This is a genomic window from Malaciobacter halophilus (assembly GCF_002837275.1).
Lineage (GTDB): Bacteria > Campylobacterota > Campylobacteria > Campylobacterales > Arcobacteraceae > Malaciobacter > Malaciobacter halophilus.
The window spans coordinates 1-45,332 of sequence record NZ_NXIF01000052.1 but is presented as its reverse complement, the minus strand read 5'-3'; the positions used below and the strand labels follow the sequence as shown (position 1 = coordinate 45,332).

Below are 45,332 nucleotides of genomic sequence, written 5' to 3'. Positions count from 1 at the left end.
AATAACGATACAACTAGTGAAAGTAAAGATGCTGAAAAAGTGTCTAAAAAAGATACTGAAAAAGCTATTGACTCTTTAGTTAAAGATAATAAAACAGAAAATAAAACTACAACAAATTTAGAACAAAATGTAGAAAATAGCAAAAAACTAAATAGTTTAGAAAATGAAAATAAAGTTGATATAAATAGTAAATCCAAAATAAATACAAATGAAGAAAAAACTCAAAACCCTTCTATTTTACAAAATTTAAAAGAGAGTAAACAAGAGCAAGATAATATAGATACTAAGCCTAATAATACTAATTTAGATAGTAACAAAACAGTAAAATCAGATGAAGTGATTATTGATGATAAAAAGCAAATAAAACAAAATAGTAAAGTTGATAATACTTCTAATACTCAAAATATTGAAACTTCTACAAAAAAAGTTGATTCTGAAAATTTAATAGATAAAAAAAATGTTGATTCTACTAAAGAAAAATCAGTAAATATTAGTGATGATAAAAAAACAAATGACACTAAAATTGAAGCTTCTACATCAAATGAAAAGCAAGATATAAAAAATGATAGTAAAAAGACTCAAGAAAATGTTGTAGATATAAAAAAACAAGATGTAAAGCAACAAACTGAAAAACAAGTTCAAACTACAAAATTAGATACTAATTTATCAGTAGAAGATACAAAAAATGCCTCTGAAAATAGTAGTTTATCTACAAATACAAAAAATGAAAAAGTTGCACAAGAGTTATCAAAACTAGATAATAAAACTTCAACTCAAAATCAAAAAGTTGAAACTACAAATTTAGATTTAAAACAAGAAAATAGTATACAAAATAGTGCAAAAGAAAAAGAACCAAAAAGTTTAATGGATAAACTTTTGGAAGAATCAAAAGCTTTAAATAAAGATGAAGTAGTTGAAACAAAAAGAGTTGAAGTTGAACAACAAAAAAGCTCTTTAAATAGTAGAAATGATGTCTTAACAAATATATATTTAAGTTCACAAAAAAATAGTATTGCAAGTCAATCAATTATTGCTAAACATGAAGGTGTTAAGATTGCAAAAGAGGCCAAAGGTATTGAAGATGTTAAAACTAGTGCTAAACAGCTTGATTTAGAATTACAAGAAGCAAAAGTTGAAATAAAAGATAATACACAAAAACAGATTCAAAAAAATGATTTATTAGAGAAGTTTACAACAAATAAAAATATGATGCAAGAGATTACAAATAATAATACATCAAATGCACAAGCATCTTCAAGTGCTAGTACAAAAGCAAATGAAGGAGTAGATGTAAATATAAATGTGCCAAATAATTTAGCTATGAGTATTCAAAGTAGAATTATTGGTGCACAACAACAAATGTCTTCAATGATGTCTGATGTTGCTAGAAGTATGTATGAAAACTATAAACCACCTGTAACTGCTTTTAGGATTAATCTTTTACCTGCACAATTAGGTTCAATTGCTATATTAATGAAAAGTGATAGAGATTCAAATGGAATTAATATTAGTTTAAATATTTCAAATTCATCTACTTTAGATGCTTTTGCAAATAATGAAACAGGTTTAAGAAATGCTTTATTAAAAAGTTTTGATTCCGATACAGAGTTTAACTTGAGTTTTGCTTCAGATGATAGTACAAGTTCAGATAGCCAAAGTCAAGATAGTAACTCTTCTAATCAACAACAAAACCAACAAAATAGAAGAGAAACTCCTTCTTCAACTGATATATTAAACTCTTTGAATAATTCAAATAAAAAAACTGAAGAAAGTTCACACTATATGTAATGGAAGCTTTCTTATCTTTACTTAATGAAGCTGTTGTAATAAAATTTGCCTTACTTCTTGCAAGAATTTTGTCTTTTGTTGCTTTTATGCCTGTATATGGACATACTTCAGTAAGTCCAAGAGTAAGGGTAACTTTTGCTTTTTTTATTACTATTTTTTTATTTCCAATTGTTGAAGTAACAAATCCAATAACTAAAGATATGTTTGCTCTTTCTTTAATAAGTGAGATTACGCTTGGAGCTGTTGCTGCATTTTTTGTTCATGTGATTTTTTCAGCTGTTAGAATAATGGGAGAGTTAATTGAGTATTCAACTGCTTTATCTATGGCAAATATGTTTGACCCAGCTACTGGTACACAAGAGGGTGTTGTAAATAGATTTCTTTATTTAGTTGCATTGGTTTTATTTTTTGAAACAGGAATGTATGAAATGACTTTTGTTATTTTAGTTAAAAGTTTTTCAATTATTCATTTAGGTTATTTTGATATATTCTCTTATGATGGAATACAAATAATAATTGATGAAATAAATAGACTTTTTGCTTTTGCTTTTGCTTTTGCTTTACCTTTGTTTTTTATTGCTTTTATACTTGATTTATATTATGGTTATGGTACTAGGTCAATGCCTGCATTTTCACCATTTGTTATTACGTTTCAGTTGAAGTTTGCAGTAATTTTTCTATTTTTAATATTTGGAATGGAGATATTTACTCACTCTTTTACAAATTTTTTTATTAGTAAATTTCAGTAAGGTTAGATAATGGCTGATGAAGATGAAAAAACCGAAGAACCCACACCTAAAAAGATTGAAGATGCCAAAAAAGAGGGTAATGTTAACAAATCTATGGAAGTTACAGGAGCAGCAATTTTGTTCTTTGGCTCTATTTATTTAGTGTTTTTTTCTGGTCATTTTTGGACACAGATAAAAAAACTAATGTTATACTCTTATGGTTTTATCGGTCAAGAACTAGATTCAAATGTATATTTTACTTTAACGTACACTATTACAATGACTATGATTTCAGCATTAGCTCCATTGTTTGCTTTGGTTGTATTATTAACTTTAATAACAAATTGGACTCAATTTGGTTTTGTTGTAACCCCTTTAAAGTTTGATTTACAAAAACTTGACCCAATAAAGGGATTTGGAAATATATTTGGTTTAAAAAAAGCAGTTGAGTCTTTAAAATTAACAATGAAACTCATAATAATCATGGCAGTTATGGTTGTTGTTGTTCTTTTAACAGGAGAAGACTACCTTGCTATGATGGATATGTCTTTATATGCAGCTTTAGATAAAATGGTCAATTTAATCGTTATTTTCTTAGCAACTATATTATTAATTATAATAATTTTTGCTATAATGGATTTCTTCTTTACTAAATATTATTATTTAAAATCATTAAGAATGAGTAAACAAGAGATTAAAGATGAGTTTAAAAATATGGACGGGGACCCACAAGTAAAAGGTCGTATTAGAAAAATACAGATGGAAATGTCCATGAAAAGAATGATGTCAGATGTTCCTGATGCAGATGTTGTGATTACTAATCCTACTCACTATGCAGTTGCATTAAAGTATGATAATCAAGTAGATGCAGCACCTAAAATGATTGCAAAAGGTATTGACTTCATTGCGTTAAGAATAAAAGATGTAGCAAAGGATAATGATATTCCTATTATTGAGAATCCTGCTTTAGCAAGATCTTTATATAATCAAATTGAGATATCTCAAGAGATACCTTCGGAGTTTTATAAAGCAATTGCAGAGATATTTGCTTATGTATTTGAATTAAAAAAGAAAAAAAGGTAATTAGTTGAAAAGTATTATAATTTTGTTTTTATTAATATCTTTTTCTTTTGCAAAAAAAGATTTTTATTATAGTTTTATTAATTCTGCAAATGAACAGATTTCACAAGAAAGAAAACAAGCAATTACAAATGGATTTGATATTATTGAAAATGTAAAGATGCTTGCTAAAAAAGGCAAGGTTGATGATGCATATCAACAAATAAAAGATTTTAAAAATAAAAATAAAATAAAAATACTTGAATCTGATATATATATTTTATATGCAGAATTATCAATTAAGAAAAAATCAAAAAGATTTATTTTAGACGCGGTAAATGAATTAGAAACAGCTATAAATAGCTCAAAAATTAGAGAAGACCAACTTGCAAAAGCTTATATGCTTTTAGTTGATTTAAAACTATACTCAAATAAAGTAAGTGAAGCTAAATATTTTGCAGATATTATAGTAAATAGCTTTAATGATAATTTGACAAAAGCTTATGGAAAAATTCAATTAGCAAAAGTTCATAGATTTCAATATAAATATGAAAAAGCAGAAAGAATTTTGTATGAAGTACTTACTAAAACAACTGATATTTTAGTAGCTACTATTGTTGCTGATGAGCTTTTTGATGTTTATATTTTAGATAATAAATATGATGAAGCTTATGAGTTAATTACTAAAGTTTTAGATAAAAATATTGATTATTATGCCACAGATTCATATATTGCTTTGGAAAAAGTAGATAAATTGATAAATGCTCAAATGCCAGAGTTTGCTGTTAAGATTTTAACTGAATTAATTAAGAGAGCCGATGATAAACAAGCAATTGAAGACTTTAAGTTTAAGTTAGCAAATACTTATATGTTAATGTATGAAGGTACGCCTAAATATTTAATAAAAGCAAGAACTCTTTATGAAGATATATTAAATAAGTTTCCAAATGGAATGTATGTTGATAAAGCTAAAATGTATATTGATGAGATTTTTATGAGAGAGGGTAAAATTGACCCAAATGTAGTTTCAAACAAATATCCAAATTCAGAATCTATGCAACAAAAAGTTTTATTACAAGAACTTTTAAATGAAAAAAGAGATAAAAAGTATAAAATGATATTAAGAAAAAAAAGAGTGTATAGTAAAATCTCTAATTCAATTGCTAAAAGATTTGGTTATGATAGTATGAATGCAATATTTGATGTTGTAAATATTGAGATGATTAAGCAGTATTTAGAAGAAGGAAAATGTGCTCAATTAAAAGATACTCTTAAAACTTCAAGAAGAGAAACCTTGCAAAAACTTATTGATGATGTTGATACAAAAGAGCAGTTTTTTCAATGTATGGTTCAAGAGCCTTATGAAAGAGCTTATATGCTTATGAAAGATGCTTTTAATAGAAGTAGAGATGCTCAAATATATTTGTATTTAGAACGTATGGCTTATAAATTAGGTTTATTAGATGAAGCTATGGGCTTTTCTGCAAAAGTAGAGATGGTAAATGATAAAGATGTTTTAGCAAAAGAGTTTTTATATAGATTTTTGATTTTAAATGCAAAAAATGAACCTATATCTATGAAAAGATTTTATGCATATGCAGATAATAATAAAGATTATATAGAAGCAAACAAAGATAATCCTTTGATTATTGACTTTTACTATCAATACTATTTATATCTATTAAATAATGATAAAAAACAAGAAGCAATAGATATATTAAATAGATTATATATAAAACAAAAAGATATAAAAGCTAGGGTTTATTCTCCTTTTGTAGAGCAAGAGTTAGCAAAATATGAGAAGAATAAAAATAATACAAAAAAGGCTTTAGATTATCTACTTGAAGGTTTAGATACAAATAGAAAAATAAAACCAAATGATTTAGCAAAATCATATTATGAAGTAATTAAAGCTTATGAAACATTAGGAAATACACAAAAAAAAGAGGAATATGTTAAGAAGTGTAAACAGATTCAAGGAACACAAGATAGTTTATATAAAAGAATGTGTGATGAGATGCAATAATGGATATTGATAGTTTATTAAATAGCATTGATAGTGCAAGTTTATCTATTCCTTTTGGACGAATTAAACATATTAGTACAACAACAATTGTAGCAACTGGTATTGAAGTTGCTGTTGGAGATATTGTAAAAATAGAGTCAGTTCAACATCTTTACACAGTTTTGGGAATGGTTGCTTCAATTGAAGCACAAGATTTTACTGTTGTTCCTTTCTCTTTTATTGAAGGATTTAAAATTCATGATAAGGTTTATTTGCAAAAAGAGGGGCTTAATGTAAAAGCTGGATATGGTCTTTTAGGAAGAGTTGTTAATGCTTTGGGAGAACCAATTGATGAAGGTGGAAAAATAAAAGATACTCCAGAGAATGCAGCCATAAATAAACTCTCTATGCCAGCACTTGAAAGGGGAATAATTAATCAAAGATTTTCAACTGGTGTTAAGGCAATTGATTCTATGCTTACAACAGGTAAAGGGCAAAAAGTAGGTATTTTTGCAGGTTCTGGAGTTGGTAAATCAACCTTAATGGGAATGATTGTAAAAGGTTGTGAAGCTCAGATAAAAGTTATTGCACTTATTGGTGAAAGAGGAAGAGAAATTCCAGAGTTCATTCACTTTAATTTAGGTGATAACTTAGAGAATACTATTATTGTAGCAGCCACTTCAGATGAATCAGCACTAATGCGTAAATATGGTGCTTTTACAGCAATGGCTATTGCAGAATTTTTTAGAGATAAAGGTCATGATGTTCTTTTAATGATGGACTCAGTTACAAGATTTGCAATGGCACAAAGAGAAATAGGTTTAAGTACTGGTGAACCACCAGTAAGTAGAGGTTATCCTCCATCAGTTTTTGCACTTCTTCCACAACTTATGGAAAGAGCAGGTAGTAATGCAAAAGGTTCAATTACTGCATTTTTTACTGTGTTAGTTGATGGTGATGATATGAATGACCCAATTGCAGACCAAAGTAGGTCAATTTTAGATGGTCACATTGTATTGACAAGAGATTTGACAGAGCAAGGATTTTATCCTCCAATTAACCTTTTAAAGTCTGCTTCAAGGGTAATGGATAAAGTTGTAGATGATAATCACTATAATTACTTTTTAAAGTTAAAAAGGGTATTATCTCTTATAAAAGAGAATGAGGTACTTGTTAGAGTAGGTGCATATAAAGCAGGAATGGATCCAGAGCTTGACAATGCGTTAGCTAAAAAAGAGAGAATAAGAGAGTTTCTTACTCAAGGCACTAAAGAACAATATACCTTTGAAGATATTGTTCGTATGCTTAAGGAGGTGCTACAATGATTAATAGTTTAAGTGAATCAATTTATAGATTAGATATTTTAAATGAAAAATATCAAAAATTAAGTTATCAACAAAGTACGGGAGCTAAGATTGATGATGGAAGTGATGACTCTTTAGTTTTTACTAAGCAGATTTATATTGAAGATAAAATCTCTGTATTTGAAGGGATTAAAAAACAAATAGAGATTACTGATGCACAAAATCAATCAGCTGATTCATCTATTGCTGAAATTAAAGACCTAATGAAAACAGTAAAATCTGAGATATTAAGGGCTTTAAATGATACAACAGAACCTGAATCAAAAAAAAGTATTGCAATTAGTCTTGAAGGTATAAAAAAGAATATTTTCTTATTTGCTAACGAACAAGCAAATGGAGAGTATTTATTTAGTGGTACTGATGGTACTCAGCCTCCTTTTCATCAAGACCCTACAACAGGAAAAATTACTTATGAAGGTAATGGATACTTAAAAAAAGTAGCTGTTGAAGAGGGTGCTTATAGACAAAGAGGTGTATCTGGTTTTGATTTGATGATGAATACTGTTAATGAAGCAGCAGTTGGGCAAAAATTAACATTTAGTGAAGAAAACAGAATTGTTGATAATGATGGGAATGAGTGGATACTAGACCCAGCAGTTCCTGAAATTGTAAAATATACAGAAATGGGTGCTACTACGGATACAATGCCTGTTACTGAAATTTTGCCTTCAACTACTCCAAAAACATATGAAACAACTGCACCAATTGGTACTCCAGGTCAAATTCTTGAAGCAAAAGAGAGTATTTTTGATGTTTTAGATAATGCAATTAATGCATTAAAACAAGTAGATTCTACTGGTGCACCAGTTAGCGAAGCGGATGCAGAAGCTGCATTAAGAAAGAGTTTAGAAGATGTAAATAAAGCCTATGATACAGTAAATATTGCACATACTGACTTAGGGGTTAGAAATAAAATTTTTGAAGTTTCATTAGAAAAAGTTTCAGCAAAATTAACACATTTTGATGTTCTTTATGTGGAAACTGCTGGAGCTGATGTAGCAAAAGTAGCAATGGAAGCAAAAGCATTAGAATTGACATATACATCGCTTTATACGACAATTAATAGAGCAAATGAAATGTCTTTAGTTAATTTTGTTAAATAGTTTTAGGTTTAAATGAATATAAGAAAGATACTGTCAAAAGACTTATTTGTTGTAGCACTATTTGTTGCTATATTAATGATTATTATTGTTCCTTTATCAAAAGGAGTATTAGATTTCTTTTTGGTAGTATCTTTATCTTTATCACTACTTATTTTATTAATTTCATTATATATACAAAGACCATCAGACCTTACAACATTCCCAACAATTATTTTAATATTAGCACTTTTTAGATTATCTTTAAATATTGCAACAACAAGGTCAATTTTAAGTGAAGGACACAATGGTCCAGAAGCTGTAAGTTCCATTATATCTGCATTTGGTGATTTTGTTGTTGGTGGTAATATGGTAATTGGGATAATAATCTTTATTATTTTGGTTCTTATTAACTTTATGGTTGTAACAAAAGGTGCCACAAGGGTTGCAGAAGTTACTGCAAGATTTACACTTGATTCAATGCCAGGTAAGCAAATGGCAATTGATGCAGATTTAAATGCTGGATTTATAGACGATAAAGAAGCACAAATAAGAAGAAAAGAATTAATTTCAGATGCAAACTTTTATGGGGCAATGGATGGTTCATCTAAGTTTGTTAAAGGTGATGCTGTTGCTGGTATTATTATTACTTTAGTAAACTTAATAGGTGGCTTGTTAATAGGACTATTTCAACATGATATGACAGTTTCTCAAAGTGGAGAAATATATACAATTTTAACTATTGGTGATGGTTTAGTAGCACAAATACCTGCACTTATTTTATCAACAGCAACTGCTATTATTATTACTCGTTCAAATATGGATGAGGATAGATTTGCAAATCAATCGGTTTTACAACTTGTAAAAGATAGTAAAGCTTTAATGCTTGTTGGTATTGGTATGATTCTTTTTGGTTTTGTTCCAGGTTTTCCTACTGGAATACTTTTACTAATGGGACTTTTACTAATGGCAACTAGTTATACTATTTTTATGATAGAAGACCAAAGAGACAATGCAATTACAAAGTTTTTTAAACCTCAAGCTCAAAAAGCAGCTACTTCAAAGACTTCAAAAAGTGTTGATGAGTTAAAAGAGATGAAAAAACAAAAAGCTCCAGATGAGAGTCAAGCTATTGAATCTATTATGAAAATGGAAGTATTAGAATTAAAACTTGGGTTTAGACTTTTACAATTAGTTCAAGGTGACTCTGAACTTCTTGATAAGATTAAAGGTATAAGAAAAACAATTGCTGCTGATTTGGGATTTATTATTCCACAAATTAGAATCTCAGATGATGCAAACTTATCTCAAAATGAGTATCAATTATATTTAAAAAGAATACCTATTGTAAAAGGTAGAGTTGAAATAGATAAACTTCTTGCAATGGGTGGAATTGGAAATGAAAAGCTAAAAGGCTTACATGTAAAAGAGCCTGTATTTAACCTTGATGCTACTTGGATTACTCAAGAGCTTAAAGAAGAGGCATTAATGAAAGGTTTTACTGTTGTTGATGCTCCAACTATTATCTCTACACATATTTCAGAAATTATTAAAAAACATGCAGAAGATATTATTACAAGACAAGATATTGTTGATATTATTGAAGGCTTAAAAAAAGATTTTCCTATTGTTGTAGAAGAGGCTATGAAAGTTACTTCATATGGTTCTTTATTAAAAGTATGTAAAGATTTATTACATGAAAAAATACCAATTGTTGATATGCTTACAATTGTTGAGGCTATTGCAGATATTGCAGAGTTTACAAAAGCACCAGATGTATTACTTGAACATGTAAGAAGTAAACTTTATAGACTTATTACAGAAAGATTTAAAGATAATGATGGAACTTTGCATATTATTACTATAAAACCTGATTTAGAGCAACAATTTATAGGAAAACTTCAAGAACAGCATGGAGTTTCACAGCTGATGCTTTCAATTGCAGAGATTAATAATTTAGTGACAAAGACAAAAGAAGTAATTGAGCAAGTAGAAGCAAAAGGTTTTAGTAAAGTTGCAATGGTTGTTGACCCTCTTTTAAGAAAAAGAGTTTCAGAAATATATGAAAAGTTTGGTTTGCAAGTTGCTGTATTATCCCATGCAGAACTTGATTCAAGAGCAAACTTTGCAATTGAAGGAACAGTAGAGTTTTAATGATGAAATTAGTTAAGATAATAACTATTTTACTTTTTACTTTTTATTTTGCTTATGCTGATGTAAAACTTGATGCAAAATCTACTTTTGTAAAAGGCGAAGCATATACTTTTAAAATTATTGCAACAGGTAAAGATATACAGTTCGCAAATATAGAAAAGATAGATAATCAACCAGTTGATGTTATTTCAACTCAAAATGTAGTTAATATTATAAATTCAAAAATGCAAAAAAAGATAATAAAAGTCTTTAGATTTTTCCCAACTTCTAGTTTTACAATTCCATCTTTTAATTTTACTATTGATAATAAACAGTATAAAACAGACTCTAAAAAAGTTGAGCAAAAAGAGCTTAAAAAGAGTAATTTAAGTTATGCAGACTTTGAAATAAGCACATCAAAGTCATCTGTATATGTAGCTCAAGGATTTAAATTAAAAGTGAAATTTAAATATTTAGAAGAGTTAAATGTACAAGACTTATCAATTTCAAATGCAGATTTTAAAGATTTTTGGTATAAACAAACAGATAATTCAAAACAGTATAAAGAAGATGGATTTATTGTAAATGAGTTAGAATTTTTGCTATTTGCTCAAAAAAGTGGGAAATTAAGGATTGAACCTTTTAAGATTATAATGAAATTGTTAGATTTAAACTCAAGTAGCTTTTTTAATAGTAGTTACTCAACAAGGCAAATATACTCTAATTCTTTAACTATTGATGTAAAACCTTTACCTGAAAATATCAATTTAATGGGTGATTTTAATATTAAAACATCTATTGATAATTTAAGTATTAACCAAGGTGATGCAGTATCTTATAAAGTAGAAGTTAGTGGATATGGAAATATTGATGATATTAAAGATTTTAAACTTCAAATAGAAGATGCACAGGTTTTTGAAAATAAGCCTAAAATAGATACAAAAATTGAAGATGGAAAACTTTATGGAACATATGAAAAAAGCTTTTCTATTGTTCCTAGCAAAACTATTGATATTAAGCCTTTAACTTTAAAGTATTTTGATGCTAAAACAAAAAAAGTAATTACTAAAAAAACAAAGAGTTATAAAATCAATGTTAAACAAAAAAGTTCAAAACGACCAGAACTTTTAACGGCAAAACAAACAGAAGTTGTAAAAAAAGAGATTATAAAATCATCAATAAAAGATAAGATAATATTTTTCTTATTAGGTTGCGTTTTTGCACTATTAATAGTTTATTTATATAACTATGTTATAAATAAAAGATTTAAAAAGCAAAAAGAGAGTAATCTTTTAACAAAAATAAAAACTTCAAAAACAGCTAGTGAGTTAATCAAAGTATTGGCTTTTATGATAAAAAAAGATGATAATTTAGATAAATTGATATTTAAACTACAAAATATAGATAATATACATGAGTTTAAAAGTATAAAAAAAGAGATTTATTTACTTGTTAAAGAGATTGAAAAAGGGAAAAAATGAGATATTTATTAGCATTTATTATTACTGCAAATTTAGCATTTGCATCAGTTTTTTATGCAAAGTTAGAACCAATAAATAGCTATAAAGTAAAATCTAGTGTAAGTGGTAAAGTAATTTTTTCAAACGAAGAAATAGAGGGAAAAAGAGCAGCAAACTCTACAATTATTGAAATTGATTCATATGTTGATAAAGTTGATTTAAAGCAGACACAAAAAAAATTGCAAGCTGTTAATAGTATGATTGAGATTGAAAAAAGAAACTATGAAAGAATGAATAGAGTTTCATCAAAATCTGAATTTGAAAAAGATAATCAAAAAATAAAAGTTATAAATCTTGAAACAACAAAAGCAGATATTGAGATAAAAATTGCAAATTTAAAAGATAGTATTAAAAATAAAAAACTCATTGAAAAAAGTAATTATATTTACAACATTAATGTAAAAAAAGATGACTATGTAACTCCTGGAACACTACTTTATGAAGCAAAAGATTTAAGTAAAGGAAAACTAGAGATATTTATTCCTATTGAAGATATAGAAACTATCAAAACAAAAGATATTTATATTGATGATAAAAAGAGTGATTTAAAAATCGCTAAAATATATGATGTTGCAGATAGTGAGCATATTTCTTCTTATAAAGTAGAATTACATATAAAAGATGTAAAAAAATTCTCAAGGTTAGTAAAAATTGAGTTTAGATAATAAAACTATAGCATGTCCACTTGACTGTTATGATACATGTGAAGCTATTGTTGTTGATGGTAAAATAAGAGGAAATAAAGGACATTTTCCAACTGATGGAAAACTTTGTGCAAATTTTGTTGCATGTTTAAAATCAGAATATTTACAAACACCTTTGTATAATAAACAAAATATATCTTTATCAAAAGTCTTAGATATTTTAGTTCAAAAGCTAAAAAATACAGAAGCTAAAAACACACTTTTTTATAAAGGAAGTGGTAATTTAGGAGTAATGCAAAGTAGTCTAAAAAGCTTTTTTGCAAAATATGGTTCTACTTTAACTCAAGGAAGTTTATGTGATGGTGGAGGTGGTGAAGGTATAAAAGCTACAAGAGGTGAGGTTGTAAATCCTCCCCTTGAAAATCTTTTAACAGCAGATGTAATTATTGTATGGGGAAGAAACTTCTCTGTTACTTCCTCTCATATGTATAATTTAGTAAAAGATAAAACTTTTATTACAATTGATCCTATAAAAACTCATATTGCAAAAAATTCTGATTTACATTTAGCTTTGAATCCTAAAACTGATTATGAACTTGCTTTATTGCTTACAAGATTTGCGTATATGCAAGATATGGAAGATGAAGAGTTTTGTCAAAGATTTGAAACAAGTGAAGAGTTTTTTGATTTAGCTAAAAGTAGGCCAATTATCTCTTATGAAGAAGCAACAGGAGTAAGTTTAGAAGATGTAAATAGATTCTTTGAAATTATAGAAAATAAAAAAGTTGCTTTAGTTTTAGGACTTGGAGTTCAAAAATATTATGAAGGTGCTAATATAACTAGATGTATAGACTCTTTTGCAGCTTTTTTAGGATTGCACAATAGTTCTAAACATAGTGGAGTTTGGTATTTAAGTAACTCAATGTATGGATATGAAAAGCAGTTTGATACAACTTCTAGTTTAGAAAAAGAAGATGTAAGTCAAGTTGATTTTTCTAAGTATGAATTAGTATTTATTCAAGGTGCTAATCCAGTTGTTAGTGCTCCTAATACAAGAAGAGTTATTGAAGGATTAAAAAATAGTTTTGTTGTTTTTATGGGAACAACTTATAATGATACTTGTGAATATGCAGATTTGATTATTCCTTCTTGCTCTTTTTTACAAAAAGAGGATATTCGTCTTTCTTATGGACATCAATATAAAGCTTTTTCAAATAAAATAGATGAGCCTTCAACTAATACAATAAGTGAGTATGATTTAACTAAGTATCTATTTGAAATTTTTGGATTTGAAGGTTTAAAAGAGCAAAAAGAGGTTTTAGAATATTATAAAACAACAGATATAAAAGAGTATAAATTTGAAAATTTTGAGTTTATAGATGATATTGAAATTGAGCATTTATATGAGCAAAAATTAGAAAATGAGTATTATTTTATAACTGCAAAACAAAAAAAGAGTCTAAATTCATCTTTTAAAATTGATAACTATTTATATTTAAATCCAAAAAGCAATATAAAAGAGGGAAGTAGAGTAAAGCTTCGTTCAAAGTATGGTGAAGCTAGCTTTGAAGTGAAACTAACTAATGATGTAAAACCTAATTGTGTATTATGTTATGCTGGAAATAAGAAAGCTAACTATTTAACACCATATAAAAGTGATGAATCTTCTCATAGTGCAATGTATCAAGAGGTCTTAGTAAGTATTGAATTATCGTAAACTCTTCAAAGAACACAAAGTTATTCGTGATTTATCTTTGGTTCAATTTATCTCTTATTTTGGGGCATGGTTTTCTAATGTAGCAATTTATACAATGCTTGTAAATTTTGGCTCTTCTGCTTTAGCAATATCAGTTGTTACAGCAATGCATTTTCTACCAGCTGTATTAATAGCTCCTTTTTCTGGCGCTATAATTGATAGATTTAAAATAAAGCCTTTAATGCTTTTTTTACTTTTGGTTGAGTTTATTATGACTTTAAGTTTTTTACTTATTGATAGTAAAGAAGAGCTTTGGCTTTTACTTATTTTTATATTTATTAGAATGAGTAGTGCTTCAATGTTTTTTTCAACAGAGATGTCTTTATTGGCTAAGTTAGTTAAAGGAGCAGCTTTACAAAAAGCAAATGAAATTCACTCTATAATTTGGTCATTTTGTTATGCTTTTGGAATGGCAGTGAGTGGTGTCGTAGTTAATTATATTGGTGCTAAACCTGCAATTGTTATTGATTCGTTATTTTTTTTAACTGCTATTGTTGTATTTGCAAAGATTAATTTTGTAGTAAAAGAGTCTGAGATAAAAGATAGATTTTTTACTATTATAAAAGATGGATTTATTTATATAAAAAATAATAGAATTTTGCTTCATTTAATACTTCTTCATGCAAGTGTTGGTTTAACTTCATTTGATGCACTAGTAACGTTACTTGCTAAAAATGAGTATAAATATATCATTGCTGTACCTTTATCTATTGGTATTTCAAATGCAATAAGAGCTTTTGCTTTAATGATAGGACCATATTTTTTAGGACGCTTTGCGAATAGGGAAAATTTCTTTTATATTTTAATTTTTCAAGGCATTGGTATTGCTTTATGGGCTAGTTTGCAATTTGATTTTTATTATGCATTAATAGGGCTATTTTTTACAGGTTTTTTTACCACAGTTATTTGGTCTTATACATATGCGCTTTTACAAGAAAAATGTGAAGAGAGATATTTAGGAAGAGTTATATCTTATAATGATATGATATTTATGCTTTCAAATGTAGCTACAACAATTTTTATTGGTTTAATGGCAAGTTTAACTTCTCTTGATATAATAACATATATTATTTCATTTGGATTTATAATAGTTGCTTTTTACTATAAAAAGGTTTTACAATGGCTATAATTTGGTACTTTTCTTCTTATGTTTCAAGAAAAAAACTTATCTAAACTCATAATATTTACTCCAATAGTATTGATTATTTTGGTAACTACTTTAGTTACTTATACTCAAATTAGTCATTTAGAAACAAGATTTAATAAAGATAGTGCAAAATTAAAACAAAAACTTATTCAAGAAGAGAAAAATAAATTAGCTCAAAAAATCAATGGTTTAGATGATTATATTAATTATAAACAATCAACAACAAAAGAGCTTTTAAATAGGCAAATAAAAAAAAGAGTAGAAATTATTTATGATGTTGCTTTAAATAAATATAATACAAATACAGGAATAGTATCAAATGAAAAGATTAAAAAAGATTTAATTGAAGACCTATCTCAAATAACTTTTGAACATGGTACTTATTATTTTGTAAAAGAGTATAAAAATAATAAGATAATTCCTTTATTGTATCCAGCAAAGAAAGAGTTTGTGGGAAAAGATATTTCAAATGTGAAAGATAAAGAACATCAAAGTTTTTTACAAACTTGTAAAAAAATACTAAAAAAATCTAATGAAGGCTTTGTGGAGTATCTTTTACATAAACAGGATTTAAAAATCAAAGATTTCAATAAAATTTCTTATATAAAGAGATTTGAACCTTTTAATTGGTTGATTGGTTATGGAAAATATAAAATAGATATTGAAAATCAGATTAAAAGTGAAGTTTTAAATAGAGTCAATCTTCTAAAAGATAATAGTAATCAAACTATTTTTATATATGATAAAGATTTTAAAAATATAACAAATAACTATTTTAGTGGTTATTTTGTAGAAGAGTTAAGAAAAAAAGTAAATGAAAACTTTAAATATAAAAAGTACGATAAAATATACTTTTTTTGGACAAAGAATTATGAAAAGCTAATTTCATATAAATTTGTTAAGAAATGGGATTGGGTTATTTTTTCAAGTATTGATTTGAAAAATTTAGAAAATAGTATAATTGAAGTTTTAGGTACTAAAAAGCACGAAGAAGATAAGTTTATAAATTATAGTATTAAGATTGCATTTGTTGTTATTTTGTTTGGTTCATTACTAACACTATTTCTTTCAAAAAAAATTGAGATGTTATTTAAAGAGTATAAGACAAATATAGAAAGTCAAAAATCAGCACTTAAAAATATTAATGCAACGTTAGAATCAAAAGTAAATGATAAAACAAAGCAGTTAGAGAAATTGAATTTACAATTAAAAGAAAAAGTTGATATAGAAGTTCATAAGAATAGAAAAAAAGACCAAATGCTTTTTAATCAATCAAAAATGGCAAGTATGGGAGAGATGATAGGAAATATTGCTCATCAGTGGAGGCAACCTTTAAGTACAATAAGTACAGCAGCTAGTGGTATGTCTATAAAGATTGATTATAATCTTGCAACACAAGAGGAATTAAAAAAGGATTTAAAATCTATTGTTGATACAACTTTATATCTTTCTGAAACAATTGAAGATTTTAGAAGCTTTTTTAAAGCAACAAAAATTAAAAAGAGATTTTGTTTAGAAGAGTTAATAAAAAAAGATTTAAATATTATGCACTCATCTTTAAAAAACCATCATATAAAAGTGTTTAAAGAGTTGGAAAAAATTGAGTTATATACAATAGAAAATGAGTTGACTCAAGCAATTTTAAATATATTAACTAATGCAAAAGATGCACTTTTAGAAAAAGTAGATAATACTAAAGCAAAAAGATATATTTTTGTAAAAAGTTATAAAAAAGATGAGTATGTATATATTCAAATAAAAGATAATGCAGGTGGAATCAATAAAAAAATAATTGATAAGGTTTTTGAACCTTATTTTACTACAAAACATCAAAGTCAAGGTACAGGAATAGGACTTTATATGACAAGAGAGATAATTGTAAAGCATCTACATGGAGAAATTTTTGCTAAAAATGTTGAATTTAAGCATCAAGATGAGATTTATCTTGGTGCTTGTTTTGAGATTAAACTTCCTGTAAATAAGTTAACTTAGGAAAATAATCTTTTAAAAAAGGTAATGAAACCTCTTTGAAACTATCTTTATCTTCATATAAATTTATATAAAAATCAAAATCAATATCTTTTTGTTTTAAGGCATTTATACTTAGTAAAGTATCATTTATACAACCAAGTTTACTTGGCGTAATTAATATAGCTTTAGATTGAAATAGCTTAATTAAATCAATAATAAAAATATCTTTATCTACTGGAACCATTAATCCTCCAGCCCCTTCAATAATTAGTACATCACACTTTTGTTCTAGTTCTTTTTTCTTTTTTTGTAAAAAGTCAAAATCTAAAATAGTATCACCTTTTGCTACATAAGGAGCAGCAGGAAGTTTAAATTGATATGGTACTACATCATTTATGTGAAAATCAAATTGTGGATTTAGACTTTTTACTAATTTAAGCATAGCACTTCCATCAAGTGGTTTATTGTCAATAACTCCAGTTTCAAAAGGCTTAAAATAGCCAACTTTTAATCCTAAAGAACTTAAAAACTTCGCAAACTTGCTGCATGCGTAAGTTTTTCCAACATCTGTGTTAGTTGCACTTATAAATAAACTTTTATTTAAATAGTAATTTTTATCTTTTATCATTGTAATTTCTTTTTTGGTATAATATTATATATTTGATATTTTATCGAAAAAAGGTTTGAAGTGGCTAATGAATTTGAAGTAGAATTAGATAATGACGTAAAATTGGAAGAACCAAAAAAATATAAAGTATTTTTATTAAATGATGATTACTCAACAATGGATTTTGTAATAGATGTCTTAGTAAAAGTTTTTAGAAAGAGTCAAGATGAAGCGGCTCAAATTATGTTGAATATACATAATAAGGGCAAAGAGTTGTGTGGTGTATATACCCATGAAATTGCTGCTACAAAAGTTGCGCAAGTTACTACAATGGCAAGGGAGAAGGGATTTCCTTTAAAAGCTATTATGGAAGAAGAATAGGAATATATTATGATTAGTAATGAGTTAAGAAGTATATTTGCACAAGCTGTTAGTTATGCTAGGACAAGTAAGCATGAGTATTTGACTTTGGAGCATATTTTTTTGATGACTTTACATGATGAGGTTATTGAGAATTTATTAACAAATTTAGGTTTAAATACAGATGATTTATTTGAAAAGACAAAAAAATATATAGATAGTAATACTCCTTTATTACCACAAAGTGTGGAAGATGAGCCAATTGAGAGTATTACTTTAACTAAAACAATTGAACATATGGTTGCTCATACACAAGCAAGTGGAAAAAGAGATGCGGGTGTAGAGGATATGTTTGTAGCAATAATTAGGAATGAAAATAGCTATGCTTCATATCTTCTAAAATCTCATGGTATTCAAAAAGTGGATATTTTAGAAGAGATTTCTCACTCAGATATTTCTGATGAAACAGAAGATATAAGTGAGGAAAAAACATCTTCATCAAGTGTACTTGATAAAAATAGTGTTGAGTTAGTAGCCCTTGCAAAAAAAGGAGAAATTGACCCTGTAATAGGTAGAGAGAATGAAATCTCAAGAGTGATTCAGATTTTAAGTAGAAGAAAGAAAAATAACCCAATCCTAGTTGGTGAACCAGGTGTTGGTAAAACTGCAATTGCAGAAGGTTTGGCTTTAGAAATAGCAAATGAAAATGTACCTTCAAGTTTAGAAGATGCCAAAGTTTTCTCTTTAGATTTAGGTTCTTTATTGGCTGGAACTAAATACAGAGGAGATTTTGAAAAGAAATTAAAATCTTTATTAAAAGAGATTTCACAAGTTAATAATGCGATTTTATTTATTGATGAAATACATACTATTGTTGGAGCTGGAAGTGTAGGTGGAAGTGCAATGGATGCTTCAAATATATTAAAGCCTATGCTTTCAAATGGAAAATTAAGATGTATTGGAGCTACTACATTTGCTGAGTTTAGAAATGACTTTTCAAAAGATAAAGCATTAAGTAGAAGATTTGCAAAAGTAGATATTAATGAGCCTTCAATAGAAGATACTGTTCAGATTTTAGAAGGACTAAAATCAAAATATGAAGAGTTCCATGGAGTAAAATATAATAAAAACTCTATTGAATTAGCCGTTCAATTAAGTAAGAAATTTATAAATGATAGATTTTTACCTGATAGTGCAATTGATGTAATTGATGAAGTTGGTTCTTTAAAGAAAATAGAAAAAGATAATATAAAAAAAGCTGTAAATATTACAAAAGAGGATATTGAAAATACTATTTCAAAAATGGCACATATTCCTCCTAAATCAGCTACAAAATCTGATTTGTCTTTATTGAAATCATTAGAAAAAAATATGCAAAAAAGAGTATTTGGACAAGATAAAGCAATAACAACAATAGTAAAATCAATAAAAAGAAACAAAGCTGGACTTGGACTTGATAAAAAACCAATTGGAAGCTTTTTATTTACTGGGCCTACTGGTGTTGGTAAAACTGAAGTTGCAAAAGAGTTATCAACTCAATTGGGGATTCATTTTGAGAGATTTGATATGAGTGAATATATGGAGCCTCATACTATTTCTAGGCTTATAGGTGCACCAGCTGGATATGTTGGTTTTGAAAATGGTGGATTATTGACAGAAGCTATTAGAAAGCATCCACATTGTGTATTACTGCTTGATGAAATTGAAAAAGCACATCCTGATTTAATGTCAGTATTATTACAAGTTATGGATAATGCTGAACTTACTGATAATAATGGAAATAAAGCTGATTTTCAAAATGTAATTTTGATTATGACTTCAAATTTGGGTGCTAGTGAAGCTAATGTTATGGGATTTGCAAAAGATGACAAGCTAAATGAAGATAAGGCTATTAGTAAATTTTTTGCTCCTGAATTTAGAAATAGGCTTGATTCTACAATTACTTTTGATGCTCTTAGTATTGATATTGTTGCAAAAATTGCAGGTAAGTTTATTGAAGATTTACAAGAAAAATTAAGTGATAAGAAAGTAAAAATTTCTATTACAGCAAGAGCTAAAAAACAACTTGCAGTTTTAGGGTATGATAAAGCTATGGGCGCTAGACCATTAAGTAGAGTAATAAGTGAGAAAATTAAAGATAAATTGACTGATGAGATTCTATTTGGAAAGCTTAAAAAAGGTGGAGAAGTAAAAATCGATTTTGTAAAAGAAGAGTTTAATTTTAAGTATTTATAACTTTAAACTAACTTTTAGAAATGGTTTTTAAACTTATTTTAAAATTATTATAGGATAATATGTATTATTATTAAAAAAAGGTTATTTAATGAAAACTGCGTTAATAAGTTCATTTGTTGCGATTTTATTGCTTACAGGTTGTGAACAAAAAATTGAACAAAACAATACAAACGAAGTTGCACCAGTAGAAAAAACAGAAGAGAAGCCAGTACAAGAAGATGATTTAATTAATAAAATTAAAAATACTAGTGAGAATATCACTGCAAAAGTAGGTGAAGCTTCTAAACAGATAAAAGAGATTATTAATAAAACTTCAAAAGAGGTTGGAGAAGAGGCCTCAATAGTTACTGAAGAGGTTGTCAAAAAAGGCAGTGAAGTAACTAAAGAAGTACAAAAAGAGGTTGAAAAATCAGCCGATAAAATCGAAAAAAGTATAAATAATATAATAAAAAGTAGTAATTCAACAAAAGGTGAACAACTATTTTTAAAATGTGCTGGTTGCCATGGACAAAAAGGTGAACTTAAAGCATTGGGTAAATCAGAAATTATACAAGGATGGGATAAGCAAAGAACAATTGATGCTTTAAATGGATATAAAAATGATACTTATGGAAAAGCTATGAAAGGTGTTATGAAAAGCCAAGTTTTATCTTTAAGTGATAGTGATATAGAGGCTATGGCAGAGTACATCTCTACATTATAATATTAAGTTTAAAAGGAGTTTACTATGAGATTATATACAAATGTATCAAGTATGATTGCATATGAAAATTATAGTCGAAATAGTAAACTTCTAAGTGAATCTTTAAAAAGACTATCAACAGGTCTTAGAATAAATAGTGCAAGTGATGACCCTTCTGGGCTTGCAATTGCAGATAAACTTAGAACACAAGCTAGCTCTGTTCAACAAAGTATAGAAAATGCTAATTCAGCTATTGCAATGACTCAAATAGCAGATAAAGCAATGGCAGAGCAATCAAATATTTTAGATATTGTAAAAGTAAAACTTTTACAAGCTTCAACTGATACAACAACAGATGAAGGAAGAGAAGCAATAAGAAAAGACATAACTAAACTATTAAGTCAATTAAATAATATAGCCTCTCAAACAAACTACAATGGAAACTACATACTACAAAAAGATCAAAATGATACAGCAATATCTGATGATAGTACATTTCAAATTGGTGAAAAAGCATTAAATACAATAGATTTAAAAGGAATACAAGCAAATACAGTAGGCTTAGGTTTAGATGCTTTGAAAAACTTAGGAGCAAACTCTTTAAGTAAAACAGAAGCACAAAATTGGCTTGATAATATTGATAACTCTTTAACTACTTTAAATACTTTTAGAGCAGAGGTTGGTTCAACTCAGAATCAACTAGAGTCTTCTGTTAGATATATGATGACTTTAAAAACTAATCTTAAAGCAAGTGAATCTGTTATTAGAGATGTTGATTATGCAAAAGAAGTAGCACATTTTAGTAAACTAAAAATCTTAGTTCAAGCTGGTATATTTGCTATGGCACAGGCAAATAAAATTCAAGAAGCAATGTTAAGATATCTATTTAGGTAAGCTTGTTATAATCACGCAAAAACAATAAGGATTATTGTGCAAATATTCCCACTAACTGATGATGTTTATACTTTCCCAAATCCAAGACTTGCATGTGATGAAGGTGTTTTAGCTTATGGAGGTGATCTTAGTGCTAAGAGATTAATTACTGCATATGCTCATGGTATTTTCCCTTGGTATAACCCTGATGAACCAATATTATGGTGGAGTCCTAATCCAAGATTAGTAATGGAATTAGATGATTTTAAATTATCTAAAAGTTTAGCAAAAACAATCAAAAAAGATACGTTTGAAGTAAAGTTTGATGAAAACTTTACACAAGTGATGATTGAATGTAAAAATATTTATAGACCAGAACAAGATGGAACATGGTTGCAAGATGAACTAATACAAGCATATACAAACCTTCATAAGTTGGGTTATGCACACTCTTTTGAAAGCTATTATGAAGGAGAGTTAGTTGGTGGAGGTTATGGACTTTGTATAGGAGATATGTTTTGTGGAGAGTCTATGTTTGCAAAAAAAAGTGATGCATCTAAAGTTGCACTTTATTATCTTGTTCAAAGATTAAAACAGAAAGGTTTTAGCTTACTTGACTGTCAAACACCAACAAATCACTTACAATCACTTGGTGCAAAGTGTATAAGTAGAGATGAATTTTTAGATAGATTAAAAGTATCTATTGAGAACTTTCCACAATTCTAATTAAAATTGGTTATAAAAAAGTCATAATTAAGTATTTATAATATTTGTTTCAGTAGAATTATTACAATATAGTTTTATTGGAGTAGAAATGAAATACTTTGAATTGATATGTACAGTATTTATTAAAGTAGACATAGAGTTTATAAATAGTTTTGATGTAATTTCAAAATTTATAAATTTTAGTATGCTAAAAAATGATAAGTTGAAAGATTTTCATCAGCAAAAAGGTTATAAATATTATAGTTTTGGTGGGTTTTATCCCCTTGAAAAAGATAAACTCTATAAAAAAGGAAGAGTTTATAAATTTACACTTCGCTCACTTGATGAAAGATTTATAGATTCATTATCTACTCTTCTTAAAGAAAATATAAATAATCATTTTTTACAAATAGTAGAAACAAATAAAAAAATAGTAAAGCAATTTTTTATAACAGAACTTTATAGTGTAACTCCTGTAATAGTATCACTTCCAAGACAAAAGGGAGAAAAACAGATGTTTTGGAGTATAAAAGATGATATATTTATTTTGCAAAAACAACTACAAAATAACTTACTAAAAAAATATAAATCATTTTATGAAAAAGATTTAGAACCTACACAAAATTTTATACAACTTTTTGAAATCAAAAATCAAAAACCTCAATCAATCTATTTTACTAAAAAAATAAATGATAAAAAAGAGCAAAAAGTAAGACTTTTTGGAAATAAGTTTAAGATAATAGTTAATGAAGATGAAATAAGTCAAAAACTTGCATTTACAGCACTTGCTTGTGGCTTGGGTGAACGTCAAAGTTATGGTGGAGGGTTTTGTTTATGGAACTAGTGCAAAATAGTTTATTTGATGAAAAATCTTCTTGCGAAACTATTTCTAAAAAATTTATTGTAAAAGATGTATTTTTTAATAATGGCATAGTGAATTTATATCAGTTTTTACAAGATAATAGTTTTGATATAGAGTTTGAGTTTCAAAGTAATTATTTAGAATTAGAATATAAAGATGAAAAAATATATTTTGAGATTTTAAATAAGTTTTTAAAAGATAAAAAGATAGTTAGTTTTAATGAAAAAAATAAAAGAATATTTTTTGATATGAAACAAAAACAGTTTACTCAAACAAATAAAATAAATATAAAAAATGGTGGTAATAATGATTCTAAAAACTCTTTGATAAGATTTCATATAGATGATTTAGGAATATCTCAAAAAGAATTATTTCAAAAAGAGAAATTATACAAATCAAAATATGATAATCATGATAAAGATGATTTTAAAATTGAAAAGTGTTATTATGATAAATCAAAAAATGAAATTTATGTATTATCAACCTTAGATGAGCATATAGAAAGATTTTCATCTTATTTAGTAAAAAATGATTTTTTAGTTTTAAACTCTTCTATCCATAATTTTGAAGATGGCCAAAAAAATTTTCATGATATGCTAAAGATATCTAAAGAGTATAATATTGATAAATGGGAAGCTTTAATTTATTGGTTTGGTACTAAGGTACAGCATTATTTTAATTATTCATTTTTTATTTATCCAAACTCTTCAAGTTTAGAGGCACTTGATATTTTTAAATATGATTTACAAATAAGTGATGAAAAAGAGAGTTTTAAAGACTCTTCTGGAAATACAGTTGAACCTAATACAAATATCAATTTTTATGAGCAGTTAAAAAAAGATGAGATTTTTAATACGTACTTTTATATTTCAAAAAGTGATGTTGAGTTTGAATTGAAGTTTTTTATGTATCTATTTTCTAAAATTTATCATATAGAAGAGGAGTATGAAAAAGCAAATAAAAAAAGGAAAAAACTTAAAGAGAGAATTTATAATGCTCTTCAAGAGATTACATTTGTAACATATGTTGAGGATGGAACTTTCAAAAAATCTTTAAATGAATATACAAAAGCATATCAACTTATAAGATTCTTTGAGAAGATAAAAGAGGCTGATTTATTTACTTATTTTGCTGATATATTTGTAATTTTTTATAAATCTCAAGGTTCTAAAGAAGTTAATGTTAATTATCAAAAATGGTGTAAGGGATTGTTGGAGTTTAAAGAACTTAGGAAATATTATTACTTGGCAAGTTTTAATATATTAAAAAATGATTCAAAGTCTTTTGGAAAAAACTTGTTTGAGTTCGAAAAACTTTATTTAAAAAATATAATGGGAGAAAAAAATATGAATATTCATGAAAAATCAAAAATATTAGGAGATTCAATAGGGTATTTTTGTGCGCAATTAGGAGATAAAGATTTACTTTTTAAACTTAGAAATGTGAAAAATTATAAACAATTATTATCATATTTTAAAGACTTAAAGTTTGCAAGTTTAAAGCATGGTGAAAAAGCTAGGTTTTCAAAAGAGTTTAATGAATCTTTAGAAGAAGTTTTAAATGTTCTAGAAAATGAATGGGAAATAGTAAGGGATTATATTGCAATTTATGCAATTGATAAATACAAAGCTACTAATTATAGAAATAAAATGAAAAAAGAAGGGAAATAAAATGTTTTTAAATATCGCATATATAACAAAAGTAAATTTAGCATCATTAAATGGTAGTGAAGGAACAGGTGGAAATATAACAGAAATGAAAAAAATCTCTAGTGCAAATGGTGAAGAGTTTGCTTATGTATCTGGACAAGCCTTAAGAAGATATTTTAAAGAGACTTTACATCAATTAGGAGAAAGAATAACAGAAGTAAGTGAGAAAGGTGAACCAACATTTAGAGATGAGAATGGTAAATATATTGATCTTGATAAGAAATTAAAAGATGTAAAAGAAGAAGCTTTTAAAAAATTTGTTGATCTGGATTTATTTGGATATATGTTCCCAAGTGGTGGTCGAAGATGGTCTCCTATAAAAGTTACTCCACTTATTTCAATTTTACCTTATAAGGGTGAATATGATTATCTTACTAGAAAACAAAAACCTAAAAAAGAGAATGAAAAAAGTGGAAATATAGTACAAATAGAAGTTGATACATTAAATTTTATGAGAGGTAATATTATGGTAAATATCTCTCATATAGGGAATGAAGTAGATGAATATACATATGATGTAAGTGAAATACTTAATGTTGATGAAAAAAATCATAGATTAAATATATTTTTAGATGCTGTTAAAAACTTTAATGGTGGAGCAAAACAATCAAGAAATTTAGAAGATATTTCACCTAAATTTATTGTAATATCACATCAAAAAACTGGAAACCCATTTTTATTAAATAGTCTTGATGTAGACAGTGAGGGTAATATAAACATTGAAAACATTTTAGAAACTATAGAAGAAAATGATGTGGAAAAATTAACAATTGGTATATCAAAAGGGATATTTAACAATGAAGATGAGATAAAAGAAAAGTTTGAAAATGTTATAACTGTATCAAAAGCACTACAAGAGTATAAAAACCTTTTAAAGAGTAAATAATGAAAGTTATAAGATTTGAGATACAAGGACTTGTAAACTCATATAGAATACCTTTTTTTAGAACTTATCATAAAAGTTTTTTAGCACCTCCTAAAACTACTTTAATAGGTATGCTTTGTAATATCTCTTTAAAATCTCAAAAAGAGTTTTTTGAGATTTTGGATAAAGAGTTGATAGAAATCTCTATTGTTATAAATGAGATAAAAGGGAAAGCTAAAGATTTATGGAGATATAAAACTCTAAAACCACTAGAAAAGGGGAAAAGAAAAGACTTTTCTGTAGTGAGAAGGGATAAACTATTTTTACCAAGCTATTTAGTTTATTTAAAAATAGAAGATGAAGAGTTTTATAATGAGATTCTTGAAAATCTAAATAAGCCTAAAAATACTCCATCTTTAGGTATGGATGATGAACTTATAGAGATAAAGAATATAAAACAGATAGAACTAACTAAAAATGATACTAATAAAATAAACAGTGTATTTTTAGATAAAGGGATAAAATATAAATCATTTGTAAAAGATTTACACAAAAATATAGAGTTCCCTATATTAAATATAACACCTACAAAGTTTATAGGTTTTGATAAAAAAAATAAAAGAATCCCTAAAGAATCTAAAAAGGATTATGAGTTTAATCAAGTTGAATATTTAAACTGTGAAATAGAGTTTCAAGATGAAGTAAAGACTTTTGTAGATAATGAACTTGAAAATAAATTGGTGTTTTACTAGTGGAGATTTTAGCTAAAAAATTACAAGTAGATGGAGAAATTGTATCTACTCAAACTTTAGAAGAACATACGTGCTGGGTAATAGAAGAAGCACTTAATTTGGTAGATGAAAGTTCACTTGAAAGAGTATCTAAAATATGTGGCTGGGATAAAGATAAAATCTTAGATTTGATTTTTTTTAGCGCCTATTTTCATGATATAGGTAAAGCTACAAAGGAGTTTCAGGATACTATTAATAATGGTAGTAACTCTTATCACTCATTATATTCTGCAAGTGTTTTATCTATGTTTGATGAATTTGACATAAGAGGAGAATATGATAGTTATATAAATCTTTTGATGATACTTTGTTTAACACATCACACTTTACTTCCTTATAATGTGAAAAAAGTGAGATATGTGTTTTTAAGTGATGCAGAGGTGTTTTTTTATGGGTATAAAAATGCTTATGAAAAATACTTAAAAAAAGAGTGTTTATATAAATTTGATTTTGAAATAGAAAATGATATTTCAAATGAAATAAATAGTATGGATAGTGACTTAAAATATATAAATAAAAATCATAAATTAAGAACATTATATACATACTGTAGCGGTATATTAAATCTAGCAGACTGGTTAGCAAGTGCAAGATTTAGTAATAGTTTACCTAGTACTTATTTTAATAATATTCCTACAAAAGAGAGTTTTATATCTAATTTATCTTTTGAGAGATTAAGAGGTTTTCAGAAAGATTTATCAAACTGTAAAAATAGTATTTTAGTAGAGATTCCAACGGGTGAAGGAAAAACTGAAGGCTCACTTCTTTGGGCTATAAAAAATCTTTATGATAAGAACTCTAAGATAATATATACTCTTCCTACACAAGTAACTTCAAATAAACTATACGAAAGAGTAACTATATTTTTTGATAAAAAAGAGTGTGGACTTATTCATTCCTCTTCAAAGCTATATTTGGAAAAAGAATATGAAGAGGAACATGGAGTAGTAGATGATTTTTTTAAAAGTGAGATAACATTTAATAAAAACTTTTCAAAGCCAGTTACTGTTTCTACTATAGATTCACTTTTAAAGTTTTTTATAAATATCGGTAGATTTAATATTGCTACTAAAAACTATTTGAACTCTATTGTCATAATAGATGAGATTCATTGTTATGATTTTAAACTGATGGGTTTTATAAAAAAGTTTTTAGAGCTATGTTGTGAATTTGATGTGAAAGTTTGTCTTATGAGTGCTTCCATACCTAATGAAGTCAAAAAGTTGCTAGGTATTGAAAATTACCCACTAATAAAAGAGGAAAAACTTTTTGAAAAAAAAGCAAATGAGATTATTAAGATAGATGAAGAGTTAGATGATAATTTTGATTTGATACTTGAAAAGTTTGAAGAAAAGAAAAATGTACTAATCATACGAAATACAGTAAGAAGTGCAACTGATACATATAAAAAATTAAGAGATGATTATTTAATAGATGAAAATGATTTGATACTTTATCACTCTACATTTAAAAAACGAGATAAAAATCAAAAAGAGAAAGATATATTTGAAAAGTTAGATGGAGATAAACCTTTTATTCTAATAGCTACACAAATAGTAGAAATATCTTTAGATATAGATTTTGATGTTATGTTTACTGATAATGCTCCTATAGATGCTTTGATACAAAGATTTGGTAGAGTAAATCGTAAAAAAGTAGAAATTAAAAAAGGGGAAATATATATATTTAGATATGAACAAAGATTTCCTTATAGTTCTGAATATCTTTTGGAACTTACTTTTAAAACTATAGAAAATGGGTATTTTAAACTTAGTAAATATGTAGAGTGGCTAAATATAGTTTATGATGAACTATTTAAAGAAGATATAAAAACTCAAAATGAATTAGAAAAGTTTAATGATGGATATAAATTTTATGATGAAATACAAAAAAAACTTTGTGGAATAAAACAATCAGAAGACAAATATGAACTAAGAGACATAACTATTCCTAAAAATGATTATTTACTTTATGATGATTTTATAAATGATGATATTGAAAGTAAAGATTATCATGAGTATACAATATTCTTGCCTTATTATTATGAAACGAAGTATTTGTATCAAGCACTAAAAGAAACAAATTATAAAGTTTTGAATATTCCCTATGAATATAAAGAGGGAATAAAAAATGAAGACGAAGAGAATCAAGGATTATGCCAATTGGGATTATAAATGAATATAAACGGAACACTAATTTCATATTATTTTATATGTAAGAAAAAGTTATGGCTTCATGCAAACCGCATAAATTTAGAAGATAATAGTGAAGATGTTCGAATAGGAAAAATTTTACATGAGATAAATGAAGCAAAATCTAAAAAATCTGAAGTAAGTATAGAAAATATAAAAATCGACAAGCTTACAAAGGATTACTTGGTTGAGGTAAAAAAATCTGATAGTGATGTGGAGTCTGTAAAATGGCAAGTTTTACTTTATTTATATAAACTAAAACAAAAAGGTGTGATAAAAAAAGGAAAGATTGAGTTTATCGAGAAAAACAAACAAGATAAAAAAATACATTATATTGAACTTGATGAGCTAAGAGAAAAAGAGCTTTTAAAGATTTTGGAAGAGATTGAAATTTTGATAAATCAAGATACTCCACCACAAGTAAAGTTTGAGTCAAAGTGTAAAAAATGTGCTTATTATGAGTATTGTTTTATATAAAAAGATAAATTTCTTATTATACTTACTAATTATGATATAATATTAGTAAGTATACTTCTTAATAATTAAAGGAAAATAAGAATTATGATAGATAAAATACTTAATGAACAAAATAGACACTGGTTTGGTGAAAAGAAAAGTTATATCATAAGAGAGAAATTTCAAACATTAGTTGATTTTCTTCCTTTAAAACAAATAATTACAATTACTGGAATTAGAAGATGTGGTAAAAGTACTTTGGCAAAAACTGCTATAAATTATTTGATTGATAAAGGAGTCAATCCTTTAAATATACTATTTGTTAATTTAGAGCAACCTTTTTTTTTAGAATATAGAGATGATGCAACATTTTTAGAAAAAATATATGAGGAGTATTTAAAACTTGCTAATCCTAATGGAAAAACTTATGTAGTATTTGATGAAATTCAATTTTTTCAAAATTGGGAAGTATATATAAAAAGTAAGTATGAATCTAGTAATATTAAGTTTATCATTACTGGTTCAAACTCTTCAATGCTTTCTACTGAACTTGCTACATTATTAACAGGAAGAAGTTTAAATATTCATCTTGATACCTTTTCATTTAAAGAGTTTCTATCTTATAAACAAATAGATTATAGCAGTAAATTACAACGAATAAATAACAAAATTCAAATTGCAAGAGCTAAAGATGAATATTTAAAATGGGGTGGTTTTTATGAAGTCTTTGAAATTAAAGATGAGTTTGCAAAAAAGTCATTATTAGTAAGTTATATTAGAAATATTATATACAGAGATATTGTTCCTAGATATAATATAAGAAATAGTCAAACAATAGAAAAACTGTTTTTTTATCTTATAAATAATACAACAAACCCATTAAATTATACTACCTTAGCTAATACATTTGATATTAGTGATAAAACTATAAAAGAGTACATATCATATTTTGAAGAGGCTTTTATGATTAAAAGAATTGATAAATATCATACAAAGCCAAAAGAAAAAATCAAATCTATAAAAAAGCTTTATATGAAAGATAATGGTTTCTTTCAAATAGCTACTAAAAAAACTCCACAACTTGGAGCATTACTTGAAAATTTTGTTTTTAACTATTTATCTTCAAAATCAGATGAACTTACATATCTGAAAGATAACTATGAAGTTGATTTTTATGATGAAAAGTGTCTTTATCAGGTTTGTTATAATATCGAAGATAAAAAAACACGACAAAGAGAGTTAAGAGTTTTTGATTATTTTTCTCATATTAGTAGTAACGCAAAGTTGATAACTTATGATACAAATGAAGAAAATGAAAAAATAAAGATTTTAAGTTTTGAAAACTTTATTTTTGAATAGGTTTAAATATTATGGCAAAAAATCATACTAGATATATATTTTCAATGGGTGAATTAAAAAGAAAAGATAACTCTATTGCTTTTATAAATAAAAAAGGTAATTTTTATATTCCCATACAAGATACAAGAGAGCTTTATTGTATGAATGAAGTTAGTTTCAATACAAAGTTTTTAGATTTTATTTCAAAAGCTGGGATAACTTTACATCTTTTTAATTATCATGGAAATTATAGCGGAAGTTTTTATCCAAAAGAGCAACTAGTAAGTGGAGACTTGACTATAAAACAGTCTTTATGCTTTATTGAAAAAAGATTGATTATTGCAAAACAAATAGTAAAATCTATAGCTTCAAATATTCATGAAGTTTTGTATCACTATTTTAGGCATGGGAAAAAAGAGCTTAAAAATTATCTTGATTGGTTAAAAAATGATATTGAAAAATTTTTAGAAAAAGAGCTTACAATTGAGCAAATACTTTTTATAGAAGGTCAAATGTGGTCGCGGTTTTATGATAGTTTTAAATACTTTTTACCTGAAGATTTTATCATGAATAAAAGAGTAAAAAGACCACCCAATAATCCTATCAATGCACTTATAAGCTTTGGGAATACACTACTTTATACAAAAACTATCTCAAGCTTATATGAAACTCATCTAAATCAAACAATTAGTTTTTTACACTCTCCAAGAGAAGGAAGATTTAGTCTAAGTCTTGATATAAGTGAAACTTTTAAGCCAATAATAGTTTTTAAAACTATATTTGATTTAGTTGGGAAAAAAAAGCTTCAAGTAAGTAAGCATTTTGATAAAAGTTTGAATTATGCTTTATTAAATGATGAAGGAAAAAAGATTTTTATTGATGCTTTTGAAACTAGAATAAATGAAACTTTTATGCATAAAAGATTAAAAAGAAAAACAAGTTATAAAAATTGTATAAAATTAGATGGATATAAACTTATCAAATATATTGTAGAAGATAAAGAGTTTAAGCCTTTTATTTTAAAAGAGAAAATATAAGGGCTATTTATGGCAAGTAAGAAACAAAATTTTAATTATAATTATATCTTTTTATTTTATGATATTGCAGATGAATTTAGTGAATCGGGAAAGTATAGAGTTGCAAAGGTTTTTAAAATTTGTAAACAATACTTAAAACATCATCAAAAATCTATTTTTAGAGGAAGTATTACTCCTTCGAATCAAATAATGCTTGAAAATAAACTGAAAAAAGTAATAGATAAAGACTTAGATTTTATTTCCATAATTAAAGTACAAAACTCAGGAAGTTTTGCAGAAGTTACACTTGGTACAAATAAAAAAGAATCTGAATCAATTTTTATATAATTTTCCAACCTATTTAAAAATAATATCATTTAAAAATAGCTATAATATCGAACTTTTCAAGAGTTCTTTGACAACTTATTGTTTTTATGATAATTGGTTGGAAAAACTTTAAAGAAAATCCTTTTTATGGGAAAGATGATTTTATAAAGAGCGATTTTATCTTCCTTGAACCAAAACATATAATGTATTGAAATCAGAAAAAAAATCTTATTGCAGATATAGAAACATGCTTGAACCAAAACATATAATGTATTGAAATCCTAAAAAGCTTTGCTTAGTATGATCTATATCAAACTTGAACCAAAACATATAATGTATTGAAATAACTTTTAAATATTTCATCTTCTGAAATTCTTCTTTCTTGAACCAAAACATATAATGTATTGAAATCCTGACTAGGTGTATCTCAAAATTTGAGAACTTTCTTGAACCAAAACATATAATGTATTGAAATGCAGTAATAGCTAGATCAGATCCTAAAGCAGAACTACTTGAACCAAAACATATAATGTATTGAAATTTATCTATTGATGGGATAGGGTAATTTTTAAAAATCTTGAACCAAAACATATAATGTATTGAAATTATCTATTACAGAATTCACTTAAATTTAATTCTACTTGAACCAAAACATATAATGTATTGAAATGTTTAATATTTCTTGTATAAAATCTGTTAATACAAAATCTTGAACCAAAACATATAATGTATTGAAATTTATCTCCAGTGATTTTAATAATTGCTGCTTTTTGACTTGAACCAAAACATATAATGTATTGAAATTCTTTAATTAAAGAGTAGGGTGATGGTGAGTTTGCTTGAACCAAAACATATAATGTATTGAAATTTGCATTTAAAGACGCTTTACAAACAGACGCTTTCTTGAACCAAAACATATAATGTATTGAAATTCAGTTGATATTGTAACTGTTTCCATTTTTTGCTCTTGAACCAAAACATATAATGTATTGAAATTCAATAGTCAATAACTTTTTAAACAATAAATCGTCCTTGAACCAAAACATATAATGTATTGAAATGTATAACCATTTGCACCATTTGCACATAGAACTTTCTTGAACCAAAACATATAATGTATTGAAATTTTAAATAGAGAGCCTTTAATTTTTCTTTAAAATCTACTTGAACCAAAACATATAATGTATTGAAATCTTGCAAAAGAGATTGAAGAACTTGCACCAGTAGTCTTGAACCAAAACATATAATGTATTGAAATCTTGTTATTTCATATTCTATCATTAATTATCCTAACTTGAACCAAAACATATAATGTATTGAAATATGGTTTCAGCACATGACGAAAAGTATAAACAAAACTTGAACCAAAACATATAATGTATTGAAATTCTTTTTTAGGTATTCCTAAATATGTATGTTCGTACTTGAACCAAAACATATAATGTATTGAAATATTATAGAAAGTGCATCTAAAGATGTAGATAAAAACTTGAACCAAAACATATAATGTATTGAAATACTAACTGATTAACTCCTCTTTGTGTTTGAGGGATTTCTTGAACCAAAACATATAATGTATTGAAATAGAGAAGTTATCTTTGAATTAAGACCACTAATATCTTGAACCAAAACATATAATGTATTGAAATAATTGAGCTTAACCATAGGCTCAAATTGAGCCTACTTGAACCAAAACATATAATGTATTGAAATCTTATGATAACAACTGCGAAGCCAATCATCGCACCTTGAACCAAAACATATAATGTATTGAAATCCCTTATATTTTCCAAACTCAACTTCACTATTACCCTTGAACCAAAACATATAATGTATTGAAATTAATATTCCTTTATAAATTATTTGCTTTTTTTGAAGCTTGAACCAAAACATATAATGTATTGAAATGTATGAAGAAAATATTAGAAGATTAGTATTTACGCTTGAACCAAAACATATAATGTATTGAAATTTTAACATAGCAGCTGGTACACCAAAAATAGTTGCTTGAACCAAAACATATAATGTATTGAAATACGAATGGAGTACACATTTGCGATTAAGCATATACTTGAACCAAAACATATAATGTATTGAAATAAAGCAAAGTAGTTACATTTATATCTTAAATCATTCCTTGAACCAAAACATATAATGTATTGAAATGATGTTGAAGCAAAACATTATAATGATGTTTTAAGCTTGAACCAAAACATATAATGTATTGAAATTAGGGTCTAAATTATATTCATCAATAAACTTTTGCTTGAACCAAAACATATAATGTATTGAAATACTTGTTTGAGGGTTGGAAGTGTTTATTTAGAATCTTGAACCAAAACATATAATGTATTGAAATGTTGTTTATGGTGCTAAAAGGATAGCTGATTTTATTCTTGAACCAAACATATAATGTATTGAAATTCAATAAATTCTACATCAATTTGATAATCACTTGCTTGAACCAAAACATATAATGTATTGAAATTTCAGATGAAATGAAAAATCACTACAAATCAAAAGCTTGAACCAAAACATATAATGTATTGAAATAAGCTTTTTTGCATTACTGCACACCTCAAACACAATCTTGAACCAAAACATATAATGTATTGAAATTTGGATAGAATCAGCAAGAACTGTATTTGTTTTCTTTAAACCAAAACATATAATGTATAAAATGAATCTAATAAAATTAGGATTCTTAAATATAAGATTTATAAGAATTGATTTCAATCCTTTTTTATTACTGATTAGATTTTAAAAGTAAGTTAATAAAAACTTATAATACCTTTACTTAAATAGATTAAAAAAACTTTTACTTATAATACGCAAAAATTATGTATTCAAGGTAAGTAATGATTAAAAAAATTGATATGAATTCAAACGAGTTTGAAACAGAATTTGAACTAACAAAACAGTTTACTGATAAAGTTTTAGATAGATTTGGTTTCGTATATAATCCAGAAAATGATGTAAATGAATCAGTTCAGCAAGGACTAACAAGAAATAAACTAATTTATGGAAAAAGATTTTGTCCATGTTTTATGGTAAAAGGTCAAACAAAAGAGGAACAAAAAAAAGCAGACAATAGATTATGTCCTTGTAAACCTGCATTAGAAGTTGAAATTCCAAGAGATGGAAAGTGTCACTGTGGTATTTTTTGTACTCCTGAATTTGCTCAAAGTGAAGCTATCAAATCTGAAGTTAGTGAAGTTACTCATACACATTCAAGAGGTCTTACAAAGAAAGAGTGTGAACTTTTACTGCAAAAAGAACAAATAGATGCAGATGAGTTAGAATCACTACTTGAAGCAAGAGAATTAGGCTTTATAAAATTTAATTTAGTTGATACAAGAGAGTGGATGGAGTGGGTAGCTCAAAGAATTAAAGGGTGTGATTATTTAGTTCCTACAACCTCTTTTTATCAAGCTATTGAACAATTAGACAAACAAAAAGATATTCCAGTAGTTGTTTACTGTTTAAGTGGTAGTAGAAGTGCATATTGTCAAAAAGTAATGTACGATTTAGGTTTTAAATCTGTAACAAACTTTGATTATGGAATTATGACTTATAATGGAGAGATTATAAGTGGAGAAGATGAGTAGTTGACTCATCTTTCCAATGATTGATAGATTATGTATCCACTTGCATATTCATCTTTGTTTTCATAAAGTGGGTACAAGATATTATGAAATTCTAGCTCTTCATTATCAGCAGTTATAAATTTCTCATTAAATCCTACGGCTTCTTTTCTTTTTAAAGACTCTAACATCTTTTTTTGTATATTTGCTGCATTTCCTGAAATAGCATTAATTGGCTTATTTTTTAAATCCATAATTGAGTATTTATAAATATTAGTAAATTGATTTGAAACCTCTTCAATTATTCCAAACTTATCCAATCTTATAGACGAGATAAAGTGTTCAGCTAAAAACTTATAAAAAGAGACTTCTCTTTCTAATAAATCACAAGAGTCTTTTAACTCATCATAATCTTTTTTTGTACTAAGCATCTCATTTGCTAATGCTTTTGTTGTCTTATATAAATTTCTACTCTCTTTGTATTTTTTTACACTTTCTAAAATAGTTGTTGTAAGCTCTTTTATTTTTAAAGGTTTTGTTACATAACTATCAATATTTAAAGATATTGCTTTTATTAAAAACTCTTCATCAGTGTAAGCTGTCGTAAAAATTACTGGAATATATTTAGATACTTTATGTACTTCTTCTGCAAGTTCAAGTCCTGACATTTTAGGCATATTCAAATCAGTAACAATTACATCTAATTCGTCTTTATGGTTATAAAATAGATTTACTCCTTGTTTTCCATCTTTCCCTACATATACTTTTTTAAAGATTTTTTCAAAAACAGAAAGAGTTTGTGCTCTTATTACATTATCATCTTCAACATAAAGTACAGTTATCTGTTTTAGTTCTCTTAAATCTATTTGCATAAATACACCACTTTTTTATTTTCTAAATTATATCATATCATTACTATACTTTTTTAACAATTGAACAATTGATATAAAAAAAGTTACCATAGCTGGACCTATAATCATACCCCAAAAACCAAATGTTGACAAGCCTGCGACAATTGAAAAGAAAATCAGTAGTTCATTTATTTTTGTTGGGGTTTTTACTACTTTTTGATTAATATACCTAATAATTATGGGCTTAATAAAAGTGTCAGCAATAATTGAAATTACAATGATTGAGTAAGCAACTATTACAATTGCATCATAAAAATCACCTAAATACAGTTCATAAAGTGCTATTGGAAGCCACATAATTAAGCCACCTACAACAGGAACTAATGAAGCAAATCCATATAAAACTCCAAGTAAGAAACCATTGTAGTCATATGCTGAGATAAAAAAGCCAAATAAAAGACCTTCAAAAATAGCTGTTACTAAAATTGAATATAAAACAATACTCATAACATTTGAAGATTCATAAAATAAAGTATTAGAATCCTCTTTTTTTAAAGGAAGTATATCTTTTATATAGTGAGATAGATTTGTTCCATAAAGAGTAAAGAAAAAATAAAAAATAAGTATCATAAACATATCTATCATAAAAGAAGCAGAGTTCTTACCTAAATATGCACCAATTGATAATATATTTTTAATACTTTCTGCAATATTGATTTTTTCAAGAATTAATGTTAATTGTTGTTTAAAAAACTCAAACTCTTGGGGAATATTCATCACCCAATTCTCAATTTTCCCATAATTTTGCATTATTGCTTGTTGGTCAAGCTGATTTAAATAATTAGCAAAAGAGAATATACAATACATAACAGGTACAAAAAATATAACAGCAAGCATAATAGTCATAATAAATGCTGAAATAGTTCTACTTTTTACTCTAATTGTTACAAAAGAGTCAAGTGAATTTGTAGCTACTGTAAGAAGAAGTGCTACAAAAATGGCCTTTAAAAATGGACTAAAAAGTTCAAACAAGAAAAAAAGTATTGCAATTGCTATGGCAACTAAAAAATGCTGTGGTTTCAAAACAGCGAACCTTCAGTGATTTTTTCTTCACTTTGAGGATAGTTTAATCTAAACATTTCGTATGTTTTTACACTTGCAACTCTTCCTCTTGCTGTTCTTTCAATAAAACCATTTGCTAAAAGATAAGGTTCAATGGCATCTTCAATTGTTCCTTCATCTTCACTTAATGCAGCTGCAATAGTAGATAATCCCATTGGTTTACCTTTATTTGAAACTAAAAGTTCAAGTAAGTTTATATCCATTTCATCAAATCCACTATCATTTACACCTAATTCATCAAGTGCGTATTTACATCTTTGTTTGATTATTGTATCTTCGTTTTCAACTTCAGCAAAATCTCTTACTCTTCTTAATAATCTTAAAGCAACTCTTGGAGTACCTCTACTTCTTCTAGAAATCTCTAATGCAGCATCATCTTCACAAGTCTTATTAAGTTTTAATGAAGCTTTTTGAATAATTTTTGCTAACTCTTCATGATCATAAAACTGCATTCTAAAGTGCATACCAAATCTTTCTCTTAAAGGGTTACTTAGCATACCAGCTCTTGTAGTTGCTCCAATTAGTGTAAATCTAGGTAAATCAATTTTTACAGTTTGTGCTGCTGGGCCTGAACCAATAATAATATCAAGTCTATAATCTTCCATGGCAGGATATAATATCTCTTCAACTGCTGGACTTAATCTATGAATTTCATCAATAAATAAAATATCTCCTTCTTCAAGGTTAGTTAAAATTGCAGCTAAGTCACCGCTTTTTTCTATCATAGGCCCAGCAGTAATTTTTATATTTGAGTTCATTTCACTTGAGATAAGATAAGAAAGTGTAGTTTTACCAAGACCTGGAGGTCCATAAAACAAAATATGGTCAAGGGCTTCTTCTCTTTTTTTACTAGCTTCAATAAAAACTTTTAGATTCTTTTTAATTTTTTCTTGACCTATATAATCATCCCATGAAGAGGGTCTTAAATTTACTTCACTTTTGTCCTCTTCAAAAGATATTTGTTCAACTTCTACTAATCTCTCCACTATGCTCTCCCTTAAATCTTAATACTCTTCATCTTTTGATGGAAATTGTTTTGTTTGTACATCATTTCTATATTGTAAAACTGCATTTTTTACTAATGTAGCTCCATCTAAATATCTTCTAACAAATTTTGGTTTAAATTCATCAAAAAACCCTAACATATCTGACCAAACTAATACTTGTCCATCAGTTACATTTCCAGCACCAATACCAATAACAGGAACATTTACAGCTTCAGTGATTTTTTTTGCAACACTACTTAAGACTCCTTCTACTACAATAGCAAAGGCTCCAGCTTTTTCAATAGCTAAAGCATCTTTTATTAACTGTTCTTCATCCTCTTTAGTTTTTCCTCTTACTTTATATCCACCTTCACTTCTAACATATTGAGGCATAAGTCCAATATGTCCCATTACTGCAATTGAGTTTGATGTTAAATGTTTTACAATATCAGCTCTATCTTCTCCACCTTCAACTTTTACAGCTGCTACATTTGTTTCTTGATAGATTTTAACTGCGTTTTTAAGTGCTATATCTTTATTTATGTATGTTCCAAAAGGCATATCTAAAATAACAAAAGCTTTAGAAGCACCTGTACAAACTGCATTTGCATGATAAATCATTTGTTCAAGCGTTGCACTTAAAGTATCAGGTTTTCCTGCAAAGCTCATATTTAAGCTATCCCCAACTAAAATCATATCTGCAAGTTCTTGAAAAAGGTTGGCAAAAAGTGCATCATATGCTGTAATCATTGTAAGTTTTTTATTGTTTTTAGCTTTTAAAATTTTTGTAATTGATATTTTTTCAAAATCATTTTTAATTATACTCATAATAATAGTTCCTTAAAATCAAATTCTATTTTTTATATATTAATCTATAACCTTGTTATAATATGTTACTATTATATCCAAATTTATTAAATATAGGATTTTGTTTTGAAAAAACTTGTAGGTTATATTACAGCTAGTTATCCACAGAATAATTTTACAATCGATTTAGCATTAAGTATGAAAGATGCAGGAGTGGATACATTAGAGTTAGGAATACCATTTTCAGACCCAGTAGCAGATGGACCAGTTATTGAAAAAGCAAATCTTTTAGCCTTAAATAATGGTTTTAAACTAAAAGATTTATTTGAAGTTTCATCAAAAATTGCTCCTAAGATGGATACTTTATGGATGGGATATTTAAACCCTTTTCATAACTATGGAATGGAAAACTTTTTTCAAAAAGCCAAAGAGCTTGGCATTACAGGGCAGATTATTCCTGATTTACCTTTTGAAGAGGCGCAGAAATATGTTGCTTTAGCAGAAAAATATGAACAATCTATTATTACATTTGTTGCGCCTACACATAGTAAAGAAAGAGTAGCAAGAGTTGTAAAAGATGCTAAAAAATTTATTTACATGGTAGCTTATGCTGGAATTACAGGAAGTGGAAGAAGTGAAGATTTAACACAAGTAATTAAAACTATTAAAGAAAACAGTAATACGCCTTTATATATTGGTTTTGGTGTTGATGAAAAAAGTTGTAAAGAAAAAGCTATGGGAGTTGATGGAGTAATTGTAGGAAGTGCTTTTGTAAAACATATAATTGATGATTCGTTGTCATATAATGAAAAAATTGATAGAATATGTAAAATTTCAAGAGAGATAAAAGAGAAAATCAACGAGTAAATATGCAAATATTAAATGAAGACTTAGAGTTTGTAGAAGAGAATAGGGAGTGCTCTTATTTTAGTAATGAAATCTCAGATATGAGATATAGGTATATAAATCATTGTTCCATTGAAGATTATCAAAATATGCTAGAGCATGGGTGGAGAAGATTTGGAAAGATGCATTTTGTACCTGAATGCTCAAACTGTACAAAATGTATAAGTATGAGAATTGATGCAAAAAATTATAAATTCTCAAAATCTGAAAAAAGAGTAATAAATAAAAATAAAGATACAAAATTATATATACAAGCTCCAAGTATTAGTATTGACCATTTAAAACTTTATGATAAATATCACAAGTTTATGCATAGAAAAAAGCAATGGCCATATCAGCCTATAAGTCCAGAAGATTATGCAAGGTCATATGTTGAAGGGAAGGATAAATTTACAAAAGAGTTTTTGTACTTTAAAGATGAAAAGTTAGTAGCTGTTGCCTTAGTTGATATTTTACCTAAATCTATTTCAGCTATTTATTGTTTTTATGACCATGAATATTCAGAGTTGTCTTTAGGTAAGTTTTCAATTTTAGCACAAATTAAAATAGCAAAAGAGCTTGAAATACCATATATATATTTAGGATATTGGATTAAAGAACATTACTCTATGGGATATAAAGTAAACTATAAACCATTTGAAATATTAAAAAATAGAGCTTCTTTAGATGAAGAAGCAATTTGGGAAAAATATGAGTTATAATATAGTATCATTAATTGCAATTGTTATTACAGCAGTAATTTCACTTTTAGCAAGTCATTATATAAGTTTAATATTTTTTGAAAAGACTCATTCACTATTTAAGATAGTTCAGTTGATTGTAGCCGTTGTGTCAATGACAACATTTTACGCACCAATTAAATACTTTTTGATTAAGTATATGGATGTGGAAGAAGAGAAGGAATAGATTATGAAGAAGTTTTTAATAGTATTATTAGTATCACTTTTCTCATTTGCTGTTGCTAGTGAACAAGAAGAGATTGAGCATGTGGATTGTGTTATATTAAAAGATGAAAATTCAATTATTTGTAAATACATACAAGAAAGAGTTGAATTTGATAAAAATGTAACTTTTATATGGATAGACCCTGACCAAGAGATATCAAGAAGTAGGGATATGGTAATACCAGCTGGTCATGGTTCAATATATGATTTTAGATATATTGATGGACGAAAAAAAGGCATTTGGACTTTTAAAGTTAAAGACCAAGATAAAACTTATAAAACTGAATTTGAATTAAAGTAATTAAACTTTTTTCAAGTTCTTATTTAGGCACATAACTAAATCTATTCCTTTTTTATCTACTACTGATAGCATATCTTTACTACTATCATGGGAAGATTTGTCTAGATTTATTAAGTGTTCTAAATAGTTTTCAATTCTATTAATTAAAACTCTATCTTCTAAAAGTAGAATTGTTTTTGCACTATACTCTTTTATATTTCTAATATTTTCATCTTTTAAATTTTTTAAATCAATTGATAATATCTCTTGAGATAGTTTTGCATATGCTTCAAGCTTAGATTGTCTAATCCATCTTTTTTGATCAATTTTATTATTTACTTTTGAAAGAATAAATGTATCAACTACCTTAGTTGCTATTGCTCCAAATGCTGCATTTCTAGCTACTTGTCCTACTAAGGCTAAACTAATATTAAACATTTTAACTCCTTATAATAAAGAAATATTATATTAAGTAAACTTAACAAGAGATTAAAACGATAATTATTATCATTAATATTTGATTAAGTATTTATTATGTACTATTATAGTATTGATACTAATTATTAAGGTTGGTTTATGAAAAGAAAATGTCAGCAAGAGGGTTTTTTGTACAAACAAAATTTAAAAATACATAAGAATCTTTGGAAGCCATATACAGTTGCTTTGATAATTAGTATAGGAATAATAGTTATAAAAGGAATAAGCTAGTGCAAAAGTATGAAGAGAGCTTTGAGTCTTTTTTAGAAAACTTTAAAAATACAGTATCGAAGTTAGGCTTTAAAAACTCAATACAAAAAGATTATATATTAAAAATCTTATATTTCAATGATGAACATTTAAGTGCTGAACAGATTGCAAATATTGCAAAAACAGAGTATAAAGTTGATATGGGAATAGCTACTGTTTATAGAACTGTAAAGTTTTTTGAAGAGCTAAATATTATAAACTCATTGGATATTGGTGATGGGGCAAAAAGATATGAGTTAAATCTATCTTTACATCATGACCATATGATTTGTACCTCATGTAATAAGATTATCGAATTTAATGATGATGTTATTGAGAAACAACAACTTAAAGTAGCAAAAGATAATAGTTTTATTTTAAGTGATCATATTATGACAATTTATGGAGTTTGCGAAGATTGTCAATAAAAGCATAAGAATAATCTTATGCTTTTATACAAGTAAAGATACTACATTATAAGTGATAAATGAAAGTATCCATGCTGTTGCTGTTGTAAATACAAATAGATATACTAAATATTTCCATCCACCTGCTTCTCTTGTAAATACCATTGTTGCTGCTAAACAAGGAAGATAAATCATTACAAATACTATAAATGCAATACCAGAAGCAAAAGGAATATTTGCTTTTATTTTTTCAACCAAACCTTTTGAATTTTCATCATTTTCTTCTCCAAGTCCATATAAAATACCTAAAGTTGAAACAACAATCTCTTTTGCTGCAAGACCAGTTTCAAGTGCCACTGACATTCTCCAATCAAAACCTAAAGGAGCAAATAATGGCTCAGAAAACTTTCCAACATATCCTAAATAAGAGTTCTCAAGATTATATAAAGCAAGTTCATTCTCTAAAGCTAATTTTTCTTCATCCGTACTTGCAAGCTCTATTTTTTGTTCATAACTTTTTTCAACATCTAAATGTTTTGGATAGTTACTTGCAACCCAAATTAGTAAAGATGCAGCTAAAATAAATGTACCAGCTTTTTTAAGATACATCATTGCTTGATTTGAAACTGTATGCCAAATTAGTTTAAATGATGGAAGTCTATATTTTGGCATTTCCATAACAAAAGGTTCATCTTCACTTTTAAATACTACTATTTTTAAAACTTTTGCGGCAATTAGTCCAAGTATTGCGCCACCAATATATATTAAAAATAGTACATTACCTGCATTATTTTCGCTAAAAAAAGCACCTGTAAAAAGAACATAAATTGGAAGTCTAGCTCCACAAGACATAAATCCTATAATAAAAAGTGTAAGTAATCTATCTTTTTCATTTTTAAGAGTTCTTGCAGCCATATATGCAGGAACTGAACATCCAAATCCCGTTACTAAAGGAATAAATGACTTTCCATGTAGTCCAAACTTATGAAAGAAACCATCAAGTAAAAATGCAACTCTGCTCATATATCCAGTTGTCTCTAATAATGCAATACCGAAAAATAAAATTACAATGTTTGGTATAAATAGTACAACTGCACCTACTCCTGCAATAGCACCATCAGCTATAATAGAAGATATTTGATTGTCACCTAAAACTGCTTTAGTATTATCTATTAAGTTTGCAAAAAATGCATCAATTATATCCATTGGAATATTTCCAACTTCAAATGTCAATTGAAATAAACCCCACATTAAAAATAGAAAAATAGGTAAACCAAAAACTTTATGTATTAATATTGAGTCAATTTTTTCAGTTAATGTTTTATCAACTTTTGTATTTGTTTTAACAGTTTCTGTTACAGCACCTTTAGAGAAAGCAAACTTTTCATCATTGAAAATATCTTCAATATTTTTTGTACTATAATGTATATAAAGATGTTCAAATGCATTATTTAGTATTGGTTGAAGTTTTGTCCAAATTGGTTCATCATGGAAAAACTTGTAAGTAGCTTTATCCTCTTTTAAAAGTTTTATTGCAACTTCTCTATAACTATTATTTGTTCTATATCCACTATCTTTAAAAAAATTAACAATATTTGCTATCTCTTCTTCAATTACATCTGAGAAGATTAGCTTTGTAGGTAGTTTTTCATTTTCATATTTTTTTACTATCTCTTCTACTAAAGTATCTAAACCTTGTTTTGTTGTTGCACTAGTTTTGATACATGGTTTTCCCAAAATTTTACTTAATTGAACTTCATTTATGTAAATGTCTTCTTTTACTGCTTCATCTGTCATATTTAGTGCAATTATCATTTTTTTATCTAAAGCAAGTAATTCTGAAGTTAAATAAAGATTTCTTTCAAGATTTGTTGAGTCTGTTACATTTAAGATAATATCATATTCATTATTATTTAAAAAATCTTTTGTAACTTTCTCTTCAAGTGTGTATTCATTTAAAGAGTACGAACCTGGCAAATCTACTATTTCAATCTTATAATCTTTATATTTTAATATTACTTGCTCTTTTGCAACTGTAACTCCTGAGAAGTTACCTACTTTTAATCTTGCATTAGAGATTGAGTTGATAAGCATACTTTTACCAACATTTGGCTGTCCAACTAATGCAACTTTTATTACTTTTTTATTGTTGTTCATGTTCAACCTCTATTTTTGATGCTTCAACTAATCTTACTGCAACTTTTGTATTATTTATTTTTACTTCTATTGTGCTTTTAGTCATAGTTACTTCTTCAATAGTAATTTTAGAACCTTTAATAATTCCAAAAGAATAAAATCTATTTTTTAAATTTTTATCGCAATCTATGCTTTTGATTGTTGCCACATCACCTTTACTTAAGTCACTTAATTTCATAAAAAATCCTCATATTTAATGTGTTCGTAAAATTATAATCAACTTAAAATTTAATATTACTTAATAATGATAATAATTTTCAAACAAAGCATTAAAAAATTATTTATATATTGATAATCGTTATCATAAAACT

General features: G+C 26.7%; 41 protein-coding genes and 1 CRISPR repeat array. Of the genes, 33 read left to right on the top strand and 8 right to left on the bottom strand.

Annotated features, from left to right (window positions below; translation table 11 throughout):
* From CP960_RS13800 to CP960_RS12230, 12 genes are all read left to right on the top strand, one after another.
* Positions 1–1,788 (top strand): hypothetical protein (locus CP960_RS13800; protein WP_101185779.1); only part of this gene is annotated, 1,788 nt, incomplete at its 5' end.
* Entirely contained in the window at positions 1,788–2,537 is a 750-nt protein-coding gene (locus tag CP960_RS12280; protein ID WP_101185778.1) for a flagellar biosynthetic protein FliR, read from the top strand. The genes CP960_RS13800 and CP960_RS12280, both read left to right, overlap by 1 nt.
* 9 nt (positions 2,538–2,546) lie before the next feature.
* A complete protein-coding gene (gene flhB / locus CP960_RS12275; RefSeq protein WP_101185777.1) occupies positions 2,547–3,599 on the top strand; it encodes a flagellar biosynthesis protein FlhB in 1,053 nt (350 codons plus the stop codon).
* Positions 3,600–3,603: 4 nt separating this feature from the next.
* Positions 3,604–5,601, top strand: coding sequence for a tetratricopeptide repeat protein (locus CP960_RS12270; protein ID WP_101185776.1), 1,998 nt, complete (start codon positions 3,604–3,606; stop codon positions 5,599–5,601).
* Entirely contained in the window at positions 5,601–6,905 is a 1,305-nt protein-coding gene (fliI, locus tag CP960_RS12265) for a flagellar protein export ATPase FliI (RefSeq protein WP_191321643.1), read from the top strand. The genes CP960_RS12270 and fliI overlap by 1 nt, the downstream gene beginning before the upstream one ends.
* Positions 6,902–8,047 carry a flagellar hook-associated protein FlgL gene (gene flgL, locus CP960_RS12260; RefSeq protein WP_101185774.1) on the top strand — a complete coding sequence of 382 codons (1,146 nt, stop codon included), beginning with the start codon at positions 6,902–6,904 and terminating at the stop codon, positions 8,045–8,047. The genes fliI and flgL overlap by 4 nt, the downstream gene beginning before the upstream one ends.
* 12 nt (positions 8,048–8,059) lie before the next feature.
* Positions 8,060–10,177 (top strand): flagellar biosynthesis protein FlhA, encoded by a 2,118-nt coding sequence (flhA, locus tag CP960_RS12255; protein WP_101185773.1) that lies wholly within the window; start codon positions 8,060–8,062, stop codon positions 10,175–10,177.
* On the top strand, positions 10,177–11,637 hold the full coding sequence (locus tag CP960_RS12250; protein WP_101185772.1) for a BatD family protein: 1,461 nt from the start codon (positions 10,177–10,179) through the stop codon (positions 11,635–11,637). Before flhA ends, CP960_RS12250 begins: the two co-directional genes overlap by 1 nt.
* Positions 11,634–12,341, top strand: a complete 708-nt coding sequence (locus CP960_RS12245; protein WP_101185771.1) for an efflux RND transporter periplasmic adaptor subunit — start codon at positions 11,634–11,636, stop codon at positions 12,339–12,341. The genes CP960_RS12250 and CP960_RS12245 overlap by 4 nt, the downstream gene beginning before the upstream one ends.
* A complete protein-coding gene (locus tag CP960_RS12240; RefSeq protein ID WP_101185770.1) occupies positions 12,328–14,037 on the top strand; it encodes a molybdopterin-dependent oxidoreductase in 1,710 nt (569 codons plus the stop codon). The genes CP960_RS12245 and CP960_RS12240 overlap by 14 nt, the downstream gene beginning before the upstream one ends.
* Positions 14,024–15,205 (top strand): MFS transporter, encoded by a 1,182-nt coding sequence (locus tag CP960_RS12235; protein ID WP_101185769.1) that lies wholly within the window; start codon positions 14,024–14,026, stop codon positions 15,203–15,205. The genes CP960_RS12240 and CP960_RS12235 overlap by 14 nt, the downstream gene beginning before the upstream one ends.
* 18 nt (positions 15,206–15,223) lie before the next feature.
* Positions 15,224–17,215 (top strand): sensor histidine kinase, encoded by a 1,992-nt coding sequence (locus CP960_RS12230; RefSeq protein WP_101185768.1) that lies wholly within the window; start codon positions 15,224–15,226, stop codon positions 17,213–17,215.
* On the opposite strand, the gene bioD is transcribed toward CP960_RS12230, so the two are convergent.
* On the bottom strand, positions 17,187–17,822 hold the full coding sequence (gene bioD / locus CP960_RS12225; RefSeq protein ID WP_101185767.1) for a dethiobiotin synthase: 636 nt from the start codon (positions 17,820–17,822) through the stop codon (positions 17,187–17,189). The two genes, CP960_RS12230 and bioD, sit on opposite strands and share 29 nt — an antisense overlap.
* Positions 17,823–17,882: 60 nt before the next feature.
* On the opposite strand from bioD, the gene clpS reads away from it, so the two are divergent.
* From clpS to CP960_RS12150, 15 genes are all read left to right on the top strand, one after another.
* Positions 17,883–18,182 carry an ATP-dependent Clp protease adapter ClpS gene (gene clpS, locus CP960_RS12220; protein ID WP_101185766.1) on the top strand — a complete coding sequence of 100 codons (300 nt, stop codon included), beginning with the start codon at positions 17,883–17,885 and terminating at the stop codon, positions 18,180–18,182.
* 9 nt (positions 18,183–18,191) lie between these two features.
* Positions 18,192–20,396 (top strand): ATP-dependent Clp protease ATP-binding subunit ClpA, encoded by a 2,205-nt coding sequence (gene clpA / locus CP960_RS12215; RefSeq protein ID WP_101185765.1) that lies wholly within the window; start codon positions 18,192–18,194, stop codon positions 20,394–20,396.
* A gap of 88 nt (positions 20,397–20,484) precedes the next feature.
* The gene (locus CP960_RS12210; RefSeq protein WP_101185764.1) at positions 20,485–21,099 is read left to right on the top strand and encodes a c-type cytochrome; all 615 of its coding nucleotides are present in this window, start codon (positions 20,485–20,487) and stop codon (positions 21,097–21,099) included.
* A gap of 24 nt (positions 21,100–21,123) precedes the next feature.
* Positions 21,124–21,972, top strand: coding sequence for a flagellin (locus CP960_RS12205; protein ID WP_101185763.1), 849 nt, complete (start codon positions 21,124–21,126; stop codon positions 21,970–21,972).
* 36 nt (positions 21,973–22,008) lie between these two features.
* Positions 22,009–22,677, top strand: coding sequence for a leucyl/phenylalanyl-tRNA--protein transferase (aat, locus tag CP960_RS12200; RefSeq protein ID WP_322866818.1), 669 nt, complete (start codon positions 22,009–22,011; stop codon positions 22,675–22,677).
* An 88-nt stretch (positions 22,678–22,765) separates the two neighbouring features.
* The gene (cas6, locus tag CP960_RS12195; RefSeq protein WP_101185762.1) at positions 22,766–23,500 is read left to right on the top strand and encodes a CRISPR-associated endoribonuclease Cas6; all 735 of its coding nucleotides are present in this window, start codon (positions 22,766–22,768) and stop codon (positions 23,498–23,500) included.
* Positions 23,491–25,188, top strand: coding sequence for a hypothetical protein (locus CP960_RS12190; RefSeq protein ID WP_101185761.1), 1,698 nt, complete (start codon positions 23,491–23,493; stop codon positions 25,186–25,188). Before cas6 ends, CP960_RS12190 begins: the two co-directional genes overlap by 10 nt.
* Before the next feature lies 1 nt (position 25,189).
* Positions 25,190–26,113 carry a type I-B CRISPR-associated protein Cas7/Cst2/DevR gene (gene cas7i / locus CP960_RS12185; protein WP_101185760.1) on the top strand — a complete coding sequence of 308 codons (924 nt, stop codon included), beginning with the start codon at positions 25,190–25,192 and terminating at the stop codon, positions 26,111–26,113.
* Positions 26,113–26,844 carry a CRISPR-associated protein Cas5 gene (gene cas5 / locus CP960_RS12180; RefSeq protein WP_101185759.1) on the top strand — a complete coding sequence of 244 codons (732 nt, stop codon included), beginning with the start codon at positions 26,113–26,115 and terminating at the stop codon, positions 26,842–26,844. Before cas7i ends, cas5 begins: the two co-directional genes overlap by 1 nt.
* A complete protein-coding gene (locus CP960_RS12175) occupies positions 26,844–29,057 on the top strand; it encodes a CRISPR-associated helicase/endonuclease Cas3 (RefSeq protein ID WP_101185758.1) in 2,214 nt (737 codons plus the stop codon). The genes cas5 and CP960_RS12175 overlap by 1 nt, the downstream gene beginning before the upstream one ends.
* On the top strand, positions 29,058–29,552 hold the full coding sequence (gene cas4 / locus CP960_RS12170; RefSeq protein ID WP_101185757.1) for a CRISPR-associated protein Cas4: 495 nt from the start codon (positions 29,058–29,060) through the stop codon (positions 29,550–29,552).
* An 84-nt stretch (positions 29,553–29,636) separates the two neighbouring features.
* Positions 29,637–30,890: an ATP-binding protein gene (locus tag CP960_RS12165; protein WP_196778340.1), complete on the top strand. Its 1,254-nt coding sequence runs from the start codon at positions 29,637–29,639 to the stop codon at positions 30,888–30,890.
* Positions 30,891–30,901: 11 nt separating this feature from the next.
* Entirely contained in the window at positions 30,902–31,906 is a 1,005-nt protein-coding gene (gene cas1b / locus CP960_RS12160; RefSeq protein ID WP_101185756.1) for a type I-B CRISPR-associated endonuclease Cas1b, read from the top strand.
* A 9-nt stretch (positions 31,907–31,915) separates the two neighbouring features.
* Entirely contained in the window at positions 31,916–32,233 is a 318-nt protein-coding gene (gene cas2 / locus CP960_RS12155) for a CRISPR-associated endonuclease Cas2 (RefSeq protein ID WP_101185755.1), read from the top strand.
* A gap of 164 nt (positions 32,234–32,397) precedes the next feature.
* Positions 32,398–34,895: a CRISPR direct-repeat array (repeat unit 30 nt; unit sequence CTTGAACCAAAACATATAATGTATTGAAAT).
* A gap of 175 nt (positions 34,896–35,070) precedes the next feature.
* A complete protein-coding gene (locus CP960_RS12150; protein ID WP_101185754.1) occupies positions 35,071–35,820 on the top strand; it encodes a ferredoxin-thioredoxin reductase catalytic domain-containing protein in 750 nt (249 codons plus the stop codon).
* 5 nt (positions 35,821–35,825) lie between these two features.
* Here the strand turns inward: CP960_RS12150 and CP960_RS12145 are convergent, their stop codons facing one another.
* From CP960_RS12145 to panB, 4 genes are read right to left on the bottom strand one after another with little or no spacing between them, the layout of a single operon-like run.
* On the bottom strand, positions 35,826–36,668 hold the full coding sequence (locus CP960_RS12145) for a response regulator (RefSeq protein ID WP_101185753.1): 843 nt from the start codon (positions 36,666–36,668) through the stop codon (positions 35,826–35,828).
* Between the two features lie 27 nt (positions 36,669–36,695).
* A complete protein-coding gene (locus CP960_RS12140; RefSeq protein WP_101185752.1) occupies positions 36,696–37,730 on the bottom strand; it encodes an AI-2E family transporter in 1,035 nt (344 codons plus the stop codon).
* Positions 37,727–38,755, bottom strand: a complete 1,029-nt coding sequence (gene ruvB / locus CP960_RS12135; protein WP_101185751.1) for a Holliday junction branch migration DNA helicase RuvB — start codon at positions 38,753–38,755, stop codon at positions 37,727–37,729. Before ruvB ends, CP960_RS12140 begins: the two co-directional genes overlap by 4 nt.
* An 18-nt stretch (positions 38,756–38,773) precedes the next feature.
* Complete coding sequence (gene panB / locus CP960_RS12130) at positions 38,774–39,583, bottom strand: 3-methyl-2-oxobutanoate hydroxymethyltransferase (RefSeq protein WP_101185750.1); 810 nt, start codon at positions 39,581–39,583, stop codon at positions 38,774–38,776.
* Between the two features lie 105 nt (positions 39,584–39,688).
* Here panB and trpA point away from each other — a divergent pair, with 105 nt between their 5' ends.
* From trpA to CP960_RS12110, 4 genes are read left to right on the top strand one after another with little or no spacing between them, the layout of a single operon-like run.
* Positions 39,689–40,429: a tryptophan synthase subunit alpha gene (gene trpA, locus CP960_RS12125; RefSeq protein WP_101185749.1), complete on the top strand. Its 741-nt coding sequence runs from the start codon at positions 39,689–39,691 to the stop codon at positions 40,427–40,429.
* A 2-nt stretch (positions 40,430–40,431) separates the two neighbouring features.
* Entirely contained in the window at positions 40,432–41,169 is a 738-nt protein-coding gene (locus CP960_RS12120) for an arginyltransferase (protein WP_101185748.1), read from the top strand.
* The gene (locus CP960_RS12115; protein ID WP_101185747.1) at positions 41,159–41,374 is read left to right on the top strand and encodes a hypothetical protein; all 216 of its coding nucleotides are present in this window, start codon (positions 41,159–41,161) and stop codon (positions 41,372–41,374) included. The genes CP960_RS12120 and CP960_RS12115 overlap by 11 nt, the downstream gene beginning before the upstream one ends.
* 3 nt (positions 41,375–41,377) lie before the next feature.
* Positions 41,378–41,713 (top strand): hypothetical protein, encoded by a 336-nt coding sequence (locus CP960_RS12110; RefSeq protein ID WP_101185746.1) that lies wholly within the window; start codon positions 41,378–41,380, stop codon positions 41,711–41,713.
* Here CP960_RS12110 and CP960_RS12105 read toward each other — a convergent pair whose 3' ends face one another.
* Positions 41,714–42,130, bottom strand: coding sequence for a hypothetical protein (locus tag CP960_RS12105; protein WP_101185745.1), 417 nt, complete (start codon positions 42,128–42,130; stop codon positions 41,714–41,716).
* Positions 42,131–42,268: 138 nt separating this feature from the next.
* Between CP960_RS12105 and CP960_RS14065 the strand changes: the two genes are divergently transcribed.
* Both CP960_RS14065 and CP960_RS12100 read left to right on the top strand, forming a co-directional pair.
* A complete protein-coding gene (locus tag CP960_RS14065) occupies positions 42,269–42,400 on the top strand; it encodes a hypothetical protein (RefSeq protein WP_265734453.1) in 132 nt (43 codons plus the stop codon).
* Positions 42,400–42,846 carry a Fur family transcriptional regulator gene (locus CP960_RS12100; RefSeq protein WP_101185744.1) on the top strand — a complete coding sequence of 149 codons (447 nt, stop codon included), beginning with the start codon at positions 42,400–42,402 and terminating at the stop codon, positions 42,844–42,846. Before CP960_RS14065 ends, CP960_RS12100 begins: the two co-directional genes overlap by 1 nt.
* 24 nt (positions 42,847–42,870) lie before the next feature.
* Here the strand turns inward: CP960_RS12100 and feoB are convergent, their stop codons facing one another.
* The gene (gene feoB, locus CP960_RS12095; protein WP_101185743.1) at positions 42,871–44,982 is read right to left on the bottom strand and encodes a ferrous iron transport protein B; all 2,112 of its coding nucleotides are present in this window, start codon (positions 44,980–44,982) and stop codon (positions 42,871–42,873) included.
* On the bottom strand, positions 44,969–45,199 hold the full coding sequence (locus tag CP960_RS12090; protein WP_101185742.1) for a FeoA family protein: 231 nt from the start codon (positions 45,197–45,199) through the stop codon (positions 44,969–44,971). The genes feoB and CP960_RS12090 overlap by 14 nt, the downstream gene beginning before the upstream one ends.
* Positions 45,200–45,332 lie beyond the last annotated feature (133 nt).

Coding starts and splice junctions, on each gene's coding strand:
- CP960_RS12150 (WP_101185754.1), top strand. CDS start 35,071: ATGATTAAAAAAATTGATATGAATTCAAACGAGTTTGAAACAGAATTT.
- CP960_RS12105 (WP_101185745.1), bottom strand. CDS start 42,130: ATGTTTAATATTAGTTTAGCCTTAGTAGGACAAGTAGCTAGAAATGCA.
- cas1b (WP_101185756.1), top strand. CDS start 30,902: ATGGCAAAAAATCATACTAGATATATATTTTCAATGGGTGAATTAAAA.
- cas7i (WP_101185760.1), top strand. CDS start 25,190: ATGTTTTTAAATATCGCATATATAACAAAAGTAAATTTAGCATCATTA.
- CP960_RS12165 (WP_196778340.1), top strand. CDS start 29,637: ATGATAGATAAAATACTTAATGAACAAAATAGACACTGGTTTGGTGAA.
- CP960_RS12145 (WP_101185753.1), bottom strand. CDS start 36,668: ATGCAAATAGATTTAAGAGAACTAAAACAGATAACTGTACTTTATGTT.
- CP960_RS12115 (WP_101185747.1), top strand. CDS start 41,159: ATGAGTTATAATATAGTATCATTAATTGCAATTGTTATTACAGCAGTA.
- CP960_RS12190 (WP_101185761.1), top strand. CDS start 23,491: ATGGAACTAGTGCAAAATAGTTTATTTGATGAAAAATCTTCTTGCGAA.
- CP960_RS12110 (WP_101185746.1), top strand. CDS start 41,378: ATGAAGAAGTTTTTAATAGTATTATTAGTATCACTTTTCTCATTTGCT.
- CP960_RS12205 (WP_101185763.1), top strand. CDS start 21,124: ATGAGATTATATACAAATGTATCAAGTATGATTGCATATGAAAATTAT.
- fliI (WP_191321643.1), top strand. CDS start 5,601: ATGGATATTGATAGTTTATTAAATAGCATTGATAGTGCAAGTTTATCT.
- panB (WP_101185750.1), bottom strand. CDS start 39,583: ATGAGTATAATTAAAAATGATTTTGAAAAAATATCAATTACAAAAATT.
- CP960_RS12280 (WP_101185778.1), top strand. CDS start 1,788: ATGGAAGCTTTCTTATCTTTACTTAATGAAGCTGTTGTAATAAAATTT.
- cas2 (WP_101185755.1), top strand. CDS start 31,916: ATGGCAAGTAAGAAACAAAATTTTAATTATAATTATATCTTTTTATTT.
- cas4 (WP_101185757.1), top strand. CDS start 29,058: ATGAATATAAACGGAACACTAATTTCATATTATTTTATATGTAAGAAA.
- CP960_RS12245 (WP_101185771.1), top strand. CDS start 11,634: ATGAGATATTTATTAGCATTTATTATTACTGCAAATTTAGCATTTGCA.
- flhB (WP_101185777.1), top strand. CDS start 2,547: ATGGCTGATGAAGATGAAAAAACCGAAGAACCCACACCTAAAAAGATT.
- CP960_RS12090 (WP_101185742.1), bottom strand. CDS start 45,199: ATGAAATTAAGTGACTTAAGTAAAGGTGATGTGGCAACAATCAAAAGC.
- flhA (WP_101185773.1), top strand. CDS start 8,060: ATGAATATAAGAAAGATACTGTCAAAAGACTTATTTGTTGTAGCACTA.
- CP960_RS12230 (WP_101185768.1), top strand. CDS start 15,224: ATGTTTCAAGAAAAAAACTTATCTAAACTCATAATATTTACTCCAATA.
- cas5 (WP_101185759.1), top strand. CDS start 26,113: ATGAAAGTTATAAGATTTGAGATACAAGGACTTGTAAACTCATATAGA.
- CP960_RS12250 (WP_101185772.1), top strand. CDS start 10,177: ATGATGAAATTAGTTAAGATAATAACTATTTTACTTTTTACTTTTTAT.
- flgL (WP_101185774.1), top strand. CDS start 6,902: ATGATTAATAGTTTAAGTGAATCAATTTATAGATTAGATATTTTAAAT.
- cas6 (WP_101185762.1), top strand. CDS start 22,766: ATGAAATACTTTGAATTGATATGTACAGTATTTATTAAAGTAGACATA.
- CP960_RS14065 (WP_265734453.1), top strand. CDS start 42,269: ATGAAAAGAAAATGTCAGCAAGAGGGTTTTTTGTACAAACAAAATTTA.
- CP960_RS12120 (WP_101185748.1), top strand. CDS start 40,432: ATGCAAATATTAAATGAAGACTTAGAGTTTGTAGAAGAGAATAGGGAG.
- CP960_RS12210 (WP_101185764.1), top strand. CDS start 20,485: ATGAAAACTGCGTTAATAAGTTCATTTGTTGCGATTTTATTGCTTACA.
- clpA (WP_101185765.1), top strand. CDS start 18,192: ATGATTAGTAATGAGTTAAGAAGTATATTTGCACAAGCTGTTAGTTAT.
- feoB (WP_101185743.1), bottom strand. CDS start 44,982: ATGAACAACAATAAAAAAGTAATAAAAGTTGCATTAGTTGGACAGCCA.
- bioD (WP_101185767.1), bottom strand. CDS start 17,822: ATGATAAAAGATAAAAATTACTATTTAAATAAAAGTTTATTTATAAGT.